42 protein-coding genes, 1 pseudogene and 1 riboswitch are annotated in these 48771 nt (G+C 70.3%); of the genes and pseudogenes, 31 read left to right on the top strand and 12 right to left on the bottom strand.

The annotated features are described in order from the left end of the window. Window positions 1-6 precede the first annotated feature (6 nt). On the top strand, window positions 7-1089 hold the full coding sequence (locus tag JHN63_RS10100; RefSeq protein WP_200679006.1) for a GTP-binding protein: 1083 nt from the start codon (window positions 7-9) through the stop codon (window positions 1087-1089). A gap of 10 nt (window positions 1090-1099) precedes the next feature. On the opposite strand, the gene JHN63_RS10105 is transcribed toward JHN63_RS10100, so the two are convergent. After that, complete coding sequence (locus JHN63_RS10105) at window positions 1100-3556, bottom strand: DNA topoisomerase (ATP-hydrolyzing) subunit A (RefSeq protein WP_200678956.1); 2457 nt, start codon at window positions 3554-3556, stop codon at window positions 1100-1102. A 333-nt stretch (window positions 3557-3889) separates the two neighbouring features. On the opposite strand from JHN63_RS10105, the gene JHN63_RS10110 reads away from it, so the two are divergent. The 4 genes from JHN63_RS10110 (at window position 3890) to JHN63_RS10125 (ending at window position 8658) form a co-directional block, all read left to right on the top strand. Next, window positions 3890-5260, top strand: coding sequence for a pitrilysin family protein (locus JHN63_RS10110; protein WP_200679007.1), 1371 nt, complete (start codon window positions 3890-3892; stop codon window positions 5258-5260). Next, window positions 5257-6645, top strand: a complete 1389-nt coding sequence (locus tag JHN63_RS10115; RefSeq protein WP_200678957.1) for a pitrilysin family protein — start codon at window positions 5257-5259, stop codon at window positions 6643-6645. Before JHN63_RS10110 ends, JHN63_RS10115 begins: the two co-directional genes overlap by 4 nt. A 202-nt stretch (window positions 6646-6847) precedes the next feature. Further along, a riboswitch (cyclic di-AMP (ydaO/yuaA leader) is annotated at window positions 6848-7006 on the top strand. Window positions 7007-7018: 12 nt separating this feature from the next. Beyond that, complete coding sequence (locus JHN63_RS10120; RefSeq protein WP_200678958.1) at window positions 7019-7774, top strand: M23 family metallopeptidase; 756 nt, start codon at window positions 7019-7021, stop codon at window positions 7772-7774. A gap of 188 nt (window positions 7775-7962) precedes the next feature. After that, complete coding sequence (locus tag JHN63_RS10125; protein WP_200678960.1) at window positions 7963-8658, top strand: GntR family transcriptional regulator; 696 nt, start codon at window positions 7963-7965, stop codon at window positions 8656-8658. A gap of 161 nt (window positions 8659-8819) precedes the next feature. Here JHN63_RS10125 and JHN63_RS10130 read toward each other — a convergent pair whose 3' ends face one another. Then, entirely contained in the window at window positions 8820-9101 is a 282-nt protein-coding gene (locus JHN63_RS10130; protein WP_019072943.1) for an HPr family phosphocarrier protein, read from the bottom strand. Between the two features lie 189 nt (window positions 9102-9290). On the opposite strand from JHN63_RS10130, the gene JHN63_RS10135 reads away from it, so the two are divergent. The 4 genes from JHN63_RS10135 to JHN63_RS10150 all read left to right on the top strand — a co-directional run bounded on the left by JHN63_RS10135 (window position 9291) and on the right by JHN63_RS10150 (window position 14654). Beyond that, window positions 9291-12098 (top strand): bifunctional GNAT family N-acetyltransferase/acetate--CoA ligase family protein, encoded by a 2808-nt coding sequence (locus JHN63_RS10135; protein ID WP_200678961.1) that lies wholly within the window; start codon window positions 9291-9293, stop codon window positions 12096-12098. An 87-nt stretch (window positions 12099-12185) separates the two neighbouring features. After that, entirely contained in the window at window positions 12186-12773 is a 588-nt protein-coding gene (locus JHN63_RS10140; RefSeq protein ID WP_200678962.1) for a DUF5998 family protein, read from the top strand. Beyond that, entirely contained in the window at window positions 12773-13963 is a 1191-nt protein-coding gene (locus tag JHN63_RS10145; protein WP_200678963.1) for an alkaline phosphatase family protein, read from the top strand. Before JHN63_RS10140 ends, JHN63_RS10145 begins: the two co-directional genes overlap by 1 nt. A gap of 43 nt (window positions 13964-14006) precedes the next feature. Then, the gene (locus JHN63_RS10150; RefSeq protein ID WP_200678964.1) at window positions 14007-14654 is read left to right on the top strand and encodes a thymidine kinase; all 648 of its coding nucleotides are present in this window, start codon (window positions 14007-14009) and stop codon (window positions 14652-14654) included. A 9-nt stretch (window positions 14655-14663) separates the two neighbouring features. On the opposite strand, the gene JHN63_RS10155 is transcribed toward JHN63_RS10150, so the two are convergent. Continuing rightward, window positions 14664-15158: a DUF4352 domain-containing protein gene (locus JHN63_RS10155; protein ID WP_200678965.1), complete on the bottom strand. Its 495-nt coding sequence runs from the start codon at window positions 15156-15158 to the stop codon at window positions 14664-14666. 72 nt (window positions 15159-15230) lie between these two features. Further along, entirely contained in the window at window positions 15231-16034 is an 804-nt protein-coding gene (locus JHN63_RS10160) for a VOC family protein (RefSeq protein WP_200678966.1), read from the bottom strand. 321 nt (window positions 16035-16355) lie between these two features. On the opposite strand from JHN63_RS10160, the gene JHN63_RS10165 reads away from it, so the two are divergent. Beyond that, a complete protein-coding gene (locus JHN63_RS10165; protein WP_200678967.1) occupies window positions 16356-17207 on the top strand; it encodes a sulfurtransferase in 852 nt (283 codons plus the stop codon). 96 nt (window positions 17208-17303) lie between these two features. Here the strand turns inward: JHN63_RS10165 and sepH are convergent, their stop codons facing one another. Next, window positions 17304-18329, bottom strand: a complete 1026-nt coding sequence (gene sepH / locus JHN63_RS10170) for a septation protein SepH (RefSeq protein WP_200678969.1) — start codon at window positions 18327-18329, stop codon at window positions 17304-17306. A 471-nt stretch (window positions 18330-18800) separates the two neighbouring features. Here sepH and JHN63_RS10175 point away from each other — a divergent pair, with 471 nt between their 5' ends. Then, the gene (locus JHN63_RS10175) at window positions 18801-19535 is read left to right on the top strand and encodes a hypothetical protein (protein ID WP_200678971.1); all 735 of its coding nucleotides are present in this window, start codon (window positions 18801-18803) and stop codon (window positions 19533-19535) included. Here the strand turns inward: JHN63_RS10175 and JHN63_RS10180 are convergent. Further along, entirely contained in the window at window positions 19459-20778 is a 1320-nt protein-coding gene (locus JHN63_RS10180; protein ID WP_200678972.1) for a D-arabinono-1,4-lactone oxidase, read from the bottom strand. The two genes, JHN63_RS10175 and JHN63_RS10180, sit on opposite strands and share 77 nt — an antisense overlap. Continuing rightward, a complete protein-coding gene (locus JHN63_RS10185) occupies window positions 20738-21982 on the bottom strand; it encodes an MFS transporter (RefSeq protein ID WP_200678973.1) in 1245 nt (414 codons plus the stop codon). Before JHN63_RS10185 ends, JHN63_RS10180 begins: the two co-directional genes overlap by 41 nt. A gap of 227 nt (window positions 21983-22209) precedes the next feature. Here JHN63_RS10185 and JHN63_RS10190 point away from each other — a divergent pair, with 227 nt between their 5' ends. Together JHN63_RS10190 and JHN63_RS10195 are read left to right on the top strand one after the other, a co-directional pair. Further along, entirely contained in the window at window positions 22210-23337 is a 1128-nt protein-coding gene (locus JHN63_RS10190; protein WP_200678974.1) for a ferrochelatase, read from the top strand. A gap of 8 nt (window positions 23338-23345) precedes the next feature. Beyond that, window positions 23346-24161 (top strand): inositol monophosphatase family protein, encoded by an 816-nt coding sequence (locus JHN63_RS10195; protein ID WP_200678975.1) that lies wholly within the window; start codon window positions 23346-23348, stop codon window positions 24159-24161. 236 nt (window positions 24162-24397) lie between these two features. Here JHN63_RS10195 and JHN63_RS10200 read toward each other — a convergent pair whose 3' ends face one another. Beyond that, complete coding sequence (locus JHN63_RS10200) at window positions 24398-24571, bottom strand: hypothetical protein (protein WP_019061061.1); 174 nt, start codon at window positions 24569-24571, stop codon at window positions 24398-24400. A 414-nt stretch (window positions 24572-24985) separates the two neighbouring features. On the opposite strand from JHN63_RS10200, the gene JHN63_RS10205 reads away from it, so the two are divergent. From JHN63_RS10205 to JHN63_RS10220, 4 genes are all read left to right on the top strand, one after another. Continuing rightward, a complete protein-coding gene (locus JHN63_RS10205) occupies window positions 24986-25639 on the top strand; it encodes a response regulator transcription factor (protein ID WP_010983842.1) in 654 nt (217 codons plus the stop codon). Window positions 25640-25645: 6 nt separating this feature from the next. Then, the gene (locus tag JHN63_RS10210; protein ID WP_200678976.1) at window positions 25646-26896 is read left to right on the top strand and encodes a HAMP domain-containing sensor histidine kinase; all 1251 of its coding nucleotides are present in this window, start codon (window positions 25646-25648) and stop codon (window positions 26894-26896) included. A 393-nt stretch (window positions 26897-27289) separates the two neighbouring features. Beyond that, window positions 27290-27586, top strand: coding sequence for a DUF4193 domain-containing protein (locus tag JHN63_RS10215; protein ID WP_005481602.1), 297 nt, complete (start codon window positions 27290-27292; stop codon window positions 27584-27586). Between the two features lie 13 nt (window positions 27587-27599). Further along, window positions 27600-28517 carry a hypothetical protein gene (locus JHN63_RS10220; RefSeq protein WP_200678977.1) on the top strand — a complete coding sequence of 306 codons (918 nt, stop codon included), beginning with the start codon at window positions 27600-27602 and terminating at the stop codon, window positions 28515-28517. Window positions 28518-28524: 7 nt separating this feature from the next. Here the strand turns inward: JHN63_RS10220 and JHN63_RS10225 are convergent, their stop codons facing one another. Continuing rightward, window positions 28525-28989, bottom strand: a complete 465-nt coding sequence (locus JHN63_RS10225; RefSeq protein WP_200678978.1) for a DUF3093 domain-containing protein — start codon at window positions 28987-28989, stop codon at window positions 28525-28527. A gap of 58 nt (window positions 28990-29047) precedes the next feature. Between JHN63_RS10225 and JHN63_RS10230 the strand changes: the two genes are divergently transcribed. The 8 genes from JHN63_RS10230 (at window position 29048) to JHN63_RS10265 (ending at window position 36862) form a co-directional block, all read left to right on the top strand. After that, complete coding sequence (locus JHN63_RS10230; RefSeq protein ID WP_200678979.1) at window positions 29048-29632, top strand: PaaI family thioesterase; 585 nt, start codon at window positions 29048-29050, stop codon at window positions 29630-29632. Next, window positions 29629-30150 (top strand): dUTP diphosphatase, encoded by a 522-nt coding sequence (gene dut, locus JHN63_RS10235; protein ID WP_200678980.1) that lies wholly within the window; start codon window positions 29629-29631, stop codon window positions 30148-30150. Before JHN63_RS10230 ends, dut begins: the two co-directional genes overlap by 4 nt. A 1-nt stretch (window position 30151) precedes the next feature. After that, entirely contained in the window at window positions 30152-30910 is a 759-nt protein-coding gene (locus tag JHN63_RS10240) for a DUF3710 domain-containing protein (RefSeq protein ID WP_200678982.1), read from the top strand. 158 nt (window positions 30911-31068) lie between these two features. Continuing rightward, on the top strand, window positions 31069-32250 hold the full coding sequence (locus JHN63_RS10245) for an alginate lyase family protein (protein WP_307781864.1): 1182 nt from the start codon (window positions 31069-31071) through the stop codon (window positions 32248-32250). Between the two features lie 152 nt (window positions 32251-32402). Then, window positions 32403-34955, top strand: a complete 2553-nt coding sequence (locus JHN63_RS10250; protein WP_200678986.1) for a sensor histidine kinase KdpD — start codon at window positions 32403-32405, stop codon at window positions 34953-34955. Further along, window positions 34952-35635, top strand: coding sequence for a response regulator (locus JHN63_RS10255; protein ID WP_200678988.1), 684 nt, complete (start codon window positions 34952-34954; stop codon window positions 35633-35635). Before JHN63_RS10250 ends, JHN63_RS10255 begins: the two co-directional genes overlap by 4 nt. Before the next feature lie 45 nt (window positions 35636-35680). Next, the gene (locus JHN63_RS10260) at window positions 35681-36079 is read left to right on the top strand and encodes an OB-fold nucleic acid binding domain-containing protein (RefSeq protein WP_200678990.1); all 399 of its coding nucleotides are present in this window, start codon (window positions 35681-35683) and stop codon (window positions 36077-36079) included. Window positions 36080-36082: 3 nt separating this feature from the next. Then, a complete protein-coding gene (locus tag JHN63_RS10265; RefSeq protein WP_200678992.1) occupies window positions 36083-36862 on the top strand; it encodes a DUF3159 domain-containing protein in 780 nt (259 codons plus the stop codon). A 71-nt stretch (window positions 36863-36933) separates the two neighbouring features. Here the strand turns inward: JHN63_RS10265 and JHN63_RS10270 are convergent, their stop codons facing one another. Together JHN63_RS10270 and JHN63_RS10275 are read right to left on the bottom strand one after the other, a co-directional pair. After that, window positions 36934-37611, bottom strand: coding sequence for a TrkA family potassium uptake protein (locus JHN63_RS10270; protein ID WP_200678994.1), 678 nt, complete (start codon window positions 37609-37611; stop codon window positions 36934-36936). Then, window positions 37611-38282 carry a TrkA family potassium uptake protein gene (locus tag JHN63_RS10275; protein ID WP_033283949.1) on the bottom strand — a complete coding sequence of 224 codons (672 nt, stop codon included), beginning with the start codon at window positions 38280-38282 and terminating at the stop codon, window positions 37611-37613. Before JHN63_RS10275 ends, JHN63_RS10270 begins: the two co-directional genes overlap by 1 nt. A 369-nt stretch (window positions 38283-38651) precedes the next feature. On the opposite strand from JHN63_RS10275, the gene JHN63_RS10280 reads away from it, so the two are divergent. Both JHN63_RS10280 and JHN63_RS10285 read left to right on the top strand, forming a co-directional pair. After that, entirely contained in the window at window positions 38652-40703 is a 2052-nt protein-coding gene (locus JHN63_RS10280; protein ID WP_200678996.1) for an APC family permease, read from the top strand. A gap of 98 nt (window positions 40704-40801) precedes the next feature. Beyond that, complete coding sequence (locus JHN63_RS10285; RefSeq protein ID WP_200678998.1) at window positions 40802-42130, top strand: class I SAM-dependent RNA methyltransferase; 1329 nt, start codon at window positions 40802-40804, stop codon at window positions 42128-42130. 151 nt (window positions 42131-42281) lie between these two features. On the opposite strand, the gene JHN63_RS10290 is transcribed toward JHN63_RS10285, so the two are convergent. Next, the gene (locus tag JHN63_RS10290) at window positions 42282-43925 is read right to left on the bottom strand and encodes a GH32 C-terminal domain-containing protein (RefSeq protein ID WP_234476399.1); all 1644 of its coding nucleotides are present in this window, start codon (window positions 43923-43925) and stop codon (window positions 42282-42284) included. Window positions 43926-44098: 173 nt separating this feature from the next. Between JHN63_RS10290 and JHN63_RS10295 the strand changes: the two genes are divergently transcribed. The 4 genes and pseudogenes from JHN63_RS10295 to JHN63_RS10310 all read left to right on the top strand — a co-directional run bounded on the left by JHN63_RS10295 (window position 44099) and on the right by JHN63_RS10310 (window position 48764). Continuing rightward, window positions 44099-45508, top strand: a complete 1410-nt coding sequence (locus tag JHN63_RS10295; RefSeq protein WP_200679001.1) for an extracellular solute-binding protein — start codon at window positions 44099-44101, stop codon at window positions 45506-45508. Further along, window positions 45505-46467 carry a carbohydrate ABC transporter permease gene (locus tag JHN63_RS10300; protein WP_200679003.1) on the top strand — a complete coding sequence of 321 codons (963 nt, stop codon included), beginning with the start codon at window positions 45505-45507 and terminating at the stop codon, window positions 46465-46467. The genes JHN63_RS10295 and JHN63_RS10300 overlap by 4 nt, the downstream gene beginning before the upstream one ends. A gap of 13 nt (window positions 46468-46480) precedes the next feature. Then, a complete protein-coding gene (locus JHN63_RS10305) occupies window positions 46481-47362 on the top strand; it encodes a carbohydrate ABC transporter permease (protein WP_200679005.1) in 882 nt (293 codons plus the stop codon). Next, window positions 47359-48764 (top strand): annotated as a pseudogene (locus JHN63_RS10310) (glycoside hydrolase family 32 protein). The gene JHN63_RS10305 and the pseudogene JHN63_RS10310 overlap by 4 nt, the downstream one beginning before the upstream one ends. Window positions 48765-48771 lie beyond the last annotated feature (7 nt).

Raw genomic sequence — 48771 nt, forward strand, 5'->3', positions numbered from 1 at the left:
CCCCCGATCCCCCCACAGATCCCCGTCCTCGTCCTCGCCGGATTCCTCGGTTCCGGCAAGACGACCCTGCTCAACCACCTCCTGCACCGCAGCGGAGGCAGCCGTATCGGTGCCGTCGTCAATGACTTCGGGGCGATCGAGATCGACGCGTTGGCCGTGGCCGGGGCGCTCGGCGACTCGACCGTCTCCCTCGGCAACGGGTGCCTGTGCTGTGCCGTCGACGCCAGTGAACTCGACGTCTACCTGGAGCGGCTCGCCCGGCCCGCCGCCGGTATCGACGTCATCGTCATCGAGGCCAGCGGGCTCGCCGAACCGGAGGAACTGGTGCGCATGCTGCTCGCCAGCGAGCATCCGGGGATCGTCTACGGCGGGCTCGTCGAGGTCGTCGACGCCGCCGAGTTCGACGCCACGCGCGCGAAGCACCCCGAGATCGACCGGCATCTCTCCCTCGCCGATCTCGTCGTCGTCAACAAGCTCGACCGGGCGGTCGACGCCCCGCGCGTCCTCGGGCTCGTCCGCTCGCTCACCGACCGGGCCGCCGTCGTACCCGCCACCTACGGTCGTATCGACCCGGAGTTCCTCTTCGACTGCCGGCCGAGCGAGGAGCGTGTCGGGCAGTTGACCTTCGACGACCTGCACGACCACGACAGTGACGAGGAGGGCGAACACGCCGCGCACGCCGACCACTTGCACGCCGCCTACGACAGCCTCTCCTTCGCCTCCGACAGCGCGCCCATGGACCCGCGACGGCTGATGGCGTTCCTGGACAGCAGGCCCGAGGGGCTCTACCGCATCAAGGGGTACGTCGACTTCGGCGCGCACGATCCCGACAACCGGTACGCCGTGCACGCCGTAGGACGCTTCCTGCGCTTCTACCCCGAGGCCTGGGCCGACGAGGACACCCGGCTGACGCAGCTCGTGCTCATCGGCACCGGCCTCGATCTGCCCGCCCTCGGCAAGGAGTTGGAGGCGTGCAAGAACGACGACGCCCCACACGCCGACGAGCACGGCATGTGGGGCGTCCTGCGCTACGTACAAGAGCCGGAGCAAGAGCCGGAGTTGGGCCCGGATCCGGAGCCGGAGGTCTGAGAGGCGCGGGTTACACCGGGCCCGCCACCACCGCCACCGTCTTCGCGAGCGACACGCCCGAGCCGTCGCGGCGCGGGTCCATCTCCGGGAGTTCCGCCGGTGTGCCGTCCCGCTGTGCGGCCTTCGCCGGTACCGCGCCCGCCCAGGCCAGGGACAGACAGTCCTCGCCCCTCAGGAAGCGCTGGCAGCGGACGCCGCCGGTCGCGCGGCCCTTGCGGGGGTACTGGTCGAACGGGGTCAGCTTGGCCGTCGTCTGGACGGAGTCGTCCAGGGTGCCGCGCGAGCCCGCGATCGTGAACACCGCGGCGTCCACGGCGGGGTCGACGGCGGTGAAGGAGATGACCTTCGCGCCCTCGGTGAGTTTGATGCCCGCCATACCGCCGGCCGGGCGGCCCTGGGGGCGCACCTGGGAGGCCTGGTAGCGCAGGAGTTGGGCGTCGTCCGTGATGAAGACCAGGTCCTCCTCACCGGTGCGCAGCTCGACCGCGCCGACGATCCGGTCGCCGTCCTTGAGCGTGATGACCTCCAACTCCTCCTTGTTCGTGGGGTAGTCGGGGACCACACGCTTCACGACGCCCTGTTCGGTGCCGATCGCCAGGCCCGGGGAGGACTCGTCCAGGGTCGTCAGGCAGATGACCGTCTCGCCCTCGTCCAGGGAGACGAACTCCGAGATCGGGGCGCCACCGGAGAGGTTCGGTGCGGTGGCCGTCTCCGGGAGTTGGGGGAGGTCCACGACGTTGATCCGGAGGAGGCGGCCGGCCGAGGTGACCGCGCCCAGCTCGCCGCGCGCCGTCGCCGGGACCGCCGAGACGATCACGTCGTGCTTGACGCGCCGGGTCTCGGCGTCCTCCGGGAAGGGCTCGCTGTTCGCCGTACGGGCCAGCAGACCCGTCGAGGAGAGCAGCACCCGGCACGGGTCGTCGGCCACCTGGAGCGGCACGGTGGCGGCGGGCGCGCCCGCCGACTCCAGCAGGACCGTACGCCGGTCCGTGCCGAACTTCTTCGCCACCGCGGCCAGTTCGGTCGAGACCAGCTTGCGCAGCTCGGTGTCCGACTCCAGGATGCGGGTCAACTCCGCGATCTCCGCGGTGAGTCGCTCCATCTCCGACTCCAGCTCGATCCGGTCGAACCGGGTGAGCCGGCGCAGCGGTGTGTCCAGGATGTACTGCGTCTGGATGTCCGACAGCGAGAAGCGCTCCATCAGACTCTGCTTCGCCTGCGCGGAGTTGTCGCTGGAGCGGATGATCCGGATGACCTCGTCGATGTCGACGAGCGCGGTGAGCAGACCCTCCACCAGGTGGAGACGGTCGCGCCGCTTGGTGCGGCGGAACTCGCTGCGCCGCCGTACGACGTCGAAGCGGTGGTCGAGATAGACCTCCAGGAGTTCCTTGAGGCCCAGGGTGAGGGGCTGGCCGTCCACCAGGGCGACGTTGTTGATGCCGAAGGACTCCTCCATCGGCGTCAGTTTGTAGAGCTGCTCCAGGACCGCTTCCGGCACGAAGCCGTTCTTGATCTCGATGACCAGGCGCAGGCCGTGCGCGCGGTCGGTGAGGTCCTTGACGTCGGCGATGCCCTGGAGCTTCTTCGCGCCGACCAGGTCCTTGATCTTGGCGATCACCTTCTCCGGGCCGACGGTGAAGGGCAGTTCGGTGACGACCAGGCCCTTGCGGCGCGGTGTGACGTCGTCCACCGCCACCGTGGCGCGGATCTTGAACGTGCCGCGGCCCGTCTCGTACGCGTCCCGGATGCCGGTGAGTCCGACGATCCGGCCGCCCGTGGGCAGGTCGGGGCCGGGGACGTGGCGCATCAGGGTGTCCAGGTCCGCGTTCGGGTAGCGGATCAAGTGGCGGGCGGCCGCGATGACTTCGCCCAGGTTGTGCGGCGGCATGTTGGTGGCCATGCCGACGGCGATGCCCGACGAGCCGTTCACCAGGAGGTTCGGGAAGGCGGCGGGCAGGGCCACCGGCTCCCGCTCCTGGCCGTCGTAGTTCGGGGTGAAGTCGACCGTGTCCTCGTCGATCGACTCGGTCATCAGGTTGGCGGCCTCGGACGGCCGGCACTCCGTGTACCGCATGGCGGCCGGCGGGTCGTCGTTGCCCAGCGAGCCGAAGTTGCCGTGGCCGTCGGCCAGGGGCACACGCATGGAGAAGGGCTGCGCCATGCGCACCAGGGCGTCGTAGATCGACGCGTCGCCGTGCGGGTGCAGCTTGCCCATGACGTCGCCGACGACACGCGCGCACTTCACATAGCCGCGGTCGGGGCGCAGGCCCATCTCGTCCATCTGGTAGACGATCCGTCGGTGGACCGGCTTCAGGCCGTCCCGGGCGTCCGGCAGGGCGCGGGAGTAGATGACCGAGTACGCGTACTCAAGGTAGGAGCCCTGCATCTCGTCGACGACGTCGATGTCGAGGATCCGCTCCTCGAACGAGTCGTCGGGCGGCGGGGTCTTCGTGCTGCGGCGGGCCATCGCTGCCGGCTCCTCTTTTCTGGTCGCTCGCCTGGGGGTCGCTCCCCTTCGGCTCACTCTTGCTGAAGCGTGAACGGGGTCTTGACGTGAACCATTGTGGACCGCGGCACTGACAACGCGGACCAGGACCCGGCGTTGGCCGCTCGGCTCCGTCACCGACGGCTGCCGCGTGGGTCCACGTGTGCGACTGCCCGCAGGCTACGCGATCTCGCTCTCGGCGTACGTCCGCCGGGAACTTCGCCGACGGTCCGCACGCTTGCATACAGTGGCGGGACGAGCAGGATTTCTGCGGTTCCAGCCAGAGAATCCGCGATCGAAGGGACGTACATGCCCATGGGTCACACGGCCACCGCCGAGGCAGGGTCCGGCGGTCTGACAGCGACCGAACACCGCTTGGCCAACGGTCTGCGCGTGGTCCTCTCCGAGGACCACCTGACCCCGGTCGCGGCGGTGTGCCTCTGGTACGACGTCGGTTCCCGCCACGAGGTCAAGGGGCGTACCGGCCTGGCTCACCTCTTCGAGCACCTGATGTTCCAGGGCTCCGGACAGGTCAAGGGCAACGGCCACTTCGAACTGGTGCAGGGCGCGGGCGGTTCGCTCAACGGCACCACCAGTTTCGAGCGCACGAACTACTTCGAGACCATGCCCACCCACCAGTTGGAGCTCGCCCTCTGGCTCGAGGCCGACCGCATGGGCTCCCTGTTGGCCGCCCTGGACGAAGAGTCCATGGAGAACCAGCGGGACGTCGTCAAGAACGAACGCCGTCAGCGCTACGACAACGTGCCCTACGGGACGGCGTTCGAGAAGCTGACCGCCCTCGCCTACCCGGAGGGCCACCCGTACCACCACACGCCCATCGGCTCGATGGCGGACCTGGACGCGGCCACCCTGGAGGACGCGCGCGCGTTCTTCCGCACCTACTACGCGCCCAACAACGCGGTCCTGTCCGTGGTCGGCGACATCGACCCCGAGCAGACGCTCGCCTGGATCGAGAAGTACTTCGGGTCCATCGCGGCGCACGACGGCAAGCCGACGCCCCGTGACGGCTCACTGCCCGACACGATGGGCGGCGAACTGCGCGAGGTCGTCGTCGAGGAGGTCCCGGCCCGCGCCCTGATGTGCGCCTACCGGCTCCCGGAGGACGGCACGCGCGCGTCCGACGCGGCCGACCTCGCCCTCACCATCCTGGGCGGCGGCGAGTCCTCGCTCCTCTACAACCGCCTGGTACGACGCGACCGTACGGCCGTGGCGGCCGGCTTCGGTCTGCTGCGGCTGGCCGGAGCACCCTCCTTGGGATGGCTGGACGTCAAGACGTCCGGTGACGTCGAGGTGCCGGTCATCGAGGCGGCCATCGACGAGGAGCTCGCCCGGTTCGCCGCGGAGGGCCCCACGGCCGAGGAGATGGAGCGCGCCCAGGCCCAGTTGGAGCGCGAGTGGCTGGACCGGCTGGGCACGGTCGCGGGCCGCGCCGACGAACTGTGCCGGTACGCCGTCCTGTTCGGCGACCCGCAGCTCGCCCTGACCGCCGTGGAGCGCGTCCTCGACGTGACGGCGGAGGAGGTCCAGGAGGCCGCCAAGGCCCGCCTGCGCCCCGACAACCGCGCGGTGCTCGTGTACGAGCCGATCGCGGACGAAGACGACGATGACGCCGATGTCGAAGCAGCGGCCGCGGCCGGCGACGAGAACGAGGAGGCGGCCAAGTGACCGAGCTCGCCACGATGGAGTTCCACCCGCAGCCCCATGCCGGCGAGGCCAGGCCGTGGGCCTTCCCGGCGCCCGAGCGCGGGACGCTGGGCAACGGCCTGACCGTGCTGCGCTGCCACCGCCCCGGCCAGCAGGTCGTCGCCGTCGAGGTGCTTCTCGACGCGCCCCTGGAGGCCGAACCGGCCGGCCTGGACGGCGTCGCCACGATCACCGCGCGTGCCTTCTCCGAGGGCACCGACAAGCACTCCGCCGAGGAGTTCGCCGCCGAGCTGGAGCGCTCCGGCGCCACCCTCGACGCGCACGCCGACCACCCCGGGCTGCGCCTGAGCCTGGAGGTCCCGGCCTCGCGCCTGGCCAAGGGCCTCGGTCTGCTGTCCGACGCCCTCAGGGCGCCCGCCTTCGCGGACAGCGAGGTCGAGCGGCTGGTCCGCAACCGCCTCGACGAGATCCCGCACGAGACGGCCAACCCGTCCCGCCGCGCGGCCAAGGAGCTCTCCAAGGAGCTGTTCCCGGCGAGCTCGCGCATGTCGCGCCCGCGCCAGGGCACCGAGGAGACCGTCGAGAAGATCGACTCCGCGGCCGTACGCGCCTTCTACGACCGGCACGTCCGCCCCGCGACCGCCACCGTCGTGGTCGTCGGCGACCTCACCGGCATCGACCTGGACGTACTGCTCGCCGACACCCTGGGCTCGTGGACGGGCTCCACCGCGCAGCCGCGCCCCGTGCCGCCGGTGACCGCCGACGACACCGGGCGGGTCGTGATCGTGCACCGTCCCGGCGCCGTCCAGACGCAGCTGCTCATCGGCCGCGTCGGAGCCGACCGGCACGACCGCGTGTGGCCCGCGCAGGTGCTCGGCACGTACTGCCTCGGCGGCACCCTCACCTCCCGCCTGGACCGCGTCCTGCGCGAGGAGAAGGGCTACACCTACGGTGTGCGCGCGTTCGGCCAGGTGCTGCGTTCGGCACCCGACGGCACGGGCGCGTCGATGCTCGCCATCAGCGGCTCCGTGGACACCCCGAACACGGGTCCCGCGCTGGAGGACCTCTGGACGGTGCTCCGCAAGCTCGCCGAGGGCGGACTCACCGACGCCGAGCGGGACATCGCCGTACAGAACCTCGTCGGGGTGGCGCCGCTGAAGTACGAGACCGCCGCGGCCGTCGCGAGCACGCTGGCCGACCAGGTCGAGCAGCACCTGCCTGACGACTACCAGGCGACGCTGTACCGGCAACTCGCCGCGACCGGCACCGTGGAGGCCACCGCGGCGGTCGTGAACGCCTTCCCGGTGGACCGTCTGGTGACGATCCTCGTCGGCGACGCGGAGCAGATCAAGGAGCCCGTGGAGGCCCTCGGCATCGGCGAAGTGACCGTCGTTCCGGCGGAGTAGACGCGGTAGCGGCACACGCGCGTGGGGAGGCCCTGGTGACTGAAGCGTCACCAGGGCTCCCTATTGTCCGAATTGGGGGAGAGGTTGCCTGTCTGCCCTGTGGCATGCGCAACAAAATCCGTGATCCGTTTGGGGATTGAAAGTGGCCCCCCTTAGCGTCGGTCCGGCTGTCCGTCAGGCACCGCGCCGCACTCGTGGCACCGGACAGTCATCGCCGAGTCCCCGTACGGCGCGAGCCAGGGGAGCCGGGGACCCATGTCCCTGGGGTGAATCGGACGCCCGCGCACCGCGAGGGAATCCGTAGGAGACCTTCCTGCTCCGAACCCGTCAGCTAACCCGGTAGGCGAGAAGGAAGGAAAGGACCAGCCACTTCATGGCGTTCACCCGCGCCACCGGGAAGCACCGTCGCCCGAGCCGGACCCACCGCACCACCGTTCGTGCCGCGAGTGTCGCGGCTCTCGCCACCTCCGGCGTCGTAGGCTCCCTGGCCGCCGCCCCGGCGTTCGCCGCGGAGCCCGCCCCCGAACAGACCGGCCTCACCCCCGTCGTCGCCATGGGCGACTCCGTGGCGGAGAAGATCGACGCCCAGGCCGTCGCGCAGCGGGAGGCCGCCGCCGAGAAGCTCGCCGAGGAGACCGCCCGGGCCAAGGCCGCCGCGCAGGCCACGGCGGAGCGCGAGGCCAAGGTCCGCGCCGCCCGCGAGGCCGAGCGCAAGAGGCTCAACACCTTCGTCGCGCCCGTCTACGGCTCGTACGTCTCCACCGGCTACAAGACCGGCGGCTCCCTGTGGTCCTCCGGTGCCCACACGGGCATCGACTTCCACGCCTCGACCGGCACCTCCGTGCACGCGGTGGGCTCCGGCACCGTCGTCGAAGCCGGCTGGGGAGGCTCGTACGGCAATGAGGTCGTGATCAAGATGGCCGACGGGATGTACACCATGTACGGCCACCTGTCGTCCATCGGCGTCTCGGTCGGCCAGAGCGTCACCCCGGGCCAGCAGATCGGCCTCTCCGGGGCGACCGGCAACGTCACCGGACCGCACCTCCACTTCGAGGCCCGCACGACCGCCGAGTACGGCTCGGACGTCGACCCCGTCGCCTACCTCCGCAAGCACGGTGTGAACGTCTGACGACACGGCGCCGCACTTCCTGAAGCCCCGGCCCACCCGGCCGGGGCTTTCGGCGTTTCCGGAGCCCACCTGTCCAAAAAATATCCATGGATTCCGGTCCGCCATCGGAAATTCCCGCTCATTGCAATAGAGTCACGGAACACACGTCAATCGTCGACGTTTCACGGGGATTAAGGCGGAGGTCGGACATGCGTATTCCGGCGCACTCGGTATGCACGGCGATCCGGGACGACATCGTCGCCGGTGTCTACGAGCGCGGCGGCCGGCTCACGGAGGAACTCCTCGCGCGCCGGTACGGCGTCTCGCGCGTCCCCGTGCGGGAGGCCCTGCGCACGCTGGAGGCGGAGGGGTTCGTGGTGACCCGGCGGCACGCGGGCGCGTGCGTCGCGGAACCGACCGAGCAGGAGGCCGCCGACCTGCTGGAGATGCGGATGCTGCTGGAGCCGCTCGGCGCCTCGCGGGCCGCCCAGCGGCGCACCGAGGCCCACCTGAAGGTGCTGCGCGGCCTCGTCAGGCTGGGCCAGGAGCGCGCCAGGAGGGGCAACAGCGAGGATCTGCGCTCCCTGGGCAGCTGGTTCCACGAGACGCTCGCGCAGGCCTCCGGGAGCCCCGCGCTGACCTCGATGCTGACCCAGCTGCGGCACAAGATCGCCTGGATGTACGCGGTGGACGCACCGGCCAACCCCGTCGAGTCCTGGGCCGAGCACGGGGCCATCGTGGACGCCGTGGCGCGCGGCGACAGCGAGCGCGCGCGGGCGATCACCGCCCTGCACACCGAGCGCGCGGGCACCGCGCACCGGCTGCGCTTTCCCGGCGGGGCGGGCGCCGCTGACCGTGTGAGGACTTCGCAACCTCCCGTAAACATGTCGGGTCTGCGGCATTAACACGGGCACCGTATACAAAGAGATACTAATTCGCGGGGGATTATTTCTGCTGCCCGCAAGTGGAATTGCGAAGGGCTCGCCCGGTAATTCGGGCGAGCCCTTCGAGGTTGCGGCACATCGGTTTTGCGGCGAAATCACCGCAACCATCAATTGCGGGTTGTTCAGACGGTCTCGGGGAGTTCCTCGAGACCCTCCGCGACCAGCTTCGCCAGCCGGTCGAGGGCCGCGTCCGCGCCCTCGGCGTCCGACGCGAGGACGATCTCCTCGCCGCCCTGGGCGCCCAGGCCCAGCACCGCGAGCATGGAGGCCGCGTTGACGGGGTTGCCGTCGGCCTTGGCGATCGTCACGGGGATACCTGCGGCCGTGGTGGCCCGGACGAAGATGGAGGCGGGGCGGGCGTGAAGGCCCTCCGCCCAGCCGACGTTGACGCGGCGCTCAGCCATGTGATGCTGCCCTTCAGAGTCTCAGGGTTGTCTAGACCAGTTTCCCACACGTGAAGCGAGCCCGGACCGGTCCCGTGGACCGTCCGGAGCGAGTCGTCGGACCGCGGCCTCGGCCCGACTCCCCTTCGCTGCTTTTCACCCACAGACTGCCTCGCGCCGTTGTCGGACGCGAGCCGTACGCTGGGCCCCATGCAGCAGACCTCGTCGGACCGGCACGAGTACCCCGCCCACTGGGAAGCCGACGTGGTGCTGCGCGACGGGGGTACCGCGCGCGTCAGGCCCATCACCGTCGACGACGCCGAGCGCCTGGTCAGCTTCTACGAGCAGGTCTCCGACGAGTCGAAGTACTACCGCTTCTTCGCGCCGTATCCTCGCCTGTCCGCCAAGGACGTCCACCGCTTCACGCACCACGACTTTGTGGACCGGGTGGGACTCGCGGCCACCGTCGGCGGCGAGTTCATCGCCACCGTACGCTATGACCGCATTAGTGCCGACGGGCGTGCCGCCTCCGCCCCGGCCGACGAGGCCGAGGTCGCCTTCCTGGTGCAGGACGCGCACCAGGGGAGGGGCGTCGCCTCCGCCCTCCTGGAACACATCGCGGCCGTCGCCCGTGAGCGGGGCATCCGCCGCTTCGCCGCCGAGGTGCTGCCCGCCAACAACAAGATGATCAAGGTGTTCACGGACGCCGGCTACACCCAGAAGCGCAGCTTCGAGGACGGCGTCGTACGCCTGGAGTTCGACCTCGAACCCACGGATCGGTCCCTCGCCGTGCAGCGCGCGCGGGAGCAGCGCGCCGAAGCGCGGTCCGTACGACGGCTGTTGGGGCCCGGCTCGGTCGCCGTCGTCGGTGTGGGCCGTAGCCCCGGAGGGGTGGGTCGCAGCGTTCTCGACAACATCAGGGACGCCGGGTTCACCGGCAGCCTGTACGCCGTGAACAAGGCCTTCGCCGAGGAGCAGAAGGACCTCGACGGGGTGCCGGCGTACCGCTCGGTGCGCGACATCGAGAGCCCTGTGGACCTCGTGGTCGTCGCCGTCCCGGTCGAGCACGTCCCCGAAGTCGTCACCGAGTGCGGCGAGCACGGGGTGCAGGGGCTCGTCGTGGTCACCGCCGGATACGCCGAGAGCGGCCCCGAGGGACGCGAGCGCCAGCGCGAACTCGTGCGCCACGCGCGCACGTACGGCATGCGCATCATCGGGCCGAACGCCTTCGGGGTCATCAACACCGCAGCCGACGTACGGCTGAACGCGTCCCTCGCGCCCGAGATGCCCCGCCCCGGACGCATCGGCCTGTTCGCCCAGTCCGGCGCCATCGGCATCGCCCTCCTCTCCCGGCTGCACCGGCGCGGCGGCGGGGTCACCGGAGTCACCGGCGTCTCCACGTTCGTGTCCTCCGGCAACCGCGCGGACGTGTCCGGCAACGACGTCCTTCAGTACTGGTACGACGATCCCGACACCGACGTCGCCCTCATGTACCTGGAGTCCATCGGCAACCCCCGCAAGTTCACCCGCCTCGCCCGGCGCACCGCGGCGGCGAAGCCGCTGGTCGTGGTCCAGGGCGCCGGATCGGCCCCCCAGGGACACGAGGTACGGGCGACACGCCTGCCGCACGCGACCGTGTCCGCGCTGCTGCGCCAGGCCGGCGTGATCCGCGTCGAGACGATCACCGAACTGGTCGACACGGGACTGCTGCTCGCACGCCAGCCGTTGCCCGGCGGGGCGCGGGTGGCGATCCTCGGGAACTCCGAGTCACTGGGGCTGCTGACCTACGACGCGTGCCTCTCCGAGGGGCTGCGCCCGCTCGCTCCACTGGACCTGACCACGGCGGCGACGGCGGCGGACTTCCACCGGGCCCTGTCGGAGGCGCTGGCCGACGAGACGTGCGACGCGGTGGTCGTGACGGCGATACCGGCGGTCGGGGAGGGGCCCGCGGAGGACGCGGCGTTGGCGGAGGCCCTGCGGTCGGCCGCCGAGGAGGTCCCCGGGAAGCCGGTGCTGGTCGTGCATGTGGAACTCGGAGGACTCGCCGAGGCGTTGTCGGCCGCGATGAGCACGGCACCACAGGCCGTTTCGAAGCGGGGCGACTCCCAGCGCCCCGCGGAGCGACCGCCCACCGCGTCGCAGGCCCCCGAAGGGGCCGGTCTCATCCCCGCCTACCCCGCCGCCGAGCGCGCCGTCCGGGCCCTCGCCGAAGCCGTGAAGTACGCGCAGTGGCGGCGCGAGGCCGTCGACCCCGGCCGGGTGCCCGAGTTCGAGGACATCGACGAGAAGGGCGCCGCCGGACTGATCGGCGGCCTCCTCGCGCGCGGGCAGGGCCTCACGCTCGGCGTCGACGAGACGTGCGACCTGCTCGGCAAGTACGGCGTCGACGTCCACCGCGCGCTGCCCGCACCCACCCCCGAAGCCGCCGCCGAGGCCGCCCGCACCCTCGGCTACCCGGTCGCCCTGAAGGCCACCGCCCCGCACCTGCGACACCGGGCGGACCTGGGCGGCGTACGACTGGATCTCGCCGACGAGGACCAACTGCGGCGGGCGTACGCCGAGTTGGGCGAGTTGTTCGGGACGCCGGAGGAACTGCGGCCGGTGGTGCAGCGGATGGCGCCGCGCGGGGTCGACACCGTCGTACGGGCCGTCATCGATCCGGCGGCGGGGGCCGTGCTGTCGTTCGGGCTCGCCGGAGCCGCCTCGCAGTTGCTCGGGGACACCGCGCACCGGCTGATTCCGGTCACGGACCGGGAGGCGGCCTCGCTGATCCGGTCGATCCGGACGGCGCCGCTCCTGTTCGGCTGGCGCGGTTCGACGCCGGTCGACACGCCTGCCCTGGAGGAGCTGATGCTGCGGGTGTCGCGGCTGGTCGACGACCATCCCGAGGTCGTCGCCGTGACCCTGGAGCCGGTCGTCGTGGCCGCGCACGGCCTGAGCGTGCTCGGTGCCTCCGTCCGCCTGGCCCCGCCGCCCGTCCGCGACGACCTCGGCCCGAGGACGCTTCCCGTGTACTGACCGTGCGTCGACCGCCCACTGAGACAGGTGGGATCGGACCGTCCTGAGCGGTGCCTCGCAGTCAGTGGTCCACCGTAGGATGGGCGTATGGCCAAGACCAGTACGACGACCCAGGGGCTGCGTGCGGCGATCGAGCGCAGCGGCTACTACCCGGCCCTTGTGGCCGAGGCGGTGGAGGCCGCCGTCGGCGGCGAGCCCATGCGGTCGTTCCTGGTCCACCAGGAGACCACGTTCGACCAGAACGAGGTGCGCCGGCACGTGACGGTGCTGGTCCTCACCGGCAACCGCTTCATCGTCAGCCACACCGACGAGCAGTCCGCCGACAGCACCTCCCCGACGCCGTACGCCACGACGTCCACGGAGTCCGTGAAGCTCGGCCGGATCTCGTCCGTGGTGCTCAGCCGCGTGGTCGCCAACCCTGAGTCGTACGTGCCGGGCACGCTGCCCCGCGAGGTCGTGCTGACCATCGGCTGGGGTGCCGTCGCCCGCATCGACCTGGAGCCGGCCGCCTGCGGCGACCCCAACTGCGAGGCCGACCACGGCTACACGGGCAACTCGACTGCGGACGACCTGAGCCTGCGCGTCAGCGAGGCCGGGGACGGCCCCGAGACGGTCCAGCAGACCCTCGCCTTCGCCCAGGCGCTCTCCGAGGCGACCGCGGACGTCACGCGCTGATGTCCCAGTCCGCCACCTGGGACCACCCCGAACCCCTCGCCGTCGAGTCCGCGCCCGTCCCGGAGTACGGCTCCGGCTCCCTCGCCGATCTGCTGCCCACGCTGGCCGCGGGCATGGGCGTGCCCGGCACGACCGCGGCGATCCCGGAACTGACCGCGGCCGACCGCAACTGCGTCTTCCTGATCGACGGCCTCGGCTGGGAGCAGATCAAGGACCACGCCGACGAGGCGCCCTATCTGCACGCCCTCCTCGGCAGCTCGCGCGGCGGAACGGGACGTCCGCTCACCGCCGGCTACCCGGCGACCACCGCGACCTCGCTCGCCTCCGTCGGCACCGGCCTGCCGCCCGGCGCGCACGGCCTGCCCGGCTACACCGTGCGCAACCCGGCCACCGGCGCGCTGATGAACCAGCTGCGCTGGCAGCCGTGGACCGAGCCGAAGTCCTGGCAGCCGTACCCCACGATCTTCCAACTGGCCCAGGACGCGGGTGTGCACGCCGCCCAGGTGTCGTCCCCCACCTTCCAGAACACCCCGCTGACGAAGGTCGCGCTCAGTGGCGGAACGTTCCACGGGCGGCTGACCGGCGAGGAGCGCATGGACCTCGCGGCCGAGCAACTGGCCGCCGGGGACCGCTCCTTGGTCTACACGTACTACGCCGAGCTGGACGGCGCGGGCCACCGCTACGGCGTCGCCTCCGACACCTGGCGCGGCCAACTCATGTACGTCGACCGGCTCGTCCAGCGCCTCGCCGACCAACTGCCGCCGCGCAGCGCGCTGTACGTCACCGCCGACCACGGCATGATCGACGTGCCCTTCGACGAGGACCACCGCATCGACTTCGACGCGGACTGGGAACTGCGCGCCGGCGTCGCCCTGCTCGGCGGCGAGGGCCGCGCCCGCCATGTCTACGCGGTGCGGGGCGCGGAGAACGACGTACTGACCTGCTGGCGCGAGGTGCTCGGCGAGCAGTTCTGGGTGGCCTCGCGGGACGAGGCGATCGGGGCGGGCTGGTTCGGGCCGAAGATCGACGAGCGGGTGTACGACCGCCTCGGCGACGTGATCGCCGCCGCCCGGGACGACGTCCTGATCATCGCGTCCGAGCGGGAGCCGAAGGAGTCGGCGATGGTCGGCAACCACGGTTCGATGACCCCTGCCGAGCAGCTCGTCCCCCTGCTCGAAGTACGCTCCTGAAACCCCACCGTCCTCCTCCCCGCCGAAAGGTGCTCAACTCCCCATGCCCGAGCTGGTGTTCTTCTCCGGAACGATGGACTGCGGGAAGTCGACCCTGGCGCTCCAGATCGAGCACAACCGCTCGGCGCGCGGCCTGGCGGGGATGATCTTCACGCGGGACGACCGCGCGGGCGAGGGAAAGCTTTCCTCCCGGCTCGGCCTGGTCACCGACGCGGTGGAGGTCGAGGACGAGCAGGACCTGTACGGCTACGTCGTCGACCACCTCTCCCAGGGCGGCCGCGCGGACTACGTCATCGCCGACGAGGCACAGTTCCTGGCGCCGGTGCAGATCGACCAACTCGCGCGCGTGGTCGACGACCTGGGCCTCGACGTCTACGCCTTCGGCATCACGACCGACTTCCGCTCCAAGCTCTTCCCCGGCTCCCAGCGCCTGGTCGAACTCGCCGACCGCGTCGAGGTGCTCCAGGTCGAGGCCCTGTGCTGGTGCGGCGCCCGCGCCACCCACAACGCCCGCACGATAGGCGGCGAGATGGTCGTCGAGGGCGCCCAGGTCGTCGTGGGCGACGTCAACCAGGCGGAGGCGGTCGGCTACGAGGTCCTGTGCCGCCGCCACCACCGCCGCCGCATGACGTCTGCGACGGCGCGTGCGGCGGCGTTGTCACCGGACGTCCTGCCGATGACGTCGGCTTAGGCTCAGGGATCAGGGCACCTCCCACTCGCCGACGTCGTCAGAGAACCCGCTGTCCATGGCGAACTGGACGGTGACTATCCGGGAGGTGTTCGGCACCTCGAACGTAATGAAGCCCAGGGCCGCCTTTCCGGGGCTGATCGTGATGCTGCCGGGGAACGACGGGCCGGCCGTGGAATCGTTGAACGATTCGGAGAATCGCTGTCCGTTCTTGTCGATCACGGTTGCGCCGTTGGACGGTGAGTCGTCGTAGACGGTCGTGCCCGTGTTCTTCAGTCGGAACTGGACGGCCACCAGATGGTCTCCCGCGCTCGGCTTGAGGAAGGAGTTCTTCGGGTGCGCCGGCTCGACGACCTTGGTCACCGTCACGTCCAGAGCTTCGCCGGACTCGAGGCCGGTGAGCTGCAGGGTGTCCCCGACCTTGGTGTCAGTGGTCCCCAGCGGCGCCAGAGCCAGCGCCGGAACTGCGAGCAGGCAAGTCAACAGCGGTGCCGTACGACGAAGCATCGCTCCTCCAGGTGTGCGGAGCGGCTGATGACGCCATGATCCGCCTGCCCCGCACCGGAAGCGACCCGAGGGCTACCGTGGCCCCTCGATCACCGAGAACATCGCGCCCTCCGGGTCCGCGACCGTCGCCACGCGCCCGTGCGGGCTGTCGTGGGGTGGGGTGAGGGTGTGGCCGCCGAGGTCCGTGACGCGGGTCAGGGCCTCGTCCGTGTCGGCCACCTCGAAGTACGTCATCCAGTGCGGGCCCCGGTCGCGGGGCAGGGCCGTGCCGACGCCATGGATGCCGGCGACCGGGTGGCCGTCCAGGTGCAGGGTGACGTAGTCGAGGTCGGCGGACTCCACCGGCACCTCCTCGTAGCCGAACACCGTCTCGTAGAACTTGGCGACGCTCGCGGTCTCCGAGGTCAGCAGCTCGTTCCAGGCGGGTGTGCCGGGGACCCCGGTGATGATCGTGCCGAGGTGTGCCGAGGCCTGCCAGATGCCGAACACCGCCCCGGACGGGTCGGAGCCGATCGCCAGCCGGCCGGCCTCGGCCGCGTCCAGAGGGCCCACCCCGACCGTGCCGCCGCACATCCGTACCGTCTCGGCCGTCTGGTCCACGTCGTCCGAGGCGAGATACGGCGTCCAGGCGATGGGCAGATGCCGGTCCGGCGGCAACTGGCCGATACCGGCCACCTCCTGCCCGTCGAGCAGGGCCCGCGCGTAGGGGCCGAGCTGCTGGGGACCGGGTTGGAATTCCCAGCCGAACAGCTCCCCGTAGAACTCCTGAGTCGTGGCCATCCCGTGCACCATCAGACTCACCCAGCAGGGTGAGCCCTGCGTACGCAGAGTGTGCGTGTCGCCGTTCAGGCCGGCCGACCCCCGTGCCTCGGTCATCGTCACCTTCTCCTCGGCCCCTCGCGGTGGCCGTGTCGCTTCCGCTCTGCGGATCCGCGCGCCGCAGCCGCGTGCACGCCCCGTGCCGATGCTCGCACCCCCCGTGACGCACCGCGCCCCGGCCGCGCCGTCGACGGGCGGCTCACGTGGAGAGGATGGTCGATCTGCGGCCACTCGTCCGTTTCCGGGCGATTGCCGAGGGGTGTCCATCGGCTGTACAGCATGTGCTCGTTCCCGTACGCCTCGTGATCGAGGCTGTCCGGCCGAGCAGAGTAGTCGGACCTGGACGCGGCGGCCACCCCTTGCGCAAGGATGGTGGCCATGAACGCCATCATCTCCGCATCCGAACTGGCGAGCGAACTCGCCGGGACGAACCCGCCGGTCCTGCTCGACGTCCGCTGGCAGCTCAGCGTCCAGAAGGCCGCAGGTGAGCCGTCCTTCGACGGCCGCGCCGAGTACGCGGCCGGTCACATCCCGGGCGCCGTCTACGTAGACCTCGATCAGGAACTCGCCTCGGCTCCCGGCAGCAACGGCCGCCACCCCCTCCCCGACACCGAGCGCTTCGGCGCCGCGATGCGCCGCGCGGGCGTCTCGACCGGCCGACCGGTGGTTGTGTACGACGGCGGCCAGGGCTGGGCGGCGGCACGCGCGTGGTGGCTGTTGCGCTGGACGGGTCACCCGGACGTGCGGGTGCTCGACGGCGGCCTTCCCTCCTGGGAGGGGTCTCCGGAGACGATCGCACCCACGCCGGCCGAGGGCGACTTCACGCCGGAACCGGGCGCCGTGGCTCTCCTGGACGCGGACGGAGCCGCCGCGCTCGCCCGCGACGGGGTCCTGTTCGACGCCCGCGCGGGGGAGCGGTACCGGGGCGAGGTGGAGCCGATCGACCGGGTGGGCGGCCACATCCCGGGCGCGCTGTCCGCGCCGACCAACGAGAACGTGGGCGCGGACGGCCGCTTCCTCCCGGCGGAGGAACTCACCGCCCGCTTCAAGTCGTTGGGCGCCACGGAAGGCGCGGACGTCGGCGTGTACTGCGGCTCCGGCGTCTCGGGCGCCCACGAGGTGCTGGCGCTGGCGGTCGCGGGCATCCCGGCAGCGCTCTACGTCGGCTCCTGGTCGGAGTGGTCCTCGGACCCGGACCGACCGGTCGCCGTCGGCCCCGACCCGCAGTAGCGGCCGTATCTCCATGGTGGCCGCTCCGGCAGCAGTCGTACGGGAGGGCCCGCAACCGAACCGGTTGCGGGCCCTCCCGTACGAGCAACTGTCCTGCTAGTCCTGCTTCTTCCTTCGCGTCCCGAACACGATCTCGTCCCAGCTCGGAACGGCCGCTCTACGGCCCGGACGGACGCCGTCCGCCTCGGCCTGGCGGTCGGTCGAGCCGATGAGCCGGTCGCGGTGGGCGCCGACGGAACGGGGCATGAGGACGTCCGCGTAGGCCGAACCGGCCGAGGCGGCGGGTGCCGGGGGCTCCTCCGCCTCCGGTTCGACGGCGGGCTCCTCCGGGGGCTCCGAGGGGCGCTCGGGGACCACCATGTCGCCGCGGAAGCTCGGCACCGCCTCCAGGAGGCTGGTCAGCGAGTCGCGCTCGCTCTCCTCGACCGGCTCGGGCGACGGCAGCGCGGGCCGCTCCGGGCGCTCCAGGGCACGGTCCAGCGGGCGGTCGCGGGGCAGCCGGGCGATCCGCGGCACGAACGGGAAGCTGGGCTCCGGGGCGGCGGAGAGGTCGTCCGACTCGCCGATCAGCGAGCGCGCCTCGTCGTCGACGGCCTGGACGAGCCGCCGGGGCGGGTCGTACGTCCAGCTCGCCGAGTGCGGTTCGCCCGCGACCCGGTAGACCAGCAGGACCTCCCAGGTGCCGTCGTCGCGGCGCCAGGAGTCCCACTGGACGGTGTCCTTCTCGGCACCGCGCAGCGTCAGGCGCTCCTGGACGGCCTCGCCGAGCTGGGGTCCCGCGTTCTCGCCGGGGCGGCGGACGGGAGTCTTCCGGGCCCGCTCGGCCATGAAGGCGCGCTCCGCGAGGACGGGGCCCTCGAAGCGGCGCACCCGGTCGACGGGGATACCGGCGAGCTGAGCGACCTCTTCGGCAGAGGCGCCGGCACGTATGCGTGCCTGAATGTCTCGGGGGCGGAGATGGCTCTCCACCTCGATCTCGATCTGGCCGAGGCGGGGACGGTCGCCGCGGACCGCGGCGCGCAGACGCTCATCAATCGGAAGCGTGTACTCCGTGCTGTCCGCAGCCTTCAGCACCAGCCGTGTGCCGTCGTTAGAGACGGCCACGACACGCAGTTCGGGCATGGGGACCTCCCGGGTGGTGCCTGCCGACGTCACGTGCGTCGCTGCTTCCGCTAGTCGAGTGTGGCCTGCCCGGGTGCAGCCTGCCACAACCTTGCCGAGTTGCCCGGCGTGTCGGGCACGGGCCCGGACTCGCCGTTATGGCACGGTTACCTATTCGCAACGCTAAGTGACCAACTGCGTCACCCTGTGCAACTGGCCCCTTCGGGGCGGTCCAATAAGGCCGCGGACGCCCTGGCGGGAGGCCTGACCCAGGGCTCGCAACAGTACTCCATTTGGACCACGTGCGTGGATTGGCACGCCGCCCAACTTCTTGTGGGGGGCGGGACTTGGCGGCCTGGAGCGGGGTTCGGTCGATCTTGAAAGTGGCGTACTTCACGCAATAGCCGGAAACGGAACTATCGGTTTCGGCCGTACGTCCCTTTGTCGTACAGATAGTTGATCAGGTGCGAGAAAGCGAGGCTAGGTCCCGGAATGCGTGCAAGGCCCGATGTCAGCAAGAAGCGGATCGATCTGAGCGTCCCTCAAGTCGCCGGCAGCGCGGTGGCGGCGGTGGTGGCCGCCAAACTCGCCTCCTACTTCGGGGTCTACGGCACGATCCTCGGCGCCGGCGTCGTGAGCGCGATAGCCACCTCCGGAGGCTCCGTCTTCCAGCACTTCTTCAGCCGGACCGGCGCACAGCTCCGGGAGGCCACCGTCACGTCCAAGGAGCCGGAGCAGGCGCCCGCGCGCCCGGGGGAGTTCACCGAGGGCACCGTCTACCGCGCGCGGGTGGGCAGTTGGAAGCGCCCGGTGCTCGCCGCGGCCCTCGTCTTCGGGGTCACCATGACCGGGATCACCGTGTACGAGCTGGTGTCCGGCGACAGCTTCAGCGGCGGCAGGGGGACCACGGTCAGCGCCGCCGTCACCGGACACGACGCGACCTCGTCCTCGAGGTCCGGTGACGACGGCCCGAGTCCGGCCGCTTCCCCGTCCGGCTCCCCGAACGGCTCGTCGGCCGACCCGGAGACGTCATCCGGTTCGACCGACGATGGTGCACCGTCCAACGGCGGTGGTACGACGTCGAGTCCGACCCCGACGCCCAGCGCTTCGGACGGCGACGGTACGCCGACCCCCACGCCGAGCGCGTCGGCTACTGACCCAGCACCCTCCGCAAGTAGTCGTTCTGGAACCGGCGATCAGGATCCAGCCGATCCCGCAGCGCCGTGAACTCGCCGAAGCGCGGGTAGACACCGGCGAAGTAGTCGGCGTCCCGGGTGTGCACCTTGCCCCAGTGCGGCCGGCCCTCGTGCGCGGTGAGGATGCGCTCGGCGGCGGTGAAGTACGCCTGGTAGGGCGTGCCCTTGAACATGTGGACGGCGATGTACGCGCTGTCGCGCCCGGAGGCCGTGGAGAGCGTGATGTCGTCGGCGGGGGCGGTGCGCACCTCTACGGGGAAGCTGATCCTCAGGTCCGAGCGGTCGACCATGGTCCTCAGCTCGCGCAGGGTCTCGACGACGGCCTCGCGCGGTACGGCGTACTCCATCTCCACGAAACGCACCCGCCGGGGAGAGGTGAAGACCTTGTACGGGATGTCGGTGTAGGTCCGCGCGGACAGTGCCTTGCTGGAGACCTGCGCGATCGTGGGCACCGTCCCCGGCACCGCGCGGCCGACCCACTGGGCCACCTGGAACACGCCGTTGGAGAGGAACTCGTCCTCGAACCAGCCGGCGACCGGCCTCACGGGTTGCTCCGGGCCGGCGCTGCGGTTGTTGCGCTTGGTGTTGGTGCTGCCGGTGTGCGGGAACCAGTAGAACTCGAAGTGCTCGTTCTCCGCCCAGAGTTCGTCGAAGCGTCCGGTGACCTCGTCGAAGGTCATCGGCTCCTCGCGGGCCGTGAGCAGGAAGACCGGTTCCACGGCGAACGTGATCGCCGTGACGACGCCCAGGGCGCCGAGGCCTATCCGGGCGGCCGCGAACACATCCGGGTTCTCCTTCTCGGAGCAGGTGAGCACCGAGCCGTCCGCCGTGACCAGCTCAAGTGCCCTGATCTGGGCGGCTATCGACGCCGACTCACGGCCGGTGCCGTGCGTTCCGGTGCTGATCGCGCCCGAGACCGTCTGCTCCATGATGTCGCCCATGTTCGTGAGCGACAGACCCTCGCGCGCGAGAGCCATGTTGAGTCTCTTGAGCGGGGTGCCCGCCTCGACCGTGACCGTCAAGGCATCGCGATCAATGTTGCGGATGCCGGTCAACAGTTGAGGACGGATCAACACACCGTCCGTGGCCGCGATGGACGTGAAGGAGTGCCCGGAGCCGACGGCCTTCACCGTCAGGCCGTCCTCACCGGCCCTCCGTACGGCCGCGGCCAGTTCCTCGACGGAGGCGGGCGTGACCTCCCGCGCGGGACGGGACGCGACCGTGCCGCCCCAGTTACGCCACGTGCCGTTCTTCGCGCTCGCTGTGGTGCTCAACGGTGCCTCCACGACCCGGCGCCGGTCTGCTGAGCCGGCGGTACCCGAGGAAACCCACCGCGACCGCGACGGCACCGGCGACGACCGGCACCCCGTACCCGGCACGCGCGTCGGCTGCGTCGATCACCCAGCCGGCGACGGAGGAGCCGAGCGCGACCCCGACCGCCAGGCCGGTGCTCACCCAGGTCATGCCCTCGGTGAGCTTCGCGCGAGGTACGTGCTCTTCTATGAGGGACATCGTCGTGATCATCGTGGGTGCGATGGACAGGCCCGCAAGGAACAGCGCCACGGCCAGAAGCGTCAAGTTTCCGACCAGTAGGAGGGGGATCATACTCACGGCCATCGCGCATATGCCCAGCAGCCACCGACGTTCGGGGGCTCCCCGGAAGCGCAGCAGCCCGAAGACGACGCCCGCCGCGCAGGAGCCCGCCGCGTACAGGGCGAGCACCACGCTGGCACCGCCCTTGTGGCCCTGCTCGTCGGCGAACGCGACGGTGACGACATCGACCGCCCCGAAGATCGCCCCGGTCGCCACGAAGGTGGCCACCAGCACCTGGAGACCGGCCGCCCGCAGCGCCGAACCGCCGCCCTCGACGCCCCGCACGCGCGGGTGCGGCGCGGGCTCGGTGGCACGCTGGGCGGTCAGCCAGAAGACACCGACCGCCAGGAAGCAGGCGGCCAGCAGAGGACCGGCCTCCGGGAACCACGCCGTGGACAGTCCGATGGAGATGATCGGCCCGAAGATGAAGCACACCTCGTCGACCACGGACTCCAGGGAGTACGCGGTGTGCAGTTGCGGGGTGCCCCGGTACACGGCCGCCCAGCGCGCGCGGACCATCGCCCCCAGGCTCGGCACCGATCCGATGCCGGCGGCGCACGCGAAAAGCACCCAGTCCGGCCACTCGAAGCGGGCGGCCAGCAGCAGCCCGGCCGCCGCGGCCAGCGCGACGAACGTCGCCGGACGCAGCACCCGCCGCTGCCCGTACTGGTCCACCCAGCGCGAGATCCGCGGCCCGATCGCGGCGGCGGCCAGCGCGATGGTGGCCGACAGGGCGCCCGCGAGCCCGTAGCGCCCGTTGATCTGGGAGATCATCGTGACCACGCCGATGCCCATCATCGACAGCGGCATACGGCCGAGGAACCCCGCGGCGGAGAAGCCCTTGGAGCCGGGTGCGGCGAACAGGGCGCGATAGGGGCTGGGCACGGGGGTCTCCGGTCGGAAAGGCGCGGTGGCGGCTCGGCGGTGCTGCGGGTGGCGATGCGGTGGCGGCTCAGTAAGGTGCGAATGCGGCTGATACAGCTTACGAGCAGGTCGACCCCGATGCACCCGCCAGGAGGGGCGCCGGGATCCCGCGCCCGGAAGGGTGCTGGAATCCCGGCCGACACCCCGCCGTTTCCCGCCTGTCAGTGGCGGGTGGCAGGATCGAACACATGCCAGACGTGCTCGATGCCACCCCCTACGACGCCCTGCTCCTGCTCTCGTTCGGCGGCCCCGAAGGCCCGGACGACGTGGTTCCGTTCCTGGAGAACGTGACGCGTGGGCGAGGCATCCCCAAGGAACGCCTCAAGGAAGTGGGGCAGCACTACTTCCTGTTCGGCGGGGTCAGCCCGATCAACGACCAGAACCGCGCCCTCCTGGACGCCCTCCGCAAGGACTTCGCGGACCACGGCCTGGACCTGCCGGTCTACTGGGGCAACCGCAACTGGGCCCCGTACCTCACGGACACCCTGCGCGAGATGGTCGCCGACGGCCGCCGCCGCATCCTGGTCCTCGCCACCAGCGCCTACGCCTCGTACTCGGGCTGCCGCCAGTACCGGGAGAACCTCGCCGACTCCCTGGCCGCCCTCCAGGCCGAAGGCCTCGACCTCCCCGAGGTCGACAAGCTGCGCCACTACTTCAACCACCCCGGCTTCCTGGAGCCGATGCTCGACGGGGTCGTCGCCTCCCTCGCCGACCTCCCCGAGGACGTCCGGGACGGCGCGCACCTCGCCTTCTCGACCCACTCCATCCCGACCGCCGCCGCGGACGGCTCCGGCCCGGCCGAGGACCACGGAGACGGCGGGGCGTACGTCGAGGAGCACCTGGACGTGGCCCGGCTGATCGCCGACGCCGTCCGCGAGCGCACCGGAATCGACCACCCCTGGCAGCTCGTCTACCAGTCCCGCTCCGGCGCCCCGCACATCCCGTGGCTGGAGCCCGACATCTGCGACCACCTGGAGGAGCGCCACGCGGCCGGCGTCCCCGCGGTCGTCATGGCACCCATCGGCTTCGTCTCCGACCACATGGAGGTCCTCTACGACCTCGATACGGAGGCCAAGGCAAAGGCCGAGGAACTGGGCCTGCCCGTACGCCGGTCGGCCACCGTGGGCGCCGATCCGCGCTTCGCCGCCGCGGTCCGCGAGCTGGTCCTGGAGCGCGCCGCCGTCGAGAGCGGACGGCAGGTCTCGCCCTGCGCCCTGGGCGCCCTCGGAGCGAGCCACAACCTCTGCCCGGTGGGCTGCTGCCCGGCCCGCGCCCCGCGTCCCGCCGCCGCGGGCGCCGACAGCCCCTACGCCTGAGGAGTGCCGTGACCGACCCCCTGCACCAGGAACTGCTCGCACTCGCCCAGGAGGCCGCCCACAAGGCCGGCGCCCTGCTGCGGGACGGCCGTCCGGCCGACCTCGCGGTCGCCGCCACCAAGTCCAGCCCCATCGACGTCGTCACCGAGATGGACATCGCGGCCGAGAAGCTGATCACCGACCTGATCTCCGAACAACGCCCGGACGACGGCTTCCTGGGCGAGGAGGGCGCCTCCGTCACGGGTACCAGCGGGGTCCGCTGGGTCATCGACCCGCTCGACGGCACGGTCAACTACCTCTACGGACTGCCCACTTGGTCCGTCTCCATCGCGGCCGAGCTGCACGGCGAGACCGTCGCCGGGGTCGTCGCGGTCCCGATGCGCGGCGAGACGTTCCACGCGGTGCTCGGCGGCGGAGCGTGGGCCACGGGCGCGTGGGAGGGCGAACGCAGGCTCGCGTGCCGTCCCGCGCCGCCCCTGGAGCAGGCGTTGATCTCGACCGGCTTCAACTACGTCACCGAGGTCCGTGCCCATCAGGCCGATGTGGCCCAGAAGTTGATCCCGCTGCTGCGTGACATCCGGCGGGGCGGCTCGGCGGCGGTCGACCTGTGCGATGTGGCCGCGGGGCGCCTGGACGGCTTCTACGAGCGGGGGTTGAACCCGTGGGACCTCGGCGCGGGGGACCTGATCGCCCGAGAGGCGGGCGCGTTGACCGGTGGACGCCCCGGAGAGCGCCCCGCACGCGATCTGGCGATCGCGGGCACCCCGGGCGTCTTCGAACCCCTCCAACGCCTCCTGGAGGACTTCGGCGCCTGGCACGACTGACGCCCACGAAATCAACGGCGAAAGCAGAGACCGACGGCGAGGGCCCACCAAGTCCCACTGTCCCCACGCGGGCGACCGAGCCCAAAGATGTGCGCGCGTGGGTGCCTGATCAACACCGGCCCACCTACGTGGCACCGACTCAACTCCGGCGCAGCTCCCCCGAAGTGAAGGAACGAAAGCAGCGGGACCCCGGCGCTGGATTCGCCGGGGTCCCGCTGTCCTGCTGGCTGCACTGATCAGACGCTCGTCGCGCCGACCTCCACACCGTGGTCGGCGGCCAGGCGGCGCAGGTCGTCGAGCTCGGCCTGTTCCACCTCGACGAGGAAGTCGTCGCCCTCGTCACGAGCCCGCGTCAGGTCGGTCTCGGTCGCCCTTATGCGCTGCAGAAGTCCTGCGGTGAATGCGTCCATGCTGCGCCCCCTCGTCCTGGGTCGTGGGTCGGGTGGCACGGGGGTGTGCCGTGGGAAGGGGCGATCACGTCTGCGGATGGGGTGCCCAGCGCTGCCCTGGCTGGGCGGCGACGGTGCCGGACACCCACGCCCGCTCTGCGGAAGCGGTTGGACGTACCACAAGGTGGCTTGCCACGTGCAGAGCGTGATCGCGGGGTGTAAAGCCGTCCTCCCCCCGCTCCCTTCCGTGGAAACCTCAACCCACCGAGAAAATCCCGCATTCCCGGGCCTCACACCTGACCTTCATCTCGCGCCGAGCCGCCTTACAGCCGACTTATGGCCGAAAAGGGCAGGATGGAGGTCACACAGCCACGAAGACCCTGCCCGCGTGCGCCCAGGCGCGCTACGCGGGTGGACAGAGGAAGGACAAGCGACGTGCGCGTACTCGTCGTCGAGGACGAGCAACTGCTCGCCGATGCGGTGGCCACCGGACTGCGCCGGGAGGCCATGGCCGTCGACGTCGTGTACGACGGTGCGGCCGCCCTGGAGCGCATCGGCGTCAACGACTACGACGTGGTCGTTCTCGACCGCGACCTCCCGCTCGTGCACGGCGACGACGTCTGCCGCAAGATCGTCGAGCTCGGCATGCCCACCCGTGTGCTGATGCTCACCGCGTCCGGCGACGTCAGCGACCGTGTCGAGGGCCTGGAGATCGGCGCCGACGACTATCTGCCCAAGCCCTTCGCGTTCAGCGAGCTGACGGCACGCGTGCGTGCCCTCGGCCGGCGCACCAGCGTGCCGCTGCCGCCCGTCCTGGAGCGCGCGGGCATCAAGCTGGACCCGAACCGCCGCGAGGTGTTCCGCGACGGCAAGGAAGTCCAGCTGGCGCCCAAGGAGTTCGCCGTCCTGGAGGTGCTGCTGCGCAGCGAGGGCGCCGTCGTCTCCGCGGAGCAGCTCCTGGAGAAGGCCTGGGACGAGAACACGGACCCGTTCACCAACGTGGTGCGCGTGACGGTCATGACGCTGCGCCGCAAGCTCGGTGAGCCCCCGGTCATCGTCACCGTCCCCGGTTCCGGATACCGGATCTGATCCACTGTGGCCACGACCCCCGCGCCTCCCCAGGCGCCCCCGAAGCCCACCTGGGACCCCAGAAGGCCCGAACCGCCGTTCCCCTGGCTGCGTCCCACCATCCGCATAAGGCTCACGCTGCTGTACGGCGGCATGTTCCTGATCGCCGGCATCCTGCTGCTGTCGATCATCTACCTGCTCGCCGCGCAGGCGCTGAACACGGGCAACGAACCACTGTTCAAGATCGTCGACGGCGAGTCGATCAAGGTCACCAGCGACAGCTGCTCCGCGGTGAACAACGCGAGCAACATCCCACTGGGCCAGTTCAACGCCGCGATCAGCGAGTGCATCGACCACCAGCGGCAGGCCGCCCTGGACAACCTCCTCAGCCGCTCGCTGCTGGCCCTGCTGGGGCTGGCCATCATCGCCTTCGCCTTCGGGTACGCGATGGCGGGCCGGGTGCTGTCCCCGCTCGGCCGGATCACCCGTACCGCCCGCGCGGTGGCCGGCTCGGACCTGTCCCGCCGGATCGAGCTGGACGGCCCGGACGACGAGCTGAAGGAACTCGCGGACACCTTCGACGAGATGCTGGAGCGGCTGCAGCGAGCCTTCACCGCACAGCAGCGCTTCGTAGGCAACGCCTCGCACGAACTGCGCACACCGCTCGCGATCAACCGCACGCTCCTGGAAGTGCATCTGTCCGATCCGGGCGCCCCGATGGAGCTGCAGCAGCTCGGCAAGACGCTGCTGGCCACCAATGAGCGCAGCGAGCAGCTCGTGGAGGGTCTGCTGCTGCTGGCCCGCAGCGACAACCAGATCGTCGAGCGCAAGCCCGTGGACCTCGCCGAGGTCGCCGAGCAGGCCGTCGACCAGGTGCACGCCGAGGCGGCCGCCAAGGGCGTGGTGATCCGCGGCGAGCAGAAACCCGCGGTCGTCCAGGGCAACGGCGTCCTGCTGGAGCGGATCGCCCTGAACCTGGTGCAGAACGCGGTGCGCTACAACGTGCCGGAGGACGGCTGGGTCGAGGTCACCACCGAGGTCCAGCACGGCCATGCGGTGCTGGTCGTCTCGAACACGGGTCCGGTGGTCCCGGCGTACGAGATCGACAACCTCTTCGAGCCCTTCAGACGGCTGCGTACGGAGCGGACGGGCAGCGACAAGGGGGTGGGCCTGGGGCTGTCGATCGCGCGGTCCGTGGCGCGGGCGCACGGTGGCCATATCTCGGCCCAGCCGCGCGAGGGGGGTGGACTCGTGATGCGAGTCACCCTGCCCATCTGAGATCATGTCGCCGACACACGAGGATGTTCGCTTTGCGCGGAATTTTCTGGCCGCTTCTCCGGCATTCCCGTGTGTGATCGATCACAAGCGCGATTTTCGGGCCTTCTACTCTCCGTGATCATGCACCCTGTCGGAAAGCCGGGAAAATCCGGGTTTTCGGGGGTCTTGATCACGGGAAGTACACGATGAGGTGCCTTTGAAGAGCGGCATTGGGACCGTGTACGGTCCCCTTCGCCATCCAAGCCGATCACTCTTGAGGGGTCCGGTTGGGTGTCGATTGAGTAACAGACCTTGATGTGAGGCAAAATCTCCGCCTCAGGTCGGGCACAAGTCCGGCCTCTCACGCGTTACGTGCGCTGGAGACACCGCAGACACCCAGAGGGGGAGAGCGACATGGCAACGGATTACGACACCCCACGCAAGACCGACGACGACGTCGACTCGGACAGCCTTGAAGAGCTCAAGGCGCGTAGGAACGACAAGTCGACTTCCGCAGTGGACGTCGACGAATTCGAGGCGGCCGAGGGCCTCGAACTGCCCGGAGCGGACCTCTCGAACGAAGAGCTGGCCGTCCGGGTGCTGCCCAAGCAGCAGGACGAGTTCACTTGCATGAGCTGCTTCCTGGTGCACCACCGCAGCCAGCTGGCCCGCGAGAAGAACGGCCAGCCGATCTGCCGCGACTGCGACTGAGGCGGGGTCGGCCGTGACTGGCTCGACCCCACCCTGGAAGCGCCGCTCCCGCCGGCCGGGAGCGGACGAAGGGCCGACAGACGGTCCTCATGGCGCGCGTGACGACGAGCGGGGCTCATCCGAACAGGGATCAGCCTCGCTCGAACCGGCGGCCGACCGGGCTGACCTCCCGGTGCCCGCCGACGTTCCCGCAGCCGCCCCCGTCGCCAAACGGCGGGTGGCGGTCATCCGGGACAAGGCCAAGGAAGGCGTCCGTAAGGGCGGCAGCCGGGCCAGGGCCGGTCTGGCGTACCTCGCCGACCGGATCATCGACATCGCCCCGCGGATCCCCGTACGGGACCTCGAGGCGCTTCGGCGGCAGTTCCCGGGCCTCGCCCCCGAGCAGCTCGCCGACAGACTGGTGGCGGGCGCGGCGAACGCGACGTCGACCGTCGGCGCGGGCATCGGCGCCGCGGCGATGCTGCCCGTACCCCCGGCCATGCCCACCGAACTGGCGGCCGAGATCACCGGCGTGGCCGCGATCGAGCTGAAGCTGATCGCCGAGCTGTACGAGGTCTACGGCGTCCGTCCGCCCGGCGACCTCCGGCAGCGCAGCGTCGCGTATCTGAACTCCTGGTCCGGAGAGCGCGGTATCGACGTGACCAAGCCGTCGACCATGAGCGCCGCGCTGAACGGCCACATGAAGCGCGAACTGCGCCAGCAGATCATGAAACGCATGGTCCGCGACCTGCCGAACCTGATGCCCTTCATGGTCGGCGCCGCCGTCGGAGCGGTCATGAACCGCCGGGACACCAGGAAACTCGCCGAGCGCATCCGCAAGGACCTGCGCAAGGCCCAGGTCCCGTGGGACGCGCTGCCCGAACTGCCGCCGCTGGAGACCCCGCCGGACCCGCTCCGGATGGGTGAGATCCCGAAGGAACTCGGTCGCTGAAAAGGGTCTAGGCGGCTGCCGCGCGGGCGCTCTTCAGGGCCTCCGCCAGCCGCTCCGGCTCACGGGTCGACAGATACAGGTACGGCGTCGGGTCGTCCGGGTCGGTGACCTCGACGCGCAGCGCCCGCGGGATGTAGGAGCGCAGCAGCAGGAACGCGCGGGTGTCGGCCTTGTAGGTGCGCCAGGCGCGGGCCTCCTCCGGGTCCAGGACCTCCGCCTCGCCCAGGGCCGTCACCGGGATCTTCGCCTCGCCCGCGATCAGTTGGTCGCCCACGATCCGGATGCGGAGCGAGCCGTAGGCGCTGGCCATGACGGATGCCGCCGCGGTGCCGCCGACCAGGCCGCCGAGCAGCGGCAGCGTGCCGAAGGGCAGCATGATCAGGGCGAAGGAGACGCCCACCAGGAACGAGATGAACCACCACGAACGGGGTGCGGTCAGGCGCTCGTCGTAGGGGGAGGCGGAAAGCTGCATGGTGCCAAGCTTGGCACGGTGTCCGGAAGCCACCGACGCGCGGGTAAGGTCTGCGGCTGTGAGTGGTACTTCTCCAGCTCTTAAGCCTCCGTCCGACGCCCTGAAACCGGTGCGGCACCCTGACGCGCCCGCGCCGGGTGAGCTGCTCGGTGCGCACTACGAACAGTGTTTCGGGTGTGGCGGCGACCAGCCGCACGGGCTGCACCTGGAGGCGCGGGCCGGTGAGGGCGTCACCGTCACCGCCGAGTTCACCGTGCGGGCCGCCCACCAGGGCGCCCCGGGCCTCGCGCACGGCGGAGTGCTCGCCAGCGCGCTGGACGAGACCCTCGGCTCGCTGAACTGGCTGCTGCGGACGATCGCGGTGACCGGCCGCCTGGAGACCGACTTCGTCCGGCCGGTGCCCGTGGACACCGTGCTGTACCTGGAGGCCGAGGTGACGGCCGTGGCAGGCCGGAAGATCTACTCGACGGCCACCGGACGCATCGGCGCTCCCGACGGGCCCGTGGCCGTGCGCGCCGACGCCCTCTTCATCGAGGTCAAGGTCGACCACTTCATCGACAACGGCCGCCCGCAGGAGATCCGGGCCGCCATGGACGACCCGGACCAGGTCCGGCGTACCCGTGCCTTCGAGGTGAACCCGTGAGCAGTGCCCGCAGTCCCCTGGACGTACTGATCCGGCGCGTCGACCCCGACGTACCGCTTCCGTCGTACGAGCACCCCGGTGACGCGGGAGCCGATCTGCGGACCACCGAGAGCCGGGAACTGAAGCCGGGGGAGCGGGCCGTGCTGCCCACGGGGGTGTCTGTCGCGCTCCCGGAGGGGTACGCAGCTTTCGTGCACCCTCGTTCGGGGCTCGCCGCCCGCTGCGGTGTCGCCCTCGTGAATGCCCCAGGGACGGTTGATGCCGGGTACCGTGGGGAGATCAAGGTGATCGTGGTGAATCTCGACCCGTACGAGTCGGTACGGTTCGAGCGCTTCGACCGGATCGCCCAACTGGTCGTCCAGCAGGTCGAGAGGGTCCGCTTCCAGGAGGTGGCGGAGCTTCCCGGTTCGGCGCGGGCCGAGGGGGGCTTCGGGTCCACCGGCGGTCACGCCGCCGTGGGCGGCACTACGGGTGGGAATCGATACGCTTCGGTCGTATCCGACCGGGAAGGACAGTGACGTGTTCGGACGTCGCAAGAAGGGCACTGCCGCCGAGGACGCGGCGAGCGAGGCCGAGCAGGTCGTCGACGACGTCGACACTGGGGCGGACGAAGCAGCGGTCGAGCGCGTGAGGCTCGAACCGGAGCCCCGCCCCGACGGACCCTGGGACGACTCGGAGATCGGCGACCCCGCCGAGGGCCGGGTGGACCTGGGCGGTCTGTTCGTGCCGGGAGTCGACGGCATGGAGCTGCGGGTCGAGGTCGCGGGTGACGCGATCGTCGCCGCCACCGTGGTCCTCAAGGACAGTGCCATCCAGTTGCAGGCCTTCGCCGCTCCCAAGCGCGAGGGCATCTGGGGTGAGGTCCGCGAGGAGATCGCCAGCGGCATCACCCAGCAGGGCGGCATCGTCGACGAGGTCGAGGGGCCGCTGGGCTGGGAGCTGCGCGCGCAGGTCCCGGTGCAGCTGCCGGACGGCACGGGCGGCTTCCAGGTGGTGCGGTTCGTCGGTGTGGACGGTTCGCGCTGGTTCCTGCGCGGGGTGATCTCCGGGCAGGGCGCGGTGCAGCCGCAGGCGGCCGGTCTGCTGGAGCAGATCTTCCGGGACACGGTCGTCGTGCGCGGCGAGGGCCCGATGGCGCCCCGCGACCCGATCGTCCTGAAGCTGCCGAACGACGCCCAGATGGTTCCCGAGGGTGTCCAGCAGGAGGAGGCGGGTTCCCGCTTCTCCGGCGGCATGGGCCAGTTGCAGCGCGGACCGGAGATCACCGAGGTCCGCTAGCCGGAACAGACAGCCACGAAAGGGCCGTACCCCTCCCCGGGGTGCGGCCCTTCGTCGTGCGCGCACTCTTGACGGTGCATTGGTCTGTACCTATGGTCTCGGCTCAACGCCCCGGTTCATCAGGGTGCTCTTTGTTCACATACGAGAACGGAGTCACCGTGCGCCGCGCTGCCCTGCTCTCCGTCGTCACCGCGCTGGTCCTGGGCTTCTTCGCCCAGCCCGGCGCCACCGTCACCGCTCAGGCGGCCCCCGCCACCTTCGTCCATCCCGGAGTCGACGTCTCCAGGAGTCAGTTGGACTTCGCCCGCACCGAGGTCCTCGCCGGCGCCCAGCCCTGGAAGGGCGCCTACGACCAGATGATGGCCAGCTCCTACGCAAGCCTGAGCCGGACCCCGAAGCCCAGGGCCGTCGTCGAGTGCGGCTCGTACTCCAACCCCAACTACGGCTGCACCGACGAGCGCGAGGACGCGATAGCGGCCTACACCGACGCGCTCGCCTGGTACATCACCAAGGACGCGCGCTACGCCCAGAAGGCCATCGGGATCATGGACGCCTGGTCGGCCACGATCACCAGCCACACCAACAGCAACGCGCCCCTCCAGACCGGCTGGGCCGGCTCCTCCTGGCCCAAGGCCGCCGAGATCATCAAGTACACGTACACCGGGACGTGGACCAACTCGGCCCGCTTCGCGACCATGCTGCGCAACGTCTACCTCCCCGAGATCATCAACGGCTCCAATTCCAACGGGAACTGGGAGCTGACGATGATGGACGCCGCGATCGGCATCTCCGTCTTCCTGGAGGACAGGACGTCGTACGACAAGGCCATGGCGCTCTTCCGGACGCGCACGGCCGCGTACATCTACCTCGCCTCGGACGGTTCCGTACCGAAGACCGTGCCGAGCCAGAACCTCAACACCACGGCGAAGATCGTCAGTTACTGGCAGGGCCAGTCGACCTTCGTCACCGGCCTCACCCAGGAGACGTGCCGCGACTTCACGCACACCGGGTACGGCCTCTCCTCGATCTCGCACGTCGCCGAGACCAGCCGGATCCAGGGCACCGACCTGTACGGCACCGACGTGGGCGAGCGGCTGCGGCAGGCGCTCGGGTTCCAGGCCAAGTACCAGCTCGGGACTGCCGTGCCGAGCTGGCTGTGCGGCGGGTCGCTGACCCTCGGGCTCGGGCCGGTCACCGAGGTCGGCTACAACGCCCTGCACAACCGTCTGGGCATCGCCATGACCAACACCCAGACGCTCACGCTCGACAACCGCCCGGCCGGCACCAACAACCTCTTCGTGGCCTGGGAGACCCTCACGCACGGCGACAACCCCAACTGAACAGCGTCTGATCCCGATGCCCGTGCGGTGCTGTACGGGCATCAGGGTTGCGTCAAAGACGTCCCGGACCAGGCTCGCCACCCCATTTGTCGGACTTATTGGCCGTAAAGTCGACGCTGCGTACACGTGCGTGACGGGAAGACAATGGGGCCATGGGACGCGGCAAGCTTCGGATCTACCTCGGTGCGGCACCGGGCGTCGGCAAGACGTACGCCATGCTGTCCGAGGCCCACCGCAGGGTGGAGCGGGGCACCGACTGCGTGGTCGCCTTCGTGGAGCACCACGACAGGGCCCGCACCGAGGTGATGCTGCACGGCCTGGAGCAGGTCCCGCGCGTGGAGCTGGCCTACCGGGGGACCGTCTTCACCGAGATGGACGTCGACGCGGTGCTGCGCCGGGCCCCCGCCGTCGCCCTGGTGGACGAACTCGCCCACACCAACATCCCCGGCTCCCGCAACACCAAGCGCTGGCAGGACATCGAGGAGCTGCTCGCGGCCGGCATCGACGTGGTGTCGACCGTCAACATCCAGCATCTGGAGTCCCTGGGCGACGTCGTCGAGTCGATCACCGGGGTCCGCCAGCAGGAGACCGTGCCGGACGAGGTCGTGCGCCGGGCCGACCAGATCGAGCTCGTCGACATGTCGCCACAGGCGCTACGGCGGCGGATGGCGCACGGCAACATCTACAAGCCGGACAAGGTCGACGCGGCCCTCTCGAACTACTTCCGCCCCGGAAACCTCACCGCACTAAGGGAGTTGGCCCTCCTGTGGGTGGCCGACCGGGTCGACGAGTACCTCCAGGAGTACCGCAGCGAACACCACGTCTCGGCGATCTGGGGTTCCCGCGAGCGGATCGTCGTAGGGCTGACCGGCGGCCCCGAAGGACGGACGCTGATACGGCGGGCCGCGCGGCTCGCCGAGAAGGGGGCCGGCGGTGAGGTGCTGGCCGTCTACATCTCCCGCAGCGACGGCCTGACCTCGGCCTCCCCGAAGGAACTCGCCCTCCAGCGCACCCTCGCCGAGGACCTCGGCGGCACCTTCCACCACGTCGTCGGCGACGACATCCCGGCCGCGCTGCTCGACTTCGCGCGCGGGGTGAACGCCACGCAGATCGTCCTCGGCTCCTCGCGGCGCAAGACCTGGCAGTACGTCTTCGGGCCGGGAGTGGGCGCCACGGTCGCCCGCGAGTCCGGGCCCGACCTGGACGTCCACATCGTCACCCACGAGGAGGTCGCCAAGGGGCGCGGACTGCCGGTCTCCCGGGGCGCGCGGCTCGGGCGGGCCCGGATCGTCTCGGGGTGGGTGGTCGGTGTGGTGGGGCCGGTCGGGCTCGCGTTCCTCCTGAACGCGATCCACCTCGGACTCGCCAACGACATGCTGCTGTTCCTGTCCCTGACGGTGGCGGCGGCACTGCTCGGCGGGCTGCTGCCGGCGCTGGTCTCGGCGGCCGTCGGATCGTTCCTGCTGAACTACTACTACACGCCCCCGCTGCACCGGCTGACCATCGCCGACCCCAAGAACATCGTCGCCATCGCGATCTTCGTCGGCGTCGCCGTGTCCGTGGCCTCCGTGGTGGACCTCGCCGCGCGACGCACCCAGCAGGCCGCCAGGCTGCGCGCCGAGTCCGAGATCCTGTCCTTCCTCGCGGGCAGCGTGCTGCGCGGCGAGACCAGCCTGGAGGCCCTCCTGGAGCGGGTCCGGGAGACCTTCGGCATGGAGTCGGTCGCCCTGCTGGAGCGCAAGAGCGACGTGGACCCCTGGACCTGCGCGGGCCGGGTCGGTGTGGGGGCGCCGCTGGAGCGGCCCGAGGACGGCGATGTGGACATGCCGGTCGGCGACCACATGGCCCTCGCGCTGACCGGCCGTGTGCTGCCCGCCTCCGACCGCCGGGTCCTGGCAGCCTTCGCCGCCCAGGCAGCCGTCGTACTGGACCGCAGGCGCCTGCGTGAGGAGGCCGACCAGGCTCGCGCGCTCGCCGAGGGCAATCGCATCCGTACGGCCCTGCTGGCGGCCGTGAGCCACGATCTGCGGACCCCGCTGGCCGGCATCAAGGCGGCCGTGTCGAGTCTGCGCTCCGACGACGTGGCGTGGTCCGAGGAGGACCAGGCCGAGCTGCTGGAGGGCATCGAGGACGGCGCCGACCGGCTCGACCACCTCGTGGGCAACCTGCTCGACATGTCCCGCCTCCAGACCGGCACGGTCACGCCGATCATCCGCGAGATAGACCTCGACGAGGTCGTCCCGATGGCGCTCGGCGGGGTCCCCGAGGGCAGCGCCGAACTCGACATCCCGGAGACGCTGCCCATGGTGGCCGTCGACCCAGGGCTGCTGGAGCGGGCGGTGGCCAACCTGGTCGAGAACGCGGTCAAGTACAGCCCGCCCGGCGAAACCGTCCTGGTGTCCGCCAGCGCCATCGCCGACCGCGTCGAGGTACGCGTGGTCGACCGCGGCCCGGGAGTCCCCGACGAGGCCAAGGACCGCATATTCGAGCCCTTCCAGCGCTACGGCGATGCCCCGCGCGGCGCCGGAGTCGGCCTCGGCCTCGCCGTGGCGCGCGGCTTCACCGAGGCGATGAACGGCACCCTGAACGCCGAGGACACGCCCGGTGGCGGCCTCACCATGGTCCTCACGCTCCGCGCGGCGAAAGGTGCCGTAGAAGGCGCGCATGACGTGTACGACGTACAACCGGAAAGGCAGGCCTCATGACCAGGGTCCTCGTGGTCGAGGATGAGCCGCAGATCGTGCGGGCCCTCGTGATCAACCTCAAGGCGCGGAAGTACGAGGTCGACGCGGCCGCCGACGGCAAGACCGCCCTCGACCTCGCCGCCTCCCGCCACCCCGACGTGGTCGTCCTCGACCTGGGGCTGCCCGACATGGACGGCGTCGAGGTGATCCGGGGGCTGCGCGGCTGGACCCGGGTGCCGATCCTCGTGCTGTCCGCCCGGCACTCCTCCGACGAGAAGGTCGAGGCGCTGGACGCGGGCGCCGACGACTACGTCACCAAGCCCTTCGGCATGGACGAGCTGCTCGCCCGGCTGCGGGCCGCCGTGCGCCGGGCCGAGCCCACCGGGGGCGGCGAGGATGACGTCCTGGTCGAGACCGAGGAGTTCACCGTCGACCTGGCCGCCAAGAAGGTCCAGCGGGACGGGCGGGACGTACGGCTGACCCCCACGGAGTGGCATCTGCTGGAGGTGCTGGTGCGCAACACCGGGCGGCTGGTCAGCCAGAAACAGCTCCTCCAGGAGGTGTGGGGGCCGTCGTACGGGACCGAGACGAACTACCTCCGCGTCTACATGGCGCAGCTGCGGCGCAAGCTGGAGACGGACCCCGCGCATCCCCAGCACTTCATCACGGAGCCCGGGATGGGCTACCGGTTCGAGCGTTGACGACGTGGGTACGTTGCTGTCGGTGGACCCCGGTACGCTTCAGATATGAGCGCTGTACCTCGTTCCGAAAAGCCGGCGGGCCGGTTCCGGCGCATGCTCGACCGGCTCTCCACCTCGCAGGAGGACCTGGAGTCGGAGGAGCTGCGTGAGGACGCCGAGACCGAGGGCTGTGTGCGGATCGGCGACTGCCACGACCGACAGATCGTGACGGTTACTGGTACCTTGCGCACGGTCACGCTGCGCCCCCGGGCCGGTGTCCCGGCCCTGGAGGCCGAGCTGTTCGACGGCTCCGCCGCCCTGGACGTGGTGTGGCTCGGCAGGCGCTCCATCGTGGGGATAGAACCGGGGCGCAAGCTGATCGCGTCCGGCCGGATCTCGATGAGCAGAGGCCGCCGGGTGCTCTTCAACCCGAAATACGAACTGAGACCCCTCGGACGGGAGTAGCCGGTGACGTCGCTCGACAAGCCGACCACAGAGACCGTGGACGCCGAAGACAGCGAGCAGGATGTCCGGGCGGTGACCGAGGCGGCCCTCTTCGAGGCGTTCGGCGGACTGCGCGGCATGATCGAAACGGTCCTGCCCGGCCTGCTCTTCGTCAGCATCTTCACCGTCAACAAGAACCTGCACTGGTCCGCGATCGCCGCGCTGGCGCTGGCGCTGGGCCTGGTCGTGGTCCGGCTGGTGAGCCGGGACACCGTCAAGCACGCCTTCAGCGGTGTCTTCGGTGTCGCCTTCGGTGTCGTCTTCGCGATGATGACGGGCAACGCCAAGAACTTCTACCTCCCCGGCATGCTCTACACGCTGGGCCTGGCCCTGGCGTACATCATCACGACCCTCGCCGGCGTCCCGCTGATCGGCCTGATCCTGGGCCCGGTCTTCAAGGAGAACCTCTCCTGGCGGACCCGCAACCCCGGCCGCAAGAAGGCCTACGCGAAGGCCAGTTGGGCCTGGGGCCTGATCCTGCTCGCCAAGTGCGCGATCCTCTTCCCGCTCTACTGGTGGGCCAACACGGCCCAACTCGGCTGGGTCCTGGTCGCGTTGAAGATCCCGCCCTTCCTCCTCGCCGTCTGGCTCACCTGGGTCTTCCTCGCGAAGGCGCCCGCGCCGATCGACGTGTTCGCGGAGATGGAGGCGGAGGAGCAGGCCGAGAAGGACCGCAAGGCGGCGGCCGAGGCCACCGGCGAGACACAGGACGCCACGTCGGGACGGCACCGGCGCGACGCATAACCCCCCGATACTCCGCTACGACGAAGAGGGCGCCCTGAGATCTCAGGGCGCCCTCTTCGTCGTAGAACCGATCAGCTCGCCGCGTCCTCCCGGCGTACCGACAGCAGATCCTCCAGCTGCTCCTCGCGCGCCTGAGCCGCCACGAACAGCAGCTCGTCGCCCGCCTCCAGGGAGTCCTCGCGGGTCGGGGTCAGGACGCGGGTGCCGCGGATGATCGTGACCAGGGACGTGTCCTCGGGCCACTCCACGTCGCCGACCTGGGTCCCCGCGAGGGCGGACTCCTCGGGGAGGGTCAGCTCGACGAGGTTCGCGTCGCCGTGGCTGAAGCGGAGGAGGCGGACCAGGTCGCCGACCGAGACCGCCTCCTCGACCAGGGCCGACATCAGGCGGGGGGTGGAGACGGCCACGTCGACGCCCCAGGACTCGTTGAAGAGCCACTCGTTCTTGGGGTTGTTGACGCGGGCGACGACGCGCGGGACGCCGTACTCCGTCTTCGCGAGGAGGGAGACGACGAGGTTGACCTTGTCGTCTCCGGTCGCGGCGATCACGACGTTGCAGCGCTGGAGCGCCGCCTCGTCCAGGGACGTGATCTCGCAGGCGTCGGCCAGCAGCCACTCCGCCTGGGGGACCCGCTCGACCGAGATCGCGGTCGGGGCCTTGTCGATGAGAAGGATCTCGTGACCGTTCTCCAACAGCTCACCGGCGATCGAACGTCCGACCGCGCCGGCTCCGGCAATGGCGACCCTCATCAGTGACCGCCCTCCTCTTCGGGACCCTTGGCGAACGCCGCCTCGACCTTGTCGACCTCGTCCGTACGCATCATCACGTGCACGAGGTCGCCCTCCTGCAACACGGTCTGCGAAGAGGGCAGCATCGCCTCGCCGAGACGGGTGAGGAACGCCACGCGGACGCCCGTCTCCTCCTGAAGCTTGCTGATCCGCTGGCCGACCCAGGCGGCCGAGGCGTGCACCTCGGCGAGCTGGACCCCGCCGGTGGGGTCCCGCCACAGCGGCTCCGCGCCCGAGGGCAGCAGCCGGCGCAGCATCTGGTCGGCGGTCCAGCGGACCGTGGCCACGGTGGGGATGCCCAGACGCTGGTAGACCTCGGCACGGCGGGGGTCGTAGATACGGGCCGCTACGTTCTCCACGCCGAACATCTCGCGGGCCACGCGCGCCGAGATGATGTTCGAGTTGTCACCGCTGGAGACGGCCGCGAACGCGCCCGCCTCCTCGATGCCCGCTTCGCGCAGCGTGTCCTGGTCGAAGCCGACCCCGGTGACCCGGCGGCCGCCGAATCCCGGGCCCAGCCGACGGAAGGCGGTGGGGTCCTGGTCGATCACGGCGACCGTGTGCCCCTGTTGCTCCAGGGTCTGGGCGAGAGCGGAACCCACTCTGCCGCAGCCCATGATGACGATGTGCACGACCGTCCTTCCGGTGTCCTGAAATCAATGCTCAGCCCCATCAGGGTCTCAGACCGAGGCCAAAGTACACACGTCCGGTCCTTTGGGGGCACCCCTGTGCGTCAGCGGCGGCCGATGCTGCGCACGCTGGCCCGGGTCAGGATTCCGAGGCCGACGAGGGCGGCCAGGGCGCCGATCAGCTCTGCGGTCGAGGGCATGGAACCTCCAGGAGGCGGCGGGAGCGGGGTTTTGTCATATAGACACGGAGTCGGCGCTCTCGACGGAATCCGCAACTCCGCTCGTCCCTTATTTCACTCGTGAGGCAGATGACAGGGCTCAGGCAGGTGGCGAGTAGAGGATCGCCTGTTCGAAGGCCTACGATCCCCTGTTGTGTCCAAACTGACCGACGTGCCCAAGCGCATCCTCATCGGGCGCGCACTGCGCAGCGACCGGTTGGGCGAAACGCTCCTGCCGAAGCGCATCGCGCTCCCCGTCTTCGCTTCCGACCCGCTGTCCTCCGTCGCGTACGCGCCCGGCGAGGTGCTGCTGGTCCTCTCCATCGCGGGCGTGTCGGCCTATCACTTCAGCCCCTGGATCGCGGTCGCGGTCGTGGTGCTGATGTTCACCGTGGTCGCCTCCTACCGGCAGAACGTCCACGCCTACCCCAGCGGCGGCGGCGACTACGAGGTGGCCACCACCAACCTCGGCCCCAAGGCCGGCCTCACCGTCGCCAGCGCCCTGCTGGTCGACTACGTCCTCACCGTCGCCGTCTCGATCGCCTCCGGCATCGAGAACCTCGGCTCCGCGATCCCCTTCGTGGTCGAGCACAAGGTGATCTGCGCGGTCGCCGTCGTGGTGCTCCTCACGCTGATGAACCTGCGCGGGGTGAAGGAGTCCGGTTCGCTGTTCGCGATCCCGACGTACGTTTTCGTCGCGGGCGTCTTCGTCATGATCGCGTGGGGTGCCTTCCGCGGACTCGTCCTCGGCGACACCATGCGCGCGCCGACCGCGAGTTACCACATCAAGGCCGAGCACCAGGGCCTCGCGGGCTTCGCGCTGGTCTTCCTGATGCTGCGCGCCTTCTCCTCCGGCTGCGCCGCGCTCACCGGCGTCGAGGCGATCTCCAACGGCGTCCCGGCCTTCCGCAAGCCGAAGTCGAAGAACGCGGCGACCACCCTCGCGGCGATGGGCATCCTGGCCGTGACGATGTTCTGCGGAATCATCGCGCTGGCCATGACGACCAAGGTCCGCATGGCCGAGAACCCGGCCACCGACCTCCTCCACAACGGCGTCGCGATCGGCTCCGGCTATGTCCAGAACCCGGTGATCTCCCAGGTCGCCGAGGCCGTGTTCGGCAAGGGCAGCTTCCTGTTCGTCGTCCTCGCCGCGGCCACCGCGCTGGTCCTGTTCCTGGCCGCCAACACGGCGTACAACGGCTTCCCGCTCCTCGGCTCGATCCTCGCCCAGGACCGCTACCTCCCGCGCCAGCTGCACACCCGCGGCGACCGCCTGGCCTTCTCCAACGGCATCGTGCTGCTGGCCGGCACGGCCACCCTGCTGATCGCGATCTACGGCGCCGACTCGACCCGGCTGATCCAGCTCTACATCGTCGGCGTGTTCGTGTCGTTCACCCTCAGCCAGACCGGCATGGTCCGGCACTGGAACCGCCACCTCGCCACCGAGAAGGACCAGGCCAAGCGCCGTCACATGGTCCGCTCGCGCGCGATCAACACGTTCGGCGCGTTCTTCACGGGTCTCGTCCTGGTCGTCGTCCTGGTCACGAAGTTCACCCACGGCGCCTGGGTGGCGCTGCTCGGCATGTGCATCTTCTACGCCACGATGACCGCGATCCGTAAGCACTACGACCGGGTCGCCGAGGAGATCGCGGCCCCCGAGGGCCCCAGCGACGACAGCCTCCGCCCCTCCCGCGTCCACTCGGTCGTCCTGATCTCCAAGATCCACCGCCCGGCGCTGCGGGCCCTGGCCTACGCCAAGTTGATGCGCTCGGACACCCTGGAGGCGCTCAGCGTCAACGTGGACCCGGCCGAGACCAAGGCGCTGCGCGAGGAGTGGGAGCGGCGCGGGATCGACGTACCGCTGAAGGTGCTGGACTCGCCGTACCGGGAGATCACGCGGCCGATCATCGAGTACGTGAAGGGGCTGCGGAAGGAGTCGCCGCGGGACGCGGTGTCCGTGATCATCCCCGAGTACGTGGTCGGGCACTGGTACGAGCACCTCCTCCACAACCAGAGCGCACTCCGACTGAAGGGCCGGCTGCTCTTCACGCCGGGCGTGATGGTGACGTCGGTGCCGTACCAGCTGGAGTCCTCCGAGGCGGCGAAGAACCGCGCCCGCAAGCGGCAGGAGTGGAGCGCGCCGGGTGCGGTGCGGCGGGGTCCTGCGGAGGAGCGGCACACCGAGTCCCCGAAGTCCAAGCTGTAGCCGGGACGGCTTTGTGGTGAGCGGTCGGGCAGGGCCCACGTAGACTGGTGGGCTGTTGTCCGGCCGTTCCCCCTTTGACGTTGTGGAGTCACCCCGCCATGCAGGCAGAACCGAAGAAATCGCTGGTGGGGGAGGAGTACGAGGTCGAGGTGGGCCCCGTCGCCCATGGCGGGCACTGCATCGCCCGTACGGCCGAGGGCCAGGTGCTGTTCGTCCGGCACACGCTGCCCGGTGAGCGTGTGGTCGCGCGGGTCACCGACGGCGAGGAGGGCGCGCGGTTCCTGCGGGCCGACGCGGTGACCGTCCTGGAGGCGTCCAAGGACCGGGTCGAGGCGCCCTGTCCGTACGCCGGTCCGGGTCGCTGCGGCGGCTGCGACTGGCAGCACGCGAAGCCCGGCGCCCAGCGTCGCCTCAAGGGCGAGGTCATCGCCGAGCAGTTGCAGCGGCTCGCGGGGCTCACGCCCGAGGAGGCCGGCTGGGACGGCACGGTGATGCCGGCCGAGGGCGACAAGCTGCCCGCAGGTCAGGTCCCGCAGTGGCGCACGCGCGTGCAGTACGCGGTGGACGTCGACGGCAACGCCGGTCTGCGCAAGCACCGTTCGCACGAGGTCGAGCCCATCGAGCACTGCATGATCGCGGCGCCGGGCGTCAGCGAGCTGGGCATCGAGGAGCGCGACTGGTCCGGCATGGCCTCGGTCGACGCGATCGCGGCGACGGGTTCCCAGGACCGCATGGTCATCCTGGAGCCCCGTCCCGGCGCCCGCCTGCCCCTGGTCGAACTCGAACGCCCCGTCTCCGTCATGCGCGTCGAGGAGCACGACGGCGGCATCCACCGCGTCCACGGCCGCGCGTTCGTCCGCGAGCGGGCCGACGGCCGTACGTACCGCGTCGGCAGCGGCGGCTTCTGGCAGGTCCACCCGATGGCCGCGGACACCCTCGTCAAGGCGGTCATGCAGGGCCTGCTCCCGCGCAAGGGCGACATGGCCCTCGACCTGTACTGCGGCGTCGGCCTCTTCGCCGGCGCGCTCGCCGACCGCCTCGGCGACAAGGGCGCGGTCCTCGGCATCGAGTCCGGCAAGCGCGCGGTCGAGGACGCGCGGCACAACCTCGCCGGGTTGGAGCGGGTGCGGATCGAGCAGGGGAAGGTCGAGAGCGTGCTCCCGAAGACGGGGATCAGCGAGGTCGATCTGATCGTCCTCGACCCGCCGCGCTCGGGGGCCGGCAAGAAGACCGTGGAGCACCTGTCGTCGCTGGGGGCGCGGAAGATCGCGTATGTGGCGTGCGATCCGGCGGCGTTGGCGCGGGACCTGGGGTACTTCCGGGACGGGGGGTATCGGGTGCGGACGTTGCGGGCGTTCGATCTTTTTCCGATGACTCATCACGTGGAGTGCGTGGCGATTCTGGAGCCGGTCGCGAAGAGCTCCTGAGCTCCTGAGCAGCATTTTTTGTGCGCGCATCGGGTGCGGTGTGGGGGTCCCGGGCGATGTCCCGACGCCGAAATGATCAGGTTCCAATCCTCTCGCGCCGACCCCGACCTCCGCTCCCGCGGAAGTTCCGCGGTGGGAGGTCGGGCCGGTCTCACACCGAGAACTCGCGTATCACCGTGTTCCGGAACACCGCGCTGCCCCCGATCGTGAACAGCGCGAGCCGGGTGTCCAGCACGTACGGGAACACCTGGCTGGTGTGCACGTAGCGGCCGTCGTCGACGAACATCTCCACCGATGTGCGGTCGACCAGGATGCGCAGCTTCACCGTGCCGGCGGACGGGGCGAACGGTGTGTGGCTCTCCTGCCACTTGCCGGACGTGTCCGCGTTCACCGTGCCTCGTCGGTTGAGGAAGGCGTAGTCGGCGTAGATCCCGGCGTCGATGTGCCGGCCGCCGTCGGGTGAGCGCCTCAACTGGAGGCCCGCGCCGGTGAGTTGGGACCACGTGATCTCGGTCGTCACCTCGTAGGAGATACCGGTGTAGTCGAGCACCTTCGTGCCGTCCACGGTCACGTCGCCCAGGTTCACGGTGCGGGAGACATGCGAGTCGAGGCCGGCGACGGGCTGGGAGGCGAGGTAGTAGGAGTTGTCGGACGCCTTCTTCAGGGTGATCTCGCGGACGACGGAGTCGGTGCCGTTGAAGCCGTCGCAGTCGATGGTGGGGGTCGTGTTGGCGTAGTCCCAGTTGTTCACCCACCCGATCGCGTACCGGGCGGCCGCGTCCACCGCGCCGCTCGCGTTCCGCTTCTCGAAGGTGACGGCGGCGTACCAGTCCCAGCCGTGGTCGAGCCACTGCGGGTCACTCGTGTCAGCGGTGAACGCGCTGCCGTCGAAGGAACCCGTCCAGTAGGCGTACGTGTTGGGCAACCCGGATGCCTTTCCGTTGGCGCTCGCGCCCAGCACCCACTTCACGGTGCCGTCGCCGGCGGTGATGCGGAACAGGTCGGGGCACTCCAGGACACCGATGCCGTCGTGGACGAAACCGCCCACGTACGTCCAGGACTTGAGGTCGTCGGAGTGGTAGAAGCCGATCTTGTCGTTCTCGGCGAGGGCCATCACCCAGCGGCCCCGGTCCTCGTCGCGGATCACCTTGGGGTCGCGGAAGTCGGCGACGCCGGGGTTGGGCAGGACGGGGGCGGTCCCGTAGTTGGTGAAGGTGAGACCGCCGTCGGTCGAGTAGTACAGGAACTGCGCCTGCTGGTCGGCCCCGTCGCCGGGGGACATGGTGACGATGACGACGACCGCGCCCGCGCCGAACCCGGCCGTGTTGCCGGTGTCGACCACCGCGGAGCCCGACCAGAGATCGCCGTTGGACGTGGTGTCCTTGGGCGCGGCGACCCCGCGGTCGGTGAAGGAGACCAGGTCCGTGGTGGTGGCCAGGCGCCACGCGGTGCCGACGGCACCGGTGAAGTAGTCGGCGTTGTAGAGGTAGTAGTAGCGGTACTCGCCGTCGATCCAGACGGGCCGCTGCGGGTCGTTCTTCCACTGGTCGGGGACCGTGAAGTGGTACGCGGCGCGGTAACTCGCCCCGCTCACCGCGGACTTGGCGGCGCCCTCGGCCTTGGGCCGGTGCTTCGGGGCGGCCGCGGCCGTTCCGGCGGACAGCAGCGCGGCGGCCGTGCCCGCCGCCGATCCCGCGAACAGTGATCTCCTGGAGATCCCTGACGACGAGCCTGATGACGTCCCGGATGAAGTCCCTGATGAAATCCGTGATGAAGTCCCCGATGTTCCGGGCATGACGCATCGTTCCTCTCGTGCGGCTCCTGCGAACGAGGACTGTAGACCTAACTCGATAAAGGTCAAGGGGCCTAACCCGATAAAGGTCGCGCGTTCACGACCCTTGACAGGCCTGCCGCCCGGTTCCCATCATCTGGGCATCACCCCTGAACTAACACGAGTTAGGCCCGTTGATGACTGACTCGCACATCCCCCGCCGCACGCTGCTGCGGTACGGCGCGTACGGGGCCGGAGCAGCCGCCCTGGCCGGGACCGCCGCGAGCTGGGACCGGCTCACGGGAGCCGACATCCCCGGCCGTGACGACGGCTCCCTCGTCGTCGCCACCCTCGGCGCCGCCTTCGACCCGGCCACCATCGACGCCCTCACCCGGGGCTTCCACCGGCTCCACCCCGACATCCCGCTGCGGGTGAACGCGGTGCAGGCCGTCGACTGGTCGGACTTCTTCGCGAAGATCCTCACCCAGATCGCCGCGGGCACCGCCCCCGACCTGGTGTATGTGGCCACCGAGGGCGTGCAGTTGTTCGCCCAGCGGCTCGGCGTGGCCCTGGACCACTGGGTGCGGCGGGACGCGGCGGAACTGCGCGAGTACTTCGCCGACGTCCACCCCTCGCTGGTGGAGTCGATGATGTACGAGGGGCACCTCTACCAACTCCCGATGGAGTTCAACGCCGCCGACATGTACCTGAACAAGCAGGTGCTGAAGCGGGCGGGCGCCGGCTTCCCGGCGGCCGACTGGAGCCGCGACGACTTCACCGCGCTGCTGCGGGAGATGAAACGCACCAGCGGGGCGCACTTCACGCCGTACTTCTGGACCAACCGGCTGTGGGGCGGCGTGGTCCCCTGGCTCTTCGCGAACGGCACGAACCTGCTGAAGGAGTCGAAGGCGCCCGGCGGTTCCTGGCTGTGGGACGGCTTCTACCCGGCCGCCGACCGACAGGGGCGCGGCGGTGGCTTCCGCTGGAGCACCCCGCAGGCCACCGCCGACCGGGTCGAGGAGGCGTACGACTATCTCGCCTCCCTCGTCCAGGAGGACCTGTGCACCCGGCCCGAGGGCGGCAACGGCAGCAATCTGGTCGGCGTGTTCTCCACCGGCCGCGTCGGCGTCACCCCGGCGGGCGGCTTCTGGGCGGGCGGCCTGCAACAGGCCGGCATGCGGGCCGACGGCTACGACGTGCAGTACTTCCCGCGCTGGCGCACCCAGCGCCACCAGTTCGGCGCGGCGGGCTACGCGCTGCTGCGCACCTCGAAGAAGCAGGAAGCCGCCTGGGAGTTCATCAAGTACGCGGCCCGCAAGGACACCATGACCCGGCTGTTCCGGAGCAACCAGACGACCCCGGCCCGCCGTTCGATGCTGAACGCCGCACGCTACGCCGAGAGCGGCCCGGCCCACTGGCGGGTCTTCTACGACACCCTCGACAAGTTTCCCGACACCGGCCCGATCCCCGCGCCGCCGCAGGTCGCCGAGGTGACCGACGTCCTGCTCAAGTACACCGGCACCGCGCTGGCCTCGCCGCGTGCGGTGGGCCCCGCGCTGCGCCGGATGCAGGGCGACCTGGAGCAGGCCATGGAGCGTGAGATATGACGAACACCCAGGTCCCCAACTCCCCGGTTCCGTCCCTCCGTTCGCGGCCCGCCACGCCACCCGCCGTCGTACGGCCGTCCGTCCGCGACCGCGGCTCCCGGCTGCTGGCCGGGCTGTTCCTGGCGCCCACGGTCGTCGGCATCGTCGTCTTCACGGTCGTGCCGATCATCGGGTCGATCGTGCTGAGCCTGTTCCACTGGAACGTGATCGACCCGCCCCGGTTCGCCGGCGGCGCCAACTACCGCACCACCTTCACGGATTCGACCGTCCTGGTCTCCTTCCGCAACACGCTCCTCTTCATGATTCTCGCGGTCACGCTGCAACTGCTGGTCGCGCTGTCGCTGGCACTCGCGCTGAACGCGCGGATGCCGGTGTGGCTGCGGTCGCTGTTCCGTTCGGCCTTCTTCTTCCCCCTGGTGCTGTCCGCCGCGTCCATCTCGGTGGTGATGAAGTACCTGTTCAACCAGGACTTCGGGGTGGTGAACTGGCTGATCGGCCTGGTCGGCGTCGCCCCCGTGCCCTGGCTGACCTCCGAGCACGCGGCGATGGCCACGGTGGTCCTGGTCTACGTCTGGCAGCAGTTCGGTTTCTCGTTCCTGCTGTTCGTCGGGGGCCTGAACAACATCCCCAAGGAGATCCACGAGGCCGCCGCCCTCGACGGCGCGACCGGCCTGCGCAAGCACCTCGGGATCACGCTGCCGCTCCTGTCGCCGACGCTGCTCGTCGCGTCGGTGGTCGGCATCATCAATGCCCTCCAGGTCTTCGAACAGCCCTACGTCCTCACCGACGGCGGGCCCGGCGACGCCACCCGCACCGTCGTGATGGTGATCTACGAGCGGGCCTTCGAGCAGCTCGACTTCGGCGAGGCATCCGCGGTGGGCACGCTGCTCTTCGCGCTGATCATGGCGGTCACCGCCCTCCAGTTCCGGCTCAGCCGGCGTTTCGTCCACTACCAGTGAGCCGGTGAGCCGCATGAGCGCTGTGAGCCAAGCAACCCCGACCCTGAAAACGACCCCGACTCTGAACCGCGTACGTCACTCACTCGCCCCCTGGGCCCGGATCGCCACCCTGACCGTGTGCGCCCTGCTGACACTCGGCCCGGTCATCTGGACCGTCTCCACCTCGCTGCGCACGCCGGCCCAGTCCTTCGACCTGCCTCCGCAGATCATCCCCACGCACCCGACGACCGCCGCCTACCGCGGGGTCTTCGATCAGATCGACGTGTGGCTGCTCGCCCTGAACTCCACGCTGGTGACGGCGTTGATCGCCGTCGGCCAGATGATCACGGCGGGCCTCGCCGGATACGCCTTCGCGCGCATGGAGTTCCGTTTCAAGAGGCCGCTCTTCGGCCTGGTCCTGGCGACCATGATGGTGCCGTTGCAGGTCACGATCGTGCCGGTGTTCCTGGTGCTGAAGTCGATGGGCCTCACCGACACGCTTCTCGGCCTGATCGTCCCGGCCTTCCCGACGGCCTTCGGCACGTTCCTGATGCGCCAGTACTTCCTCGGTATGCCCAAGGACCTGGGCGAGGCGGCCATGCTGGACGGTGCGGGGCCCTGGCGGATCTTCCGCTCGGTGTACGCGCCGCTGGCCGCGCCCGGCCTGGCGATCGTCGGCGTACTGGCCTTCAACTACCACTGGAACGAGTTCTTCCGCCCACTCATCCTGGAGACCTCCAGCCAGAACTACACGCTTCCGCTGGGTCTGGTCTCCCTCCAGGGCAACCTCGGCACCGGCTCGATCTCCGTCGTCCTCGCCGGTGTCGTGCTCTCGATGCTCCCCGCCCTCGCCGTGTTCGTCGTCGGCCAGCGCCCTCTGCGTGAGGGCATCACCTCGGCAGGAGTCAACCGTTGAGCCATGACCCCAACGCACCGCGTTTCAGGGTCCGTCCGCCCGCCGGCTGGATCAACGACCCCAATGGGCCGTTCCGTTGGCGGGACCGCTACCACCTCTTCTACCAGCACAACCCCGACGCACCGGTGCACGCGAACGTCCACTGGGGTCATGCCTCCAGCACCGACCTCGCGCACTGGGAGCACCATCCGATCGCGCTCACCCCGACGCCCGGCGGCCCCGACGAGGCGGGCTGCTGGTCGGGCTGCGTGACCGACGACGCGGGCACACCGACCGCCGTGTACACGGGAGTTGACCGTACCCACACCGGACTCGGCACCATCTGCCTGGCGCGGGCGGCCGACCCCGACGACGAGCGACTGACCGAGTGGAAGCCACTGCCGACCCCGGTGGTGGCCGGTCCGCCCCCCGGCCTGGACCCCCCGGCCTGGACGTGGTGATGTTCCGCGACCCGTTCGTCTTCCACCACGCGGACCGGCGCTGGGCCCTCGTCGGCGCCGGCCACGCCGACGGCACACCATCGGTCCTGCTCTACGACTGCGACGACCTGACCGACTGGCGGTTCGCCGGTGTGCTGCTGGACGGCAACGACCCTGTGGCCGCGGCCGTGTTCGGCGACAAGTCGGTGGGCTGGGAGTGCCCGCACCTGTACCGGACGGCGGCCGGCGACCACGTACTCCTGGTGTCCCTGTGGGACGGAGACCCCTGCTCCACCGGATATTTGACGGGTCGTCTGGAGCCCGACAGCGAGGGCGAGTTGCGGTTCGTCACGCGCACCGGCGGCCGACTCGACCAGGGCCGGGACTTCTACGCCCCCGCCGTGCTCCAGGAGCCGGACCGCGCACTGCTGTGGGGCTGGTCGTGGGAGCCCCGCGAGCAGGAGGAGCTGGACCGGGCCGGATGGGCGGGCGTACTCACGGCGCCCCGGGTGGTCGACGTCCACCCCGACGGTTCACTACGTGTGACCCCGGCCCCGGAACTCGAACTGCTGCGCCCGGCCGACCCGTTCGTCACGGCACCGGGCCGGGTCCCGCTTCCCTCCGCCTACGACCTGACGGTCACCGCCCGCGAACCGACCACGGTGAGCCTGCTCCGGGACGCGTCGGGCCGAGAGCTGACGGTCTGTGCGGACCCCGCCTCGGGAACCGTCGTCCTCGACCGCAGCGCCTGGCCCCGGACCGGCAGGGAAGGCTCCGCCCCGATCACCGTGCACGTGCCGAAGGGCCCGGAACTCGCGCTCCGCCTGCTCATCGACGGCTCGCTCCTCGAACTCTTCGTCACGGACCGGGCGATGATCACCGAGCGCGTCTACCGGCGTCCTGAGGACATCGCGGAGTTGGTCGTCGATGGGGCGGGGGCCCGGGTCATCGGGTGGGCGCTGGACCCGGGGAGTCGCGGCTGATCACGGG

This window comes from Streptomyces sp. MBT65, from assembly GCF_016612545.1.
Taxonomy (GTDB): domain Bacteria; phylum Actinomycetota; class Actinomycetes; order Streptomycetales; family Streptomycetaceae; genus Streptomyces.

Coding starts and splice junctions, on each gene's coding strand:
- JHN63_RS10105 (WP_200678956.1), bottom strand. CDS start 3,556: ATGGCCCGCCGCAGCACGAAGACCCCGCCGCCCGACGACTCGTTCGAG.
- JHN63_RS10110 (WP_200679007.1), top strand. CDS start 3,890: ATGGGTCACACGGCCACCGCCGAGGCAGGGTCCGGCGGTCTGACAGCG.
- JHN63_RS10120 (WP_200678958.1), top strand. CDS start 7,019: ATGGCGTTCACCCGCGCCACCGGGAAGCACCGTCGCCCGAGCCGGACC.
- JHN63_RS10125 (WP_200678960.1), top strand. CDS start 7,963: ATGCGTATTCCGGCGCACTCGGTATGCACGGCGATCCGGGACGACATC.
- JHN63_RS10130 (WP_019072943.1), bottom strand. CDS start 9,101: ATGGCTGAGCGCCGCGTCAACGTCGGCTGGGCGGAGGGCCTTCACGCC.
- JHN63_RS10135 (WP_200678961.1), top strand. CDS start 9,291: ATGCAGCAGACCTCGTCGGACCGGCACGAGTACCCCGCCCACTGGGAA.
- JHN63_RS10140 (WP_200678962.1), top strand. CDS start 12,186: ATGGCCAAGACCAGTACGACGACCCAGGGGCTGCGTGCGGCGATCGAG.
- JHN63_RS10145 (WP_200678963.1), top strand. CDS start 12,773: ATGTCCCAGTCCGCCACCTGGGACCACCCCGAACCCCTCGCCGTCGAG.
- JHN63_RS10150 (WP_200678964.1), top strand. CDS start 14,007: ATGCCCGAGCTGGTGTTCTTCTCCGGAACGATGGACTGCGGGAAGTCG.
- JHN63_RS10155 (WP_200678965.1), bottom strand. CDS start 15,158: ATGCTTCGTCGTACGGCACCGCTGTTGACTTGCCTGCTCGCAGTTCCG.
- JHN63_RS10160 (WP_200678966.1), bottom strand. CDS start 16,034: ATGACCGAGGCACGGGGGTCGGCCGGCCTGAACGGCGACACGCACACT.
- JHN63_RS10165 (WP_200678967.1), top strand. CDS start 16,356: ATGAACGCCATCATCTCCGCATCCGAACTGGCGAGCGAACTCGCCGGG.
- sepH (WP_200678969.1), bottom strand. CDS start 18,329: ATGCCCGAACTGCGTGTCGTGGCCGTCTCTAACGACGGCACACGGCTG.
- JHN63_RS10175 (WP_200678971.1), top strand. CDS start 18,801: ATGCGTGCAAGGCCCGATGTCAGCAAGAAGCGGATCGATCTGAGCGTC.
- JHN63_RS10190 (WP_200678974.1), top strand. CDS start 22,210: ATGCCAGACGTGCTCGATGCCACCCCCTACGACGCCCTGCTCCTGCTC.
- JHN63_RS10200 (WP_019061061.1), bottom strand. CDS start 24,571: ATGGACGCATTCACCGCAGGACTTCTGCAGCGCATAAGGGCGACCGAG.
- JHN63_RS10215 (WP_005481602.1), top strand. CDS start 27,290: ATGGCAACGGATTACGACACCCCACGCAAGACCGACGACGACGTCGAC.
- JHN63_RS10225 (WP_200678978.1), bottom strand. CDS start 28,989: ATGCAGCTTTCCGCCTCCCCCTACGACGAGCGCCTGACCGCACCCCGT.
- JHN63_RS10250 (WP_200678986.1), top strand. CDS start 32,403: ATGGGACGCGGCAAGCTTCGGATCTACCTCGGTGCGGCACCGGGCGTC.
- JHN63_RS10255 (WP_200678988.1), top strand. CDS start 34,952: ATGACCAGGGTCCTCGTGGTCGAGGATGAGCCGCAGATCGTGCGGGCC.
- JHN63_RS10260 (WP_200678990.1), top strand. CDS start 35,681: ATGAGCGCTGTACCTCGTTCCGAAAAGCCGGCGGGCCGGTTCCGGCGC.
- JHN63_RS10270 (WP_200678994.1), bottom strand. CDS start 37,611: ATGAGGGTCGCCATTGCCGGAGCCGGCGCGGTCGGACGTTCGATCGCC.
- JHN63_RS10285 (WP_200678998.1), top strand. CDS start 40,802: ATGCAGGCAGAACCGAAGAAATCGCTGGTGGGGGAGGAGTACGAGGTC.
- JHN63_RS10290 (WP_234476399.1), bottom strand. CDS start 43,925: ATGCCCGGAACATCGGGGACTTCATCACGGATTTCATCAGGGACTTCA.
- JHN63_RS10295 (WP_200679001.1), top strand. CDS start 44,099: ATGACTGACTCGCACATCCCCCGCCGCACGCTGCTGCGGTACGGCGCG.
- JHN63_RS10300 (WP_200679003.1), top strand. CDS start 45,505: ATGACGAACACCCAGGTCCCCAACTCCCCGGTTCCGTCCCTCCGTTCG.
- JHN63_RS10305 (WP_200679005.1), top strand. CDS start 46,481: ATGAGCGCTGTGAGCCAAGCAACCCCGACCCTGAAAACGACCCCGACT.